This is a genomic window from Streptosporangium sandarakinum, from assembly GCF_013409935.1.
In the GTDB taxonomy this organism is placed as follows: Bacteria; Actinomycetota; Actinomycetes; order Streptosporangiales; family Streptosporangiaceae; genus Streptosporangium; species Streptosporangium nondiastaticum.
This window is the reverse complement of record NZ_JACCCO010000003.1, coordinates 345,339-403,009: the sequence shown is the minus strand read 5'-3', so window position 1 is coordinate 403,009 and position 57,671 is coordinate 345,339. Positions and strand designations below refer to the sequence as shown.

Sequence of the window (57,671 nt, the reverse complement as noted above, 5' to 3'; positions counted from 1 at the left end):
ACCGGCGAGGGCCCGGGCCAGCCCGGCGGCGCCCTCGCGGTTGCCCGGCACCACGGTGTCGACGCCCAGCGCCTCCTGGCCGACGCAGGCCACCCGGCCGCCGGTCTGCAGGTAGCGGTCGAGCTCCTGGCGCATCCTGCGGGTCAGGCCGGCGTCGTCGACCCTGGACCCGGTGAGCAGCACGGCGCGGACCCGCTGGGCGTTCAGGGTGGAGACGTAGGCGATCTCCCGTTCGGGGTCGCGGTGCGTGGTGCCCACCATGACCATGAACTCGTGGCTCTCGGCCACCCGCATGGCGCCGTCGGCGAGCGCGGCGAAGTAGGGGTCGGTGAGGTCGTGGACGACGAGGCCGATCACGTTGCTGGCGCCCCTGGCCAGGGTCTGGGCCGCCACGTTGGTGCGGTATCCGAGCTGGTGGGCGGCCAGCTCGACCTTGGCCCGCAGCGACGCCCCCACCTGGCGGGTGCTGCCGTTGAGCACCCGCGAGGCCGTGGCGAGCGACACGCCGGCCTGCCGGGCGACATCTTCGAGAGTGACCATGGCGACCTCCAGGAAAACGATTTCCCAGTCTGCCGCAGATGCCGCCTCCCCGCACCCCGCCCGGGCGCGTCCGGCCCGCCCGCCGGTCCCCGCCCGTCTCCGGTTCCCGGTGGCGCGGGAGCACCGCCCGGGGCGTCTCGCACGCCTGGTCCGCCCGCCTTTCCGGCCCCCGCGCGTGGCGGAGGGGGCGGGTCGTGTGAGATGTTGTTACCCGCGAGTAGCATGGGGGGTGAAGCTACCCAGCAACGAGGAGCGAACCCGTGCCTTCGTCTCGTGACGTCGTATTCGTCGACGGTGTGCGCACGCCGTTCGGCAGGTCGGGCCCCAAGGGCCTGTATGCCGAGACGCGCGCCGACGACCTGGTCGTCCGCGTCATCCGTGAGCTGATCCGGCGCAACCCGAACCTGCCGCCCGAGCGGGTCGACGAGGTGGCCATCGCCGCCACCACGCAGATCGGCGACCAGGGACTGACCATCGGCCGGTCCGCCGCCGTGCTGGCCGGACTGCCCAAGAGCGTCCCCGGCTACGCGATCGACCGCATGTGCGCCGGCGCGATGACCGCGGTGACCAACGTCGCCGGCGGCATCGCCTTCGGCGCCTACGACGTCGCCATCGCCGGCGGCGTCGAGCACATGGGACGCCACCCGATGGGCGAGGGCGTCGACCCCAACCCGCGGTTCCTGTCCGAGAAGCTCGTGGACGGTTCCGCCCTGGTCATGGGCATGACCGCGGAGAACCTGCACGACCGCTACCCGAACATCTCGAAGGAGCGCGCCGACGCCTTCGCCGTCGCCTCCCAGGAGAAGGTCGCCAAGGCCTACGCCGACGGCAGGATCCAGCCCGACCTCGTGCCGGTCGCCGTCCGGACCGCCGAGAAGGGCTGGGGCCTGGCCACCGCCGACGAGGCCCCCCGCCCCGGCACCACCATGGAGGGCCTGGCGACGCTGAAGACCCCGTTCCGCCCGCACGGCCGGGTCACCGCGGGCAACGCCTCCGGCATCAACGACGGCGCGACCGGCTGCATCGTGGCCGCCGCCGACACCGCCGCCGAGCTGGGCCTCACTCCCAAGATGCGGCTGGTCTCCTACGCCTTCGCCGGCGTGGACCCCGAGGTCATGGGCGTCGGCCCGATCCCGTCCACCGAGCGGGCGCTGCGCCTGGCCGGGCTGTCGATCTCCGACATCGGGCTCTTCGAGATCAACGAGGCCTTCGCCGTACAGGTGCTGGCGTTCCTGGAGCACTTCGGCATCGCCGACGACGACGCCCGGGTCAACCCCTACGGCGGTGCCATCGCCTTCGGCCACCCGCTGGCCTCCTCGGGCGTGCGGCTGATGACGCAGCTCGCCCGCGAGTTCGGCGAGCGCCCCGACGTCCGGTACGGCGTCACCACGATGTGCGTCGGCATGGGCATGGGCGGAACGGTCATCTGGGAGAACCTCGCCTGGGAAGGTGCGAAGTGACGGACATCAGGGAAATCTTCAGCGACGAGGTCGTCACCCGCGCCATCGTCCGCGACGTGGAGCTGCCCGACGGCGCCGGCACCATGGCGCTGATCACGCTGGACAACGGCTTCGACCACACCAAGCCCTCCACGTTCGGCCCGGCCGGCCTCACCTCCCTGGCGGAGGCCCTCGACGCGATCGAGGCCCGCACCGACCTCGCGGCCGTGGGCGTCACCGGCAAGCCGTTCATCTTCGCCGTCGGCGCCGACCTCAAGGGCGCCGCGCTGGTCGCCGGCCGCGACCAGGCGCTGGAGATCGGCCGGCTCGGGCACCGGGTGTTCCGCCGCCTGGGCGAGCTGAGCGTCCCGTCGTTCGCGTTCGTCAACGGCGCGGCCATGGGCGGCGGCCTGGAGATCGCCCTGCACTGCGCCTACCGGACGATCTCCTCCGGCGTGCCCGCGGTCGCCCTGCCCGAGTGCTTCCTCGGCCTGGTGCCCGGCTGGGGCGGCACCCAGCTCCTGCCCCGCCTGATCGGCCCCGCCGCGGCGCTGAAGCTGATCATCGAGAACCCGCTGTCGCAGAACCGGATGATCAAGGGCCGGGACGCCTTCGCCGCCGGCATCGCCGACGCGATGTTCGAGCCCGCCGACTTCCTGGAGGAGTCGCTGCGCTGGGCGGCCAAGGTGCTGCGCGGCGAGGTGACCGTCACGCGGACCGACCACACCGCCGAGGACTGGGCCAAGCCGATCGCCGACGCCCGCTTCCTCGTCGACATGAAGCTGCGCGGCGCCTCCCCCGCCCCCTACCGGGCGCTGGAGCTGGTCGAGCTGGCCCGCACCGCCTCCCGCGACGAGGGCTTCACCGCCGAGGACGAGGCCCTGGCCGACCTCCTCATGAGCGACGAGCTGCGCGCCGGCCTGTACTCCTTCGACCTGGTGCAGCGCCGCGCCAAGCGGCCCGCCGGGGCCCCGGACAAGGCGCTGGCCCGCAAGGTCACCAAGGTCGGCGTCGTCGGCGCGGGCCTGATGGCCTCGCAGATGGCGCTGCTGTTCGCCCGCCGCCTGGAGGTCCCGGTCGTGCTGACCGACCTCGACCAGGCCCGCCTCGACAAGGGCGTCGGCTACGTCCACGGTGAGATCGACAAGCTGTTCGGCAAGGGCCGCGTCTCCGCCGACCAGGCCAACCGGCTCAAAGGCCTGGTGACGGGCTCGCTGACCAAGGACGCGTTCGCCGACGCCGACTTCGTCATCGAGGCGGTCTTCGAGGACATGAAGGTCAAGCAGCAGGTGTTCGCCGAGGTGGAGCAGGTCGTCTCCGCCGAGTGCGTGCTGGCCACCAACACCTCCTCGCTGTCGCTGACCGAGATGGCCGCCAAGCTGGAGCACCCCGAGCGGGTGGTGGGCTTCCACTTCTTCAACCCGGTCGCCGTGATGCCGCTACTGGAGATCATCCGCGGCGAGAGGACCGACGACGCGACGCTGGCCACCGCCTTCGCCGTGGGCAGGACGCTGAAGAAGTCGTCGGTGCTGGTCAAGGACGCGCCCGCGTTCGTCGTCAACCGCATCCTGACCCGCTTCATGGGCGAGGTCATCGGCGCGGTGGACGAGGGCACCCCGCTGGAGACCGCCGACCACGCGCTGGACGGCCTCGGCCTGCCGATGAGCCCGTTCGCGCTGCTCCAGCTCGTCGGCCCGGCCGTCGCGCTGCACGTCGCCGAGACCATGCACCAGGCGTTCCCCGACCGCTTCGGCGTGTCGGAGAACCTCGCCCGGCTGGTGGCGGCGGGCAAGCCGGGCGTCTTCAAGCCCGACTTCACGCTCGACCCCGAGGCGGTCGCCTTCTTCGCGGGCGGCACCTCCCCGTCCACCGCGGAGGAGGTGCGGCTGCGCGCGCTGCGCGCCCTGGAGCAGGAGATCCGCATCATGCTCGACGAGGGCGTGGTGGCCGCGCCGCAGGACATCGACCTGTGCATGATCCTGGGCGCCGGCTGGCCGTTCCACCTGGGCGGCATCACGCCGTACCTGGACCGCACGGGCATCGCCCAGCCGCGGTTCCTGCCGCCGGGCGTGGCGTCGCTCCCGGCCTGACCCGCGTGCGGGCCGGAAGCGATTCCGGCCTGACCCCGTGTGCGGGCCGCGCGGCGCTCTCCGGAGCGCGGCGCGGCCCGCTTCACGCCTCGCCCTTTTCGGCCCCTCCTGTATGCCTTTCAGGGGAAAGGCCAGGCAGATCCCCCGGCCCGTGAGGGGCGAGTGGGAAGATCCTTGGCCATATCCCGGCAGGGTCCTTACCCGACACGGGGAACATCCCCGCCATGAGAACCGTCAAGATCGCTTCTGCGGTCGTGGTGTTCGCCCTCGCCGTCGTGTCGCACGCCGCCGAGTCATCCGTCCCGGACGGCCCCTCCAGCGTCTCGGACGACCTCGCCGCCGCCCTCGGCGGCTCCTCCCCCGCCTCGGACACCGCCGCGCCCGGAGCCGGCCCGCCCCTCACGCTCACCCTCTCGGTCGCCGGCGGCCCGGCCAAGAGCGTCGTGCTGCGGTGCGGCGACGCCGGGGACGGCGGCAGCCACCCGGACCCGGCCACGGCCTGCGGACTGCTGCGCCAGGTGGACGGCGACCTGCCGAGGCTCGCCTACGACATCGACATGATCTGCCCTCCGGAGTACGACCCGCACACCGTCGGCGCGTTCGGCACCTGGGCGGGCAGGCCCGTCCGGTTCACCCGGACCTACGACAACGGCTGCGAGATGACGGCCCTCACCGGCCCGCTGTTCCGCTTCTGAAGCCCGTCCCGCTTCCGGAGCCCGTCCCGCTTTCCCGAGGCCCGTCCCGCCGCTGGAGGCCGTCTTTCAACGGCCCGTCTTCCCGGCGCCCACCTCGCGGCCCGCCACCCGGCTGTGGCGGTAGCCGTACACGGCGTAGACGACGACGCCGAGGATCATCCACACCACGAACCGGATCCAGGTCTCCACCGGCAGGTTCAGCATCAGGTACAGGCAGGCCAGCACCGACAGGATCGGCACGAACGGCACCAGCGGGGTGCGGAAGGAGCGCGGCAGGTCCGGCCGGGTGCGGCGGAGGATGACGACCGCGATCGAGACGATGACGAACGCGAACAGCGTGCCGATGTTGACCAGCTCGGCGATCGCCGACAGCGGCACCAGCCCGGCCAGCAGCGCGACCACGCAACCCATCAGGATCGTGATCCGGTACGGCGTGCCGAACTTCGGGTGAACCTTGGCGAACCACCCGGGCAGCAGGTTGTCGCGGGACATCGCGAACGTCACCCGCGACTGCCCCAGCATGAGGATCATCACGACCGTGGTGAGCCCGGCCAGCGCGCCGATGCTGATGAGCGTGGCCGCCCACGTCTGGCCGACCGCCTTGAACGCGTCGGCCAGCGGCGCCGCCTCGCTGAGCCGCGAGTAGGGCTCCATCCCGACGACGACCAGGGAGACCGCGACGTACAGGACGGTGCAGATGACGAGCGAGCCGATGATGCCGATGGGCAGGTCACGCTGCGGGTTGCGGGTCTCCTCGGCGGCGGTGGCGACCACGTCGAAGCCGATGTAGGCGAAGAACACGATCGCGGCGGCGCTGAAGATGCCCATCACGCCGAAGGCGACCGGGCTGATGCCGAACACCACCTGGATCAGCGGCGCCGCCAGCCCCTCCACCGCGGGGGTCTGCTTGGCCGGCGGGATGAACGGGGTGTAGTTGGCCCCCTTGACGAAGAACAACCCGGCCACGATGACCAGCAGCACCACGGTGACCTTGATGGCGACGACGACCAGGTTGAACCGGGACGAGAGCTTGACGCCCGCGACCAGGATCCCGGTCAGGACCAGCACGATCAGCGCCGCGGGCAGGTTGAAGGCCGCACCCTCCCCGGCTATCGCGGTGGGCAGGGACATCCCGGCCGACTCCAGCAGCGACGTCAGGTAGCCCGACCAGCCGACGGCGACGACCGCGGCGGCGAGCATGAGCTCCAGCGTCAGGTCCCAGCCGATGATCCAGGCGGGGAACTCGCCGAGCGTGGCGAAGGCGAAGGTGTAGGCCGATCCGGCGACCGGGACGGTGGAGGCGAACTCGGCGTAGCACAGCGCGGCGAGCGCGCAGACGATGCCGGCTCCCACGAACGACAGGGCCACCGACGGCCCGGCCAGGTCCCTGGCGACCCGGCCGGTGAGCACGAAGATGCCGGTGCCGATGATGACGCCGATGCCGAAGACCGTCAGGTCCAGCGCGGACAGGTCCTTGCGCAACCGGTGCTCCGGCGCCTCGGTGTCCTCGATCGACTGCTCTACCGACTTGACGCGGAAAACGCCCACGAAATCCCCCTTGACCGTCCGGAGTCGCTGCGCCCCATGGGTCAGGTCATGCCCATAGGATCAACTCCTGAACGGTCGCGATACGGGTTCTCCCCGGAAAAGTCTCCGGCCGCCGATGTCCGCACCGAAACGGCGTGCCGGGCCGAGACGGCGTGTCGGGCCGGCCCGCGACGGAGTCCGTCGTGTGGGGCCCGCCGCGGTCAGCGCGCCGGGTCGCTCTCCAGCGCCGGCGTCCGCCGCGCCACCGCCTCGGTGACCTCCCTGGCGATGTCCTGGGAGGTCAGCCCGATGTCGCTGAGGATCTTCGCCCGCTTGGCGTGGTCCAGGAACCGCTGCGGGACGCCGTAGGTGCGGACCGGGACGTCGACGTCGGCGTCGCGCAGCAGGCGGGCGACCGCGTCGCCCACACCGCCGACCCTGCCGTTGTCCTCGACCACCACGACCAGCCGGTGCGCCGCCGCGGCGGCCACCAGCGCCTCGTCCAGCGGCTTGACCCAGCGGGGGTCGACCACGGTGGCGGAGATCCCCTGCGCGTCCAGCAGCGCGGCGGCCTCCAGGCAGGTCTCGGCCATCGGGCCGACCGACACGAACAGCACGTCGAGCCCGCCGGCCGCCGGGCCGCCTTCCGCCGGGGAAGGCGCCGTGTCCTCCACGGGCAGGCCGGGGCCGCCCGCGCGCAGCACGTCCATCGTGCCGAGCCTGCCGATCGCCTCGACCTCGCCGGGCACCGGGCCCTTGGGGTAGCGCACGACGGTGGGGCCGTCGTCGACGGCCACCGCCTCGGCCAGCAGCTCGCGCAGCCGCGGCTCGTCACGCGGCACGGCGATGGACAGGCCCGGGACGACCTGCAGGATCGACAGGTCCCACATGCCGTTGTGGCTGGCGCCGTCGTCGCCGGTGACGCCCGCCCGGTCCAGGACGACCGTGACCGGCAACCGGTGCAGGGCGACGTCCATCAGTAGCTGGTCGAAGGCCCGGTTGAGGAACGTCGCGTAGACCGCCACCACCGGGTGCAGGCCGCCCAGCGCCAGGCCCGCGGCGCTGGTCAGCGCGTGCTGCTCGGCGATGCCGACGTCGTACAGGCGGTCGGGGAACGCCTCCGCGAACGGGGCCAGCCCGGTCGGGCCGAGCATCGCCGCGGTGATCGCCACGAGGTCCTTGCGCTCGGCGCCCAGCCGTACGATCTCCTGGCTGAAGACGTTGGTCCAGCCGTGCGGCTTGGGCTTCTCCTCGCCGGTCAGCGGGTCGAAGACGCCGGGCGAGTGGAAGCAGTCCTCGCCGTGGTTCTCGGCGAAGGAGTAGCCGAAGCCCTTCTTGGTGAGCACGTGCACGATGACCGGGCGGCGGAAGCCCCGGGCCTTGCGCAGCGCGGCCTCGACCGCCTGCTCGTCGTGGCCGTCGACCAGCCCGATGTACTTCAGGCCGAGGTCCTCGAACATCACCTGCGGGGCCAGGACGTCCTTGAGCCCCTTCTTCACGCCGTGCAGCGCGTCGTAGACCGGCGGGCCGACGAGCGGCACCTTCGTCAGGTTGTCCTTGACGAAGTCGAGCACGTCCTCGTAGCGCTGGGTGGCGCGCAGCGAGGCCAGGTGGGAGGCGAGGCCGCCGATCGTCGGCGAGTAGGAGCGGCCGTTGTCGTTGACCACGATGATCAGCGGCAGGTCCCTGCTCGCCGCGATGTTGTTGAGCGCCTCCCAGGCCATGCCGCCGGTGAGCGCCCCGTCGCCGATCACCGCGACGACCGTGCGGTCGGCCTCGCGGCGCAGCTTGAACGCCTTGGCCAGGCCGTCGGCGTACGACAGCGCGGTGGAGGCGTGGGAGTTCTCGATGACGTCGTGCTCGGACTCGGCCTGGCTCGGGTAACCCGACAGGCCGCCCTCCTGGCGGAGCGTGTCGAACCGGTCGGCGCGGCCGGTGAGCATCTTGTGGACGTACGCCTGGTGGCCGGTGTCCCACAGGAGGGTGTCACGCGGCGAGTCGAACACCCGGTGCAGGGCGATCGTCAGCTCGACGACCCCCAGGTTGGGGCCCAGATGGCCGCCGATACGCGCCGTGGAGCTGACCAGCAGGTCGCGGATCTCGGCGGCGAGCCGCGGCAGCTCCTCTGCCCGCAGCAGCTTCAGGTCTCCCGGTCCCTTGACCGTTTCCAGAAGACTGCCAGGCCGCCCGGTCCGCTCACTCACGGAATCATCCCCTCTGTCCAGTCAGCATCTGGGACGAGTCTAGTTCGCGCGACGGCCCGTGCCTCCAAGACAGCGGATTCTGCACGTTCAGCGTGGGGTTTCCGCATGTTTTGTACACAGTTGGACTAGCCTTTGCCTCACCATGAGCACTTTCCCCTTCAGACAACTCTCGTCACTGGTGGTCGCTCCCCTGGCGTTCGGCCTGGTCATGGCCACCGGCGCCGCCGAGGCCGCCACCGTCACCGCTCCCGCCGCCGGAGCCGCCACCACGGCGACCACCTCCGCCGCCACGGTGAAGGCTCCCCCGCGCGGCCGTACCGCCGCGACCGCCAACCCCCTCTACCGCACCGGTCTGCTCCCCAACGTCACCTGCGCCGCCGGGGAGATCCGCGCGGGCAGCGCCGCCTCCTACCGGGCCTTCATGACCAGGGTGAACCGCTGCCTGAACCTGGCGTGGAAGACCCAGTTCCGCAAGGCCGGCCTGTCCTTCGCCCAGCCCAGGCTCCGCTTCACCACCACCAAGGTGGGAAGCCCCTGCGGCAGGTGGCCGGGCGGCGCCGGCGGCTACTACTGCTCCAGCAACCGCACCATCTACATCGGCGTGTTCCGGTCGGTGCTGAAGCAGCCGTACGCGCCCAACAACGCGCAGTTCATGGCCCACGAGTACGCTCACCACGTGCAGCAGCTCGCCGGGATCATGGGCTACTACGGCCAGACCGTCTGGCGGGCCGGCACCTCCACCAAGCTCGCCTACTCCCGCCGCCTGGAGCTGCAGGCCGACTGCATGGGCGCGGCGTTCCTCCGCCAGATCTCCGACGACCTGCCGGTCCCGCAGGACCACTGGGACGCGATGATCCGCTGGACCGTCCAGAACGGCCAGAAGGTCTGGCCGACCAACGACCACGGCAAGGGCCGCAGCCAGGCCTACTGGCTGAACCGCGGCTTCAACTCCGGCTCGCCGTCGTCCTGCAACACCTGGACCGTCTCCAGCGCCCGGGTCGCCTGAGCCTTTCCCCCCTCCTCACCGCGCGGCCGTACCCCTTGGGGAAAGGGTTACGGCCGCGCGCCGTTTCCCGGGGCGCGGTCTTTCGAATTCCCGGGGCACGTTCTCCCGGACCACATCGCACATATCCTCAATCCGCTTTACCCTCGCTTTATGCCTCTATAGGGTTCATGATCATGCGTACCCCCCTCATCACCCTGCTCTCGGGCGTGTTCGCGGGCCTGCTGTTCACCGGCACGGCCGCCGCGGGCGTCGCCGGGCAGGAGGCGGCCCCCGCGCCCACGGGCACCAAGGCCCTGACCAGCAACCCGATCTACAAGACCGGCACCCTCGACGTCACCTCCTGCCAGGAGCAGCCCGTCAAGGCGGACGACCTCGACTCCTCCCGGGTCTACCTGGAGTTCGTGGTCGAGTGCCTCAACGACACCTGGGGCAGGCAGTTCGCCAAGGCCAAGCTGCCCTTCTCCAAGCCCGGCTTCCAGACCACCGCAAGGCTCGGCTACCCGACCGGCTGTGGACCGTTCCCGAAGGGCGCCCAGGCGGTCTACTGCGCGAAGACCAAGAAGATCACCTTCCTGCTGAACCCGTCCATCCTGTCGGAGTCGACCGAGCTGTTCCTGCTGGAGGTCATCGCCCACGAGTACGGCCACCACGTGCAGCGGCTCTCCGGGATGACGGGCGCCCTCGACCACCGGAAGTACCGGACCAAGAAGGCCCTCCTCGCCGACATCCGGAAGATCGAGCTCCAGGCCGAATGCCTCGGCGGCGCCTTCATCGGCAGCATCTGGCGCGACCTCGGCCGCAGCGAGTCCGACCTCCGCTACGTCGTCAGCTACGCCTACGACACCGTCAGCCACGGCAAGGCCCGGAACGTCGCCCACTGGCTGAACCGCGGCTTCACCCAGGAGAGCCCGGGCGCCTGCAACACCTGGACCGCCGCTCCTTCCAAGGTCTCCTGACCCACGCCGACGCCACCCTGGAGGCTATCCGGGGTGGTTCTCTTCCACCCGGAGGAAGCTCCGCCCTCCCACGGCCGCGACCACCGGCGACTCCGGCGGAAACCTCCGGCGACACGCCGCTCACGGTGCGTAAGCTGGTCCCGCCTGGACGCCCTCCACGTCAGGCGATTCCCCCTATCGCGCGTGACAACGAGGAGAAGGACGCGTTGAGCACGAATACGGAAGCACGGATCTCGCTCCTGGAGCGGGATGTCGCCGACCTGCGCACCTGGTCCCTGGAGCAGTCGAAGGTGTCGGTGGCGATCCTCGCGGCCCTCGGCGACCTCCAGAAGGGTCAGGAGGAACTCCGGAAGGGCCAGGAGGAACTCCGAGCCGAGGTTGGAGGACTCCGGGAGGGCCAGGAAGCACTCCGAAAGGATCAAGAGGGACTCCGAGCCGAGGTCGGAGGACTCCGGGAGGAACTTCACGCCGAGATCAGAGAACTCCGGAAGGATCTCTACACCGAGGCCAGAAGCCTCCGGGGTGAGATCGGAGGAGTCCGGAGCGAAGTCGGAGGGCTCCGAAACGAGCTCGGAGGGGTGAAGGAGGAGATCAAGGAGATCCGAGGGGACCTCGGGGCGGTCAAGCGGTCCGCCGGCAACCTCGAATCCTCCATGAAGCGTGTCGAGGGCGACGTGGCCGAGGTCAAGGCCGGTCACATCGAGCTGCGCAACCTGGTCGCCGGAATGATCAGGTAACGGCGAGGGCCGCCGTCCCGCTGGCCCGGCGGGAGGGCGGCCCGTCTCCTCACATCCCCTCGCCCGAGCCTCTGCCCCCCGCAGCGCACCCCATGCATGAACAAAGCCGTAATTTCTCACAAATGTCGAAAAGGCCGATGCAGCAGGAGAGATCGGGCACAGCAACGGTCCGTACCTCCCTCATCGCACCGGCACTCCCCCACTCTCGTAGAGGTCCGCGCAGCGCAGCATGACCCCGCGGACGGTGACGGCCAGGTCGTGCACGCCGTACACCATGTAGAGGCGGCGGCCGGTCTTCGGTGACGTGCGGCCGGTCCACCACCGGTAGACCGCGCCGTCCGTCCAGACCACCAGGTCGGCCCAGAGCAGCACCAGCGCCAGGCCGTACCCGCCGTGAACGTCGCCCAGGACACCCCTGCCCGCCAGCTCGTCGCGAAGCCGCCACGCGGCCCGTACGGCCGGCGTCGTCACCAGCGCACCCTGCGCGTTCACCGTTTCCCGCCCCCCGAGAGATCCGTCGGGAGCGCGGACGCGTTCCCTCCTGACAGTGTCGGGACGCCGCCACTCGGGGCAGTCAATTGATCACCAAGGGACCTGCCGATCTTGGTCCGGATCGGTTGTGGAACCCCGTACGGTTTCGTGGCGCTCCTTCCGGGACGGCCCGGCGGGGCGCTCGCCTCAAGGCGGTTCCGCAGGACGCCCATCGAGAGGGCGGCTCGACCGGGCGCTTCGCCACGGGGCGGCCCGGCGGAGTGCTCACCGTGGGGGCAGCTCGGCCCAGACCGCGTGGCCCACCGCCTGCGTGCCCCGCACCCCGACCCGTACGGCCAGGCCGGCGACCAGCGCCAGGCCCCGGCCGTTCTCGGCGAGCGCATCGGTGCCGCGACGCGAGGCGAACCGCGGAGTCGCTCCCCAGCCGCAGTCGTAGACGGTGACCCGGATCGCGGTGGTCCTGCGGGTCACCTCCACGATGAAGGTGCCGTGCGGCTGCCCGCTGGCGGTGTGCGCGACCGCGTTGGCGGCCAGCTCGGCGACGATCTGCTCGGCGTCGTCGCGGCGGGCGGAGTCCTCCAGCAGGAAGCGGACGAAGCGGCGGGCCTCCGGGACCTGGTCGGCGCGGCCGGGGAAGGTCCGCCGGTAGGTCATGCCCCCGGGCCACAGCCCCACCATGGCGTCCACCAGCATCGGCGCCACCTCACCGCAGGCGAGGGCATCATCGGCGGGAGCAGGGATCGCCTCGTCGGAGATGGAGCTCGCCTCAGCGGGAGTGGAACCCACCTCGTCAGGAGCAGGGCTCGCCTCATCGGGGGCAGCGGTCATGTCGTCTCCTCGGATGGGTGTTTCTCGGGCGGGTGTCCTTGGGTGCGCGTCCTCGCGTGCGTGCGAAGAACCGTCCCGCACACGGTGACGCGGACCGCCCGCCGCGCCGACCCCCATCCGCGCCCGCCGGACCACCCCACCCGAGCACCCCACCGACCTGCGCCGACACCCCACCGACTGCCCGCGCATCCCCACTTCCCCGTACGTCTGTCACACAAAGTGACGGATCGTTTACGATTTCCGTACGGTACGGCTCGGCGGAGGAGGCGACCCATGACAGGCGAGGGCTACCGGACCCTGCTCGACTGCCGGCGACGCAGCACCGCCCTGCGCGCCCGCGCCTTCACCTACGACCAGATCGCCGACGTCCTGGCCCTGGACCACCCCGTCAGCCCGTTACGGCTGTACCGCTACGCCCACGGCCGCACCGCCGCCGACGTGGTCGCCGCCCACAACGACCTCGACCCCGCCGGTACGGCCGGCCTGCGCGAAGCCCGCCTCTATGACTACGAGTCCTGGCCCGCCACCGGCCGCCGCCCACCCGCCCGCACCCTGGCCATCCTCGCCCGCCTCTACCAGACCACCGCCCGCCACCTCCTCACCGAACAGGCCTACGCTACCTACCGCCCCCGCGACCGCGACCTCCTCGACCGCGCCGACCACCGCCACCTCGACACCCACCACCGCCCCTCTCACGAGGCACCCGCCCTGTCGGGCCTTCCCGGGGTGACTCCCCTGCCAGGCATGGATCGGGCGGCTCCACCGGGCCTCCCTCAGACCCCGTGGGGGCTCGTCCACCCGGCTCCCCTGCAACCAACCACGACCTCTGACATGACCCACCTGTCCCCGTGTAACGAAGCCCTCGCCCCCTGGCCTCTGGCGTCCGGCCCCGGGGAGCGTGCCAGCATGAACCCGCAACCACCCACCGCCCCCGACCCCTTCCCCGGCTCCCCGGGCGGCCCGCCCGCGCGTTTCGCCAGCGGCCCGTTCGCAGGCGCCTCCGGTGGTTCGTTGGCGGGTGCGGCGGACTGCACCGGACTGCTGCGCGCCCTCACCGCCGAGGAGGCCGACATCAAACGCCGCGACCTGCTCTTCGAACTCGCCCTGCTCCTCGGCGGCGCCCCCGCCCTGCCCCTGCTGCGCCACCTGCCCGAGGGCGACCGCGACCGCCTCGCCACTCTCGCCCGCCGGCACGCCGCCGTCGATGACAACGCCCTGGAGCTGCTGGAACGCCTGACCGCCCGCCTATGGGGGCTGGACGAAGAACTCGGTCCCGCCAAGGTCCTACCAGTGGCCGAGGCCAAACGCGCCCTCGTCGACGACCTGCTCCGCCACGCCACCCTCACCCCCGCACTGCGCACCCGCCTGCTGCGCCTGTACTGGAGCCTGTCCCACCTCACCGGCTGGAGCCGCTTCGACCTGCTCGACTACGACGGCGCCACCCGCCGCTACACCGAAGGCCTGGCCGCCGCCCACGAACTCCGCAACCCCGCCCTCCTGGCGCACCTCCACGGCCTGCTCGCCCACATGGCGATCTATCAGAAGAAGCCCACCGTCGCGCTGGATCATGCCTTCGCCGCCGAAGGCTGGGCGAAAGAAAGCGGCGACCACCTCCAGCAGTCGGCGACCGCCATCCAGGTCGCCCGAGCGATCGCCATCGCCAAGCGCGACCCGCGCGCCCTCCGCCTCCTGGACCGCGCCACCGATCTCGCCGACAAAAGTCAAGGCGGATCAGACCTGCGGCACCTGTTCTGGCTCACCCCAGAGCGCGTGGCGTCCTACCGAACGTTCTGCCTCATCGAACTCAAACGCCCCGACCTGGCCATCTCCGAGGCACAGCGACGCCTGGCCGCCATGGGACCGGACTCGGTCCGCGAACGAGGCATCCTGCAACTGGAGTACGCCCTCGCCCTGATCAATCAACGCGAGATCCCCGAAGCCGCCGCGATGATCGGCGAAGCTACCGGGATCGTCACCGGCCACAGCTCCACCCGCCTCGCCCACTCCGCACGGCAGGCTCGCAACCATCTCCAACCCTGGCAGGACAACAGGCACGTCCGAGACCTGGACGAAAAACTTCACATCCTTATAATTTTCAGCCAGCAATCTTAGTAATTTTAACTAATCTACCAGACCTCAAGCACCCCATCCCATATTCAATCATACAGGCTTAGTTAGCACAATAAATTTAGAATTTATTAGTTTCATGTCCTAAACAAGCTTCTCGCAATATCAATCATTGCATCTCTTAAGGCACCACCATTTTGGACTTATAAGTTCATCTATAGCAGGAAGGTTCACGAACCGCTCCATACTGCAATCCCCCCTCCCGGCATACAAACAACCCTCCAGCCTTTCGGGCCCGATATTTCCCAGGCCTCATATTTCGCATCAAAATCTACAGTCAAATCTAAGCCACCATCGAACTTGACGATAAGATTCCCACCTTCCGTCGACTCGGATATGCTTATTTTTTTACCCAATAGCTGCACTAGATAGGATGCGGCATTTTCTGGATGTCCCGGATAGAACTTTACCTGACCATTGTTAACTATTCTAATTAGCGATTCTACCTCTATTCTTATCTCGAAGTCTTCATCGGTAATGATCGTAAGTGCATTATCAAAGCAAATTCGAACTACTGATTGACTTTGCAATTTTAGATCCATGCCTACCACCCAACAGGAAGCTGGTATGTACCATCAGGGTTCAATGGAATGTGAGTATGCGAATTCGGCCCAGGCTTTCCATCAAGACCAACTGGCTGACCATGCTTATTATAAAAGCGAACATATCCGTATTGATAATGATTGCTCGGATTCATAACTCGAATCATATTAGCGTTCCCCGTCGAGTTGGGGGCCTGCCATACAATCCCTTGACCGTTATCTGCCTTCCTTGCCACCCAGTCACCGCCTGTGCCGGGAGGACGTTGAGGACCAATCGGGAGACATGGTGTCGAATTATGAACTAATAACGGGACAGTTCCCGCAAGAACATGATAGGTATGGAGCCCGTCAACCGAAAGATTGTGAACACGCTGTTCGGCAACTTTCCATCTGGTGAGGCGAGCGACTTGGACGTAAGTTCCCGCGCTGGTACGCAGCCATTGACCTAACTGAAGTTCTCCAGCCGTTCGCCATTCTTTTAGGTTAGCTACCCAGAATGGATGAGTGTCAGTAGCTACCACCGCGCCAACCTTATTACCTTTAGCGCCGTCGATATCTACAGCAACTCGTACTAGATCCTTATCTCCCTTGCTTGAAATTATAACAGAAACGCGCCGAGCTCTTGTTATGCCACTTCTGGGATCAGTCGCAATAACCTTATCGCCAACCTTTAATTCCTCTATTTTCTTATAGGAGCCATCCGCCATAAGCACTTTGGTTCCTGGAAGGAAACTACTGCGACGACACGCTTTACTTGCAGCCCCAAGAGCATTCTCCGTCCCCTTTAGGGCCTTCCCGATTCCAGCAACAGCCTTCCCGGCCCTAGCAATTTTAGCAGCCATTCCGACAGGAGGGGCAGCAAAGTTTGCAGCAAAAACAACACATGCCAATATGTCACCCTTAGTGCAACTTATGGCATCACCAACAAGGAAATTGATAACCTCGTTAGTGGGCCCCATTAGAGGCTTTATCAAATCGGCAAGTGCATCTAGCTGTGCGATTCCTGTAGATGCATTAATAACCTTGTTTGCATCCAGCCCGATGGCTTGAGCAACATTAATGCAATATTCCAACTTCTTGAGCGTTGCCTTGCTGCAGTTACTCTTAAATTCATTCGTCAAAGCGATTTGAGCTGCCGCCGCACGCCATTCCTGGCAAGCCTTCTTGGAATATTTAAGAGCGCAAGCTTCCCACGGATCTATAGTGCCCGGCGCCGGACCGGCCGCCATAGGCGGTGGTGGGAGGAGCTTTATCCAAGATGCAAGTATGTAAGCGTCACTCACATCTGTGCTATACATCTGCTTAATATTGTACTGCAGTAGGAATTTATTTTGTACGGACTTAGGTGCGTTCCAGAAAGTTCCTTCCATTCCTTCAGGCATAGGCCGGCAGTTAGGAAGAAGCTTCGACTTACGGGCCTCTGATTCCGAGCACCATAGCGCCGGATTCGCGTAGTCCCCGAAACGCTCCTCCCACCACATTGAATCTGCATCGCTACTTCCATTGAATGAACAGCAGGTAGGCGAAATGTAGGGCTCCCCAATGGTAGTAGGGGCGCTCCAATCCGCTGCGCGTTGCTGGCGGGCTATCATCTCATCGATGTAGTCACTCCAACTGAAGGTCCATCCCGAAGCCGCGCCCGCACCTGATCCTCCGCTGGGGGCGGTGTTAACCACACACGAGACACTGCATGTCGTGCTGTGTCCGCTGGGGTCGGTGCCAGTGAGCGGACTGGCGTTGGCGTAGGTGTAGCGATTGGCCTGGACCGACGGGTTCGGCTCTAGAGTCACGGTGTCGCGGGAGGTGAAGGTGCCGCTTCCTGGGCGATACCAGCGGGCATCCATATTGACCTTGCCGGTGTCCGGGTCGGTGTACTCGCCCTGGTAACCCAGAGTGTGCACGGTACCTGAGCGATGAGTGACTTCCCCGAATGGGTCATAGGCGACCGAGTCGACCAAGGTGGTGCCAGAGAAAGCACCCACCACATCGCCGTGCAGGTCCGCCATCACGCCGAGCGCCGGGCCGGCTCCCTCTTGAAGACTGAGCAAGCCGCCAGACAGATCGCGCCCATACTTGGCTACAGTGACATTGCTGGCGTTGGCCACGGTAACAAGGTCATTGCTCAGACCTGAGTAGACAAACCGCTGCTGGTCAGTACCCTCGGTGCGCGAAGTCATCCGGCCCAGGGCGTCATAACCATAATTGGCTTCACCATCAGAGATCATCCGGTCGAAGGCGTCGAAGACGAGGTTCTTGGTGACGCCGCCGGTGGTCTCGGTGGCCACCGTACCGCGGGCGGTATAGGTGTACTCGGTGCCGCCGCCGGACAACAGCCGGTTGCGCTCGTCATAGACGAAGGTCTTGTCCCCGGCCTTGGTGCGGTTGCCCGCATCGTCCCACTCGTAGGCGGTGGCCTTGCCGTCCGGGGCGGTCCAGGAGGTCAGGCGGCCGGAGTGGTCGTAGCCGTAGGTGTTGACCCCGGCGCCCGCCGTACCGCTGGTGATCTTGGTGACGAGGTTGTCGTCCTTGTCCCAGTCGTAGGCGATCTTCGACAGCTGGGTGCCGCCACTGTTCTTCAGCGTGTGGGAGGTGAGCCGGTCCACGGCGTCATAGGTGTAGCTCTGCGTGCCCGCCGGGTTGGCGGAGGTCTGGCTGGTCAGCCGGTCGGCGTTGTCATAGCCGTAGGTCCAGGTACGGCCGGTGACCGGGTCGGTGGCCGTCTTCAGCCGACTGGCGTTGTCGTAGGTGTAGGTGGACGTGCCGGCGGTGTCGACGCGCTGGGTGGTGTTGCCCAGGCCGTCGTAGGCGTAGGCGGCGACCTGGACGGTGGCCTTGGACACCTTGGTCAGTAGGCTGCGGTCGTTGTACTCGAGGGTGTAGTCGCCGATGGCGGTCAGCCGGCCGGCCGCGTCGTAGGTGAGGTTTCGCTCGGGGGTGTCCACCCCGGCCCCGGCACCGGTCTGCTTGGTGACCTGACCGAGGTGGTCGAAGACGCGGTCGATGCGTACCCCGCCCGGCTGCAACGTGGTCACGGCGTTGCCCGCCGCGTCGTAGAGGGTGGTCCAGGTGCGGTCGGCAGCGTTCGGATGAGCGGTGGTGGCCGGTTCGATGACCGACTCGGCCAGGCCGAGGACGTTGTAGGTGGTCCAGGTGGCGTTGCCGCGCCCGTCGGTGAGGCGAGTACGGGCACCGGTCGCGTCGTATCCGAACGTCGTGGTGATCGACTTCTCAGCGGAGACCGGCTCGCTCAAGACGGTCAACCGCCCCGCAGCATCGAATGTCCGCCGAGTGACGTGTCCTTCGCCCGAAATGGTACGAGTTTGGTTGCCCACCGGGTCGTAGCCGAAGTTCAGCGTACGGACGATCGCGCCAGTGGCATCGAGGTCTTTGGCACCAGTCTGCCGCCCAGCCAGGTCATAGACAGCCTCGGCGGCGTTTCCCAGCGGGTCGGTCACCTTGACCGTACGGCCCGCGAGGTCATAGGCGACGGTGGACTTGTTAAGGTTCGGGTCGGTGGTGGCAGTGATCTCCCCGGCCGCATTGACCTCGTAGTCAGTCACCTTGTCGCCCGGAGCGACGCTCTTGATGAGGTTGTCGGCGGTGTCGTAGCTCAGGGTCGTGGTGTAGGCGGCGGTGGTCGGCCTGCGCTCGATCCGCGTCTCGGTGATATTCCGGCCGAGGTCGTCGTAGGTGGCCTCGTCACGGGCGCCGGTCGGGTCGATCGTGGCCAGCGGCTCGCCCAGCAGGTCGAACTGGGTCACCCACTGCCCGCCCGGTCCCGAGGGGCCGGGGTCGGTGACCCGTACCGGGTTGCCCAGCGCGTCGTACTCGGTGGAGGTGACGTAGCCGCGCTCGTCGGTGACCTTGGTCTTCCGGCCCGCGGCGTCGTACTCGATGCCGACCTTAGGGGTGACCGCTTCGCCTCCCGGCGGGATGTAGGACGGGGAGACTGTCGAGATAAGCCGACCCGCCTTATCGAAGGCCGAGGTGAGCTTCCGGCCCTCGGCATCGACCGTGTGGGTCACCAAACCGGCGGTGTCGTAACCGAAAGCCACCTTGGGATGCCCATCGGCCGAAGAGCCGTTCTTCTCAATCTTCACCCGCGGAGAGATCGTCTCCACCAGTCGGCCTGCGATGTCGTAGCGCATCGTGGCAGTGAAGTCAGCGGCGGTGGCGCCGGAGGCGTTGCCGCGCGGGTCGGTGGTCGTGACCAGCAGGCCGCGGTCGTCGTAGGTGCTGGTGGAGACCAGGTCGTCGTCGCCGTTCTCCACGGTCTGCCGCGTCACCTGATTCAGCGCGTTGTAGGCGTAGAGGGTGGACTCCGTCCGGGTGGTGCCCGCGCCGGTGAGGGTCTTCTTGGTGACGTTGTTCCCCTCGTCGTACTCGAGGGCGACCTTGCGCTTGAGCGTCGCGGGGTCGAACGTGGTCGAGGTCAGGCGGCTCGCGGCGTCGTAGACGTACTCGGTGGTGGCCTTGCCGCCGCCCTTGACCTGCTTGGTGAGGTTGCCGGCCGGGTCGTAGACGTTGTCCTCCAGCACCACGTCGGTGGTGGTGCTCAGGCCGTTCAACTTGACGTCGTCGGCGACCACCTGGGAGACCAGGTTGTCGGCGAAGTAGGTGTAGGAGGTCTTGCGGCCCATCGCATCGACCTGGGCGGCCAGCCGGCCGCCGGGGTCGTAGGAGAGCGACTGGAGGACCACGTCCTTGGCGGGCTGCGGGCTGACCGGGCTGCCGGTCCAGTTCTTCAGCGTCGTGGTGGTCGGCTCACCGCGCTTGGTGTAGCCGAAGGTACGGACGACACCCAGCTGGTCGGTCGTCGAGACGCGGGCGCCGGTGGCATCCCAGGCGGTGCGGACCACGCCACCCTCGGGGTCGGTCACCGTCTCCACCCGGCCGGAGGCGTCATAGGTGTAGGTGGTGACGCGTTCCGGGTCGCCACCGGTCAGGTCGGACAGCGTCTCGGTCAGCTTGTTGCCGTCGGCGTCGTAGGTGTAGGTGACCTTGGCGGTGTGGGTGACGTTGGTGACCTCGTTCTTCACTCCCGGCCCTGTCTGGGTGAGCATGCGCCCGAGACCGTCGTAGGTGAACGTCGTCGTCGCCCCGGTGGGGTGCGCCTCGGAGACCTCGGTGCGGGTGAGCATCCGGCCCACCGCGTCGTAGGTGAACTTCGTGACCAGGCCGGACGGGCTGGTCTGCTCGGCCAGGTCACCGGCCGAGGTGTAGCGGTAGGTCGTCTCGTTGCCCTTGGCATCCTTCGCCGATTTCACCAGCCCGGCCGGAGTATCCCCGCCTCCGATGGCCGGTTCGGTGCCGTCGGTGTAGGCGGTGGTCGTCGAGCGGCCGTTGGGGAAGTCGGCGGTGACGGGAGTGGTCTCCTTGAGGGGCTCGCCGTACTCGTTGTACTCCCACTTGGAGGCGTAGGTGTTGTCGGTGGAGCCGGAGGACCGGGCGTCCCGGGAAGCGACGAGCCGGTCGTTGCGCGGGTCGAACTGGTCGTCCTTGTTCAGGTAATACTGCTGATAGTCGAGCTGACAGCTTGCGGACGTCCGGCATCTCCTGGAGCTGATGACATTCCCACGCTTGTCATAGAAGCGCTCAAAGGCGTTGCCGTTAGGGTCGGTGATCTTCTTCAGGAAACCACCGGTGTCATAGGCATAGGAGGTGACCTTGCCGAGTTGATCGGTCGTTGACACCGGGCGGTATCCCCGCCAGGCGTCATATACGAAGGTCAGCTTTTCGTTCTTCGGGTCGGTGACCACGACCGTGGACTTGCCGGTCGCCCGGTCATAGGCGGGTGCACCGATTTTCCAGGTGCCACCATCGGAGTCGGTGTGTGAGATGAGCCGCTCGGTTGCCGTGTCGTAGGTATTGACCGCCCATACCCGCCCTGACGGCAGAGTGATCTTCGTTAGTTTGTTGGGGGACTCGGTTCTAGCCCCGAAGTGCGCTGTCACCTCCGCCTCGGTCAGCGGCCGGTCGTAAACCGCGACCTCGTCTACCGTTCCCACCAGGCTGCCACCGATCCGTGTGATGACCCGGTCGTCGTCATCGGATTTCTGGGTCAGCGTGCCCACGGACTGACCGTCCAGGAACAGGGTTTGCTTGTCCCCATCGATGGTGAGTGCCGCATGGTGCCACGCGCCATCGTTAACCGCGGCCGATGAGACAATGGGAGAAGCCGTCGGCAACATGGAGGCGCGCAACTTGCCGTCGGTGCCCACCTGAAGTACGGGATCCGAAGCGCTGTACTCCCCGCTTGAGACGATGCGACCGGTCACTGTGGTCTTGAACCATAGTTCCAGCGTTCCTTGACCACGCAGACGCGACAGGGTGTCCACCGGCAGCTCGACGTAACTGGAACTCTTGAGCTCTGCCGCCGTATCCGTACTGCCCGCCAGTGCGCCCGGTTTACCGAGGGTCACCCCTGAGTAGTAGGCCGAGCCGGCGCCCCACCCCAGATCGGCTCCGTTGTTTCCGGATGCATCACCCAAGCGCCAATAACCAAACGGATCGGCATCCTGGATCGAACTGCGGTACAGCGAGCCCGTCTCGTAGTCGAACTGGGTGCACGTCGTTGTCGGCGTGCACACCTTAGTCAACCGGTCCGCGGTGTATGAGTAGGACCAGGTCAGCGGCTCGCCGTCTACGGAGTCAGTGGAGACACCGGTGACATGCGCGCCCGTCCAGGTAAACGACAGGAATCTCCCACCGCTTCCGGTGACCTTGCTCAGCTTTCCATCCGGCCCATAGGTCAAAGTTTGGCTACGGCCGCGGCTGTCGGTCACTTTCAGCAACCGGCCCTGGGCGTCGAAGACGTATGAGGTGGACGATTTGTCCATTAGGCGCCAACCGCCTGTTTCGACCTTCGCTAGGGTGGCATACATGCCTGGAGGTGGCTGGAAGGTGCCATCCTTCTTCGTTGCGAACCGCACCGTGTGCCCGTCCGGGTAGGTCACCAGCAGGGCCTCATACCCGCGAATCGTCTCCGGAACGATCCGCATGTCGAACCGGGTGGCCCAGCCGGCTCCGAACGCACCATCACGGCGGGGGTCCATGCTGTTGTAGGAGCGCACCACCGACAGGGGCGGCCCAGCGGTTTGAACTGCGATGTCGGTGAAGGTGGTCGTGTAGTTTCCAGGAGCCTGGTGGAACTCCTGGCCGTTAATGCCCCGGGCCGACAGCTGAGATGTGATGGTCGGCTGGCGGACCCCTACGGTGAAGGACTGGATCGAGGAGGACGCTCCCTGTCCACCGATCGTGGAGGCATCCACCGCATACACCTGCCACCAGTACTCTCTACCCCACGATAGGACCCCCTCGGGCACCTTCCATTCGCCGGAAAGACCACAGCAGATCATGTCGTCGTAGTCTTCGGAGTACACGCAGTCACCCATCATGGATGGGGAGTCGCAGATAGTAAAGTCAAACCCGACGGAACCACCAGACCAGGTCTTAGCCGTCGCCGCCAGGGTCGGCTGCAAAGTCATCAGCAGCGACTCATCCGCCGGAGTGAGCGAGGTGACAGTCGGAGCCGGAGGCAGTGGGCATGGCCCTCGGTCCGCCCACACTGTCCGAGAAGCGTTCTCGGGCGGCGTCGTATTAATCCACCCTTCGATACCCTGGAGTGCCTCCCAAATACGGCTGGCAGAAGCTACCCGCTCACCCTTGGTGACCGAGTAGTTCGACTTCCATGGCGAAACGTTCCCGCATGGAGGAGTGCTCGACGCCAGGGCCTGCGACAAAGCCTTGCCCTGAGGATTCTTCGCCTTCGATGGATGCGGAGCGCCCTTCTGAGGTGTCGACTCTTTCACGAACCGTCCTTCGGCTGGAACCGCCTTCTTGGGAGCATCGGATGCCGAGGAAAGCTCTTTCGTTCTGACACCCGTCGCCGTCTGAGCCGAGGGCACAAGGGAGGGAACACCGGACGCCGTCCCGGAAAGCTGAACCGGAATCTCTCCGCTTCGCGGGGAAAGCATCGGAACAGTTATGCCGGCTTCGACCGTCGCGGACATGGCCGGCAAGGCTGGAAGATCGAGAAGTGCCGGAATTAGAATGGTAAGGATTACGCCTGCCAGCACGCGGCTCGATCGTGCCCATGACGAAAAACGGCGCATACGCCGTCACCCTCCGAACAGTCCGCGCGACGGCGAATGCCATCGCGTTTCTCCACCCCGCACGGTGCCACGCGAGCGCGGGCCGACGGTTCGGAGGACAGCAGTCAGCAAACGATCAGAAGATACACATGGAACGATCCGCTCCACAAGATCTAAATAAGGAGTGAATAAGAAAAACAATGACTTCGAAATCAGGAACGAAGGATTGTCACATGGCTGATCACGCAGAGTAATGATTTGAGTGAACAGGGGGTCCGTAGGCCGTATTACGGGATGACACTTTCGGCCCCGAGTGTCTTCGGATCATGTGACCGCCCCCGACCGACGGCGACAGCGTCACACCGGCCCACGCGGTGCCGTACAGCAGGCCCACGCGAACGGGTCACGTGCCGGAACGGGAGTCAGGAGCCCGCGCGGGCGAGGGCTTCCAGGGGGTCGGCGAGGACCTGGGCGAAGGCGAGTTCGGCAGCGCCCATCAGGGTCGCGTCGTCGCCGAGGGCGGAGGTTCGCAGGCGCAGGCCCTCGCGCGAGGCGGCGAGGGCGTCCACGGCGAGGCGGCTGCGGACCTGGGCGGCGGAGCCGAGGTAGACCTCGCGGAGCATGCCGCCGAAGATGACCATCTCGGGGTTGAAGATGTTGACGAGGTTGGCGACGCCCAGGCCGAGCCAGTCGCCGACCCTGCTGAGGGCCGCCTGGGCGACGATGTCGCCCCGGTCGGCGGCGTCGACCACGGCCCGTACGGCGTCGCGGCCGATCAGGCGCTCATGACGGCCGTCGGCCCCCGGGCCGGCCGTCTCGAACCCGTCGACGCCCAGGTCGGCCGTTACGGAGACAGTGCCCAGCGGCGTCTCCGGGTTCTCACCCGCGCCCCGGGAGACACCCGGCATCCGATCCGGGCCTTGCGACCCGCCCGAGTCCCTGCCCGTACCCGTGCGCGACGCGCCCCGGGGGACGCCCGGCACCCGCCCCGCCGCCTCCAGCAGCGTCCGCTCCCCCACCTCCGCCTCCAGGCAGCCCAGGGACCCGCAGCCGCACAGGCGGCCCTTGGGGTTGACGACCATGTGCCCGATCTCGCCGCCGAAGCCGGCGTGGCCGCCGAGGAGCTGGCCGTTGACGATGATGCCGCCGCCGACGCCGACGTCGCCGTGCAGGTAGATCAGGTCGCGGCAGCCGACGCCGACGCCGCGGGAGTGCTCGGCGAGGGCGGCGAGGTTGGCGTCGTTGCCGACCTTGACCGGCATGCCGAACGCGAGCCGGCGGGTCATCTCCTCGGCGAACGGCACGTCCTCGGCCGGGCCCATGTTGGGCCCGAACCGCACGACGCCGTTGCCGCGGTCCACGCCGCCGGAGAAGGCCGCGGCGACGCCGACGCACACGGTGTCGGGGCGGGTCTTGCGGCGCATCTGCCGGGCGAACCCGGCGAGCGGCCCGACGATCTCCTCCAGGGAGAAGGGGCCGCGCCGCCGTACGGTCTCGCGGCGGTCGAGGATGGCGCCGCCCAGGCCGACGCGGGCGGCGACCAGCCGGTCGACGCCCACGTCGAAGGCGAACACGTAGACCCGCGCCGACTCCGGCCGCACCACCAGGGAGGGGCGGCCCGCCCGGCCGGTCTCCCTGGGCAGCTCCTCGCGGACCAGGCCGGCGGCGGTCAGGTCGGCGGTGAGGGCCATGATGGTGCTGCGGTTGAGGCCCATCCGGCTGGTGAGTTCCGCACGCGAGGTCGGGCCGCCGAGGTGGACGTGCCGGAGGAGGGCGCCGAGGTTGTGGCGCCGGATCTCCTCCTGGGAGGGGCCAGCCCGCATCGCGTGGGTTTCCTTCGAGGGGTCGGGGTCGCTGCTCACCTTAGACCAGTGGCGGCGGCCCTCTTGCGCGACAGGGCGTCGACCCCGGCGGCCAGCAGCAGGACCGCGCCGGTGACGAGGTACTTGACGCCGGAGCTGTAGCCCATCAGGCCCATGCCGTTCTCGATGACGGCCACCACGGTGCCGCCGAGGATGGCGTCCAGCACGCGGCCCTTGCCGCCGAAGAGGCTGGTGCCGCCGATCACGGCCGCGCCGACCGCGTACAGCAGCACGTTGCTGCCGCCGGTGTTGGGGTCGACGGAGCTGGCGCGGGAGGCGGCGATGATGCCGCCGACGGCGGCCATGCCGGAGCAGATGACGAACGCGCTGATCTTCATCCGGTCGACGTTGATGCCGGCCCGGCGCGCGGCCTCGGCGTTGCCGCCGACCGCGTACAGGTGGCGGCCGTACGCGGTGCGGCGCAGCACGAACGTCCCCAGCACCAGCAGGATCACGATGATCGGCACGACGACCGGCACGCCGGTCAGCGACACGACCGCGGGGTTGCGGCTGCGTTCCAGGTTGAGGATGTAGACGGCGACGCCGCCGAGCACGGCGAGGGCGCCCACCCGGGCGGCGATCAGCGCGATCGGGTCGGAGACCAGTCCGCGGGAGGCCCGCTTGCGCGCGCGGAGGAGCTGGAGCGCGGCGTAGCCGACGACGCCGAGGGCCAGCAGCGCCCAGCCGAGCGCGGGCGGGAGGTACTTGTTGGCGATGGCGACGATCGTCTGGTCGCGGATGGAGATGTTGGTGCCGCCCTTGACCAGCAGCAGGACGAGTCCCTGGAAGCCGAGGAAGGCGGCGAGGGTGACGACGAAGGAGGGGATGCCGAGTTTGGCGACGACCGTGCCGAGGGCGGCGCCGATAACCACGCCGGTGAGGATGGCCGCGAGGACCGCGACGTACCAGGGCAGGCCCTGCTCGGTGAGGAGGATCGCGAGGACCGAGGCGCAGACGCCGCTGGCGAAGCCCGCCGACAGGTCGATCTCGCCGAGCAGCAGGACGAAGACGAGGCCCATGGCGATGACGGTGATCGCGGCGCCCTGGGTGAGGAGGTTGGCGAAGTTGCCGGGGGTGAGGAAGGAGGGCCGCAGGATCGAGAAGACCGTGCACAGCACGACCAGGCCGAACACTGCGGGAAGCGCGCCCATGTCGCCGCCGCGCACCCGCTCGGCGTAGCCGCGGACGCTGCCGCTGATGGTGGGGGCCTCGGGCGCGCGCGGCGAGGCGATCGTGTCGGTCATGCGCTGACTCCGTTGGTGAGGCCGAGGTCGCCGCTCCGGCCGGAGGTGATCAGTTCGACGACCTGCGCGTGGGTGCCGTCGGACGTCCTGACCTGCGCGGCCATCCGGCCGAGGTAGAGGGCGGCGATCCGGTCGGACACGGCGAACACGTCGTTCATGTTGTGGGAGATGAGCACGACGGCCAGTCCCTGGTCGGCCAGGCGGCGGACCAGTTCGAGGACCTGCGCGGTCTGGGCGACGCCGAGCGCGGCGGTCGGCTCGTCGAGGATGACGACCTTGCTGTTCCAGAGGACGGCCTTGGCGATGGCCACGGTCTGGCGCTGGCCGCCGGAGAGACTGGAGACGTGCTGGCGGATGGACTTGACGGTCCTGACCGACAGGCTCTCCAGGGTCCGGGCGGCCATCTCCTCCATGGTGTCCTCGTCGAGGACGATGCCGCGCCGGTGCTCGCGGCCGAGGAACATGTTCTGGACGATGTCGAGGTTGTCGCAGAGCGCGAGGTCCTGGTAGACGATCTCGATGCCGAGCTCGGCGGCGTCGCGGGGGCTGTTGATATGGACGTTCTTGCCGTCGAAGAGGTACTCGCCGGAGTCGACGGCGTGGATGCCGCCTATGCACTTGACGAGGGTGGATTTGCCGGCGCCGTTGTCACCGACCAGCGCGGTGACCTCTCCGGGGTGGACGGAGAAGTCGACGTCGTGCAGGACCTGGACGGGGCCGAAGCTCTTGTCGATCCCGCGGAGTTCCAGTACGGGGGTCATGGGGGTTTTTCTCCCTGTGCTCGTTGCGCGCGGCCCTCTCGCGGCCCGGCCGTTCACCTCTGGGCTGTTCACGGCCCGGCCGTTCACCGCCGGGCCGTTCGCCGCCCGGCTTCTCACCGCCGGGCCGGCGCCCGCCCGGCCGAGGGGTACGGCGGAGCCGCGCCCGGGCGGGGTGCGCCCGCCTCCCGTGAGGCGGGCGGGCGCACCCCGGCGCATCGTTACTGGATTCCGGCCTCGGTGCACTTGTCGGCGAAGTCGCCGGTGCACAGCTCGTCCTTGGTCACGTAGCCGTCCGCCACGACGTCCTTGACGTTGTCGAAGTAGATGGCCTGCGGGTCCAGCAGGACGGCCGGGACGTCCGCGCCGCTCTCGGTGTCCTTGACGCTGCCGCTCGCGGCCGGCTTCTCGCCCTTGGCGAGGGCGATGGCGAGCTGGGAGGCGGCGTCGGCCTCCTTCTTGATGGCCTTGTAGACCGTCATGCACTGGTCGCCGGCGAGGATGTTCTGCAGGCCCTGCACGGTGGCGTCCTGACCGGTGACCGGGACCTTGCCGTTGAGGTTGTTCTTCTTCAGCACGGTGATGGCGGCGTTGCCGAGGCCGTCGTTGGCGGCGAGCACGCCGGCGATCTTCGGCTGCTCGGTCAGCATCTGCTCGAAGATCGTGCCGGCCTGGGCGTTGTCCCAGTCGGGCACCGACTGGTCGGGGCCCTTCTTGTAGTCGCCGGAGTCGTACTTCGGCTTGAGCACGCCGTCGTAGCCGTTCTTGAAGAGCGTGGCGTTGTTGTCGGTGGGCGAGCCGTTGAGCTCGGCGATGATCGGCTTGTCGGCCTTCTTGTCGGTGAGGCACTTGACGAGGCCCTCGCCCTGCAGCGTTCCGACCTTGGTGTTGTCGAAGCTGACGTAGTAGGCGGCGCCGCCGCCCAGGGTGAGGCGGTCGTAGTCGATGGTGGCCACGCCCTGGGACTTGGCCTTGTCCAGCACGGCCTTGCCGGTGCCGCTGTCGAGGTTGACGATCATCAGCACGGTCGCGCCGTTGGTGATCATCTGGTCGGCGATGGTCTGGAACTGGGTCTTGTCGCCCTGGGCGTTCTGGATGTCGTAGGCGACACCCGCGGCCTTGAACGCCTCTTCCAGATACTTGCGGTCGGCCGTCTCCCAGCGGGCGGAGGACTTGCTGTCGGGCAGGATGACGCCGACCTTGCCGGCGGTCTTGGCCCCGGCGCCCGCGGAGGAGGCGGCGCCGTCCGGGGCGGCGGTGGTGGCGCCGTCGTCTCCGCAGGCGGCGAGGCCGAAGGTCAGGAGCGCGGCGGCGGCGGTCAGGCTGAGGATCCCCTTGCGCATCGCACGGGTCCTTTCGTCATGGGGGGCGGGGGTAGGGGGTAGGCGTACGGCATGCCGGATCAGCGGGTACGGCCGGCCGGTGCCGGCCTGCCATCCCGTTGAATGTTGTTTGCCGCAACGTATTCCGCCGTTGGCCAGAGCACCAGACTTTTCGTCGGTAAAGTTTGTTGCCTCCGGTAACAATCCAGAAACACGCACTCAACCCAGCGCGCTGGTGATGATCAGCGAGAGCGCGGAAACGGCGGCCAGCGCGAGGATCGCGGTCCTGACCCGACCGCCGTCCAGGAAGCGCCGCAGCGGCCTGGACACCGCGAACCCCGCGACGAGGAAGGGGATCAGCAGCGCCCCGAAGGAGAGCGCCCGAGCCGGAAGCCTGTCCACGAACGCGAGGACGACCAGCGACTGGCAGGCGCTGATCACGAAGAACATCGCGAGCGTGGCCCGGATCTGCGGGCCCTTGGCGCTCTGGTAGACCAGGGCCATCGGCGGGCCGCCGATCCCGGTCGCGGTGCCGGTGATCCCGGAGACGAAGCCCGCCCCGGTGACGGTCCCGCCGGTACGGCGCACCGCAACCGCCCGCCCGGTCAGGCCGACCGCGAGCAGCACCATCGCCCCGACGAGGACGCCCAGGGCCCGTGTGGAGACGTAGAGGACGACCAGGCCGCCCAGGAGGCTGCCGGGCACCCGGCCCAGGAGGGCGAACCCCAGCCCCCGCCAGTCCACCCTGCGCCACTCCGTGGCCAGCGTGAACAGCGGCAACGTGGCGTTCACGACCTGGGCGGCCCCGGGCATGAGCGTGGGGTCGAGCAGCGTGATCAGCGGGGCGGCCACCAGGCCCAGCCCGAAGCCGATCGACCCCTGCACGACCGCCCCGGCGAAGACCGCCAGGCCCGCGCAGACGACGATGAAGGTCTCATGAGTCACAGGGCGACGGTAGAGCCCGGGTTCCCGTCACCGAAAAGGAATTTTTACGGGACGGCCGAACCATGGGGCGGCCGGACCGCGAGGCAGCCGGACCGCGGGGCCGCCCCGGGGGACCGTCGGTCTCCCGGGGCCGCCCGGCCGGTGAGGGTCCGGACACGTCGAGCCGCCCGGCGGCGAAGCCCCGGGAAGCGCCGAGCCGCCCGGCGGGAGGTGTCCCGCCGGGCGGCTCGGTATGGGGTGTCACCCCGGTGCGGGCGCGGGGGCGATGTCGCCGCCCCCGCGCCCCCCTGGCTCAGCTCTTGGCGAGCAGGGAGCGCAGCACGTACTGCATGATGCCGCCGTGGCGGTAGTAGTCGGCCTCTCCGGGGGTGTCGATGCGCACGACCGCCTCGAACTCCCTGTCGTCGGCCCGGACCGTCACGGTCCGCGGGACGCCGCCCTCGTTGAGGGCCTCGACACCGGTGATGTCGAAGGTCTCCTCACCGGTCAGGCCGAGGGACTCGGCCGTCTCGCCCTCGGGGAACTGCAGCGGCAGCACGCCCATGCCGATCAGGTTGGAGCGGTGGATGCGCTCGTAGGACTCGGCGATCACGGCGCGGACGCCGAGCAGCGCGGTGCCCTTGGCCGCCCAGTCGCGCGAGGAGCCGGAACCGTACTCCTTGCCCGCCAGGACGACGAGCGGGACGCCCGCGGCCTGGTAGTTGACGGAGGCGTCGTAGATGAAGCTCTGCGGGCCGCCCTCAAGGGTGAAGTCGCGGGTGTAGCCGCCCTCCACGCCGTCGAGCAGCAGGTTCTTCAGCCGGATGTTGGCGAAGGTGCCGCGGATCATCACCTCGTGGTTGCCGCGGCGCGAGCCGTAGGAGTTGAAGTCCCTGACCTCGACGCCGTTCTCGCGCAGGTACTCGGCGGCGGGCGTGCCGACCTTGATGGCGCCGGCCGGGGAGATGTGATCGGTGGTGACCGAGTCGCCCAGCTTGGCGAGGACCCGGGCGCCGGAGATGTCCGTCACCGGCTGCGGGTCGCGCGGCATGCCGTCGAAGTAGGGGGCCTTGCGGACGTAGGTCGAGGCCGGGTCCCACTCGAAGGTGTCGCCGGTCGGGATCGGCAGCGACCGCCAGGTCTCGTCGCCCTTGAAGACGTCGGCGTAGTCGTGCAGGAACATCTCCTGGTCGATGGAGGAGGCGACGACGGCCGAGACCTCCTCCGGCGACGGCCAGATGTCGGCGAGGAAGACCGGCTCACCGTCGGTGCCCGTGCCCAGCGGCTCGTTGTTCAGGTCGATGTCCATGGTGCCGGCGAGGGCGTAGGCGACGACCAGCGGCGGCGAGGCCAGGTAGTTCATCTTGACGTCGGGGTTGATCCGGCCCTCGAAGTTGCGGTTGCCGGACAGCACCGCGGTGACCGCGAGGTCGTTCTCCTGGATGGCGGCGGAGATCTCCTCCTGCAGCGGGCCGGAGTTGCCGATGCAGGTGGTGCAGCCGTAGCCGACCAGGTTGAAGCCGATCTTGTCGAGGTACGGCTGGAGGCCGGAGCGCTCGAAGTAGCCGGTGACGACCTGCGAGCCCGGGGCGAGGGAGGTCTTGACCCACGGCTTGCGGGACAGGCCCTTCTCGACCGCGTTCCTGGCCAGCAGCGCCGCGCCCATCATGACGTAGGGGTTGGAGGTGTTGGTGCAGCTGGTGATGGCCGCGATGGTCACCACGCCGTGGTCGATCTCGAAGCTCGTGCCGTCGGACAGCGTGACCTGGACCGGCTTGCGGGGACGGTCGCCGTTGCGCCCGGGGGCGTGCGGGGCGTCGCCGTCGCCGCCGTGCGAGATCGCCGGGGAGTCGGACGCCGGGAAGGACTCCTCGGACGCCTCGTCGACCGGACCCTGGACGCTCGGGGCGTAGTCCTTGACGGCGGCGCGCCAGGCGCTCTTGGCCTCCGACAGCGCGATGCGGTCCTGCGGGCGCTTGGGGCCGGCGATGGACGGCACGACCGTGGACAGGTCGAGCTCGAGGTACTCGGAGAAGACCGGCTCCTCGGCGGAGGGGTCGAGCCACATGCCCTGGGCCTTGGCGTAGGCCTCGACGAGGGCGACCTGCTCCTCGGAGCGGCCGGTGAGACGGAGGTAGGTGATCGTCTCGCCGTCGATCGGGAAGATCGCGCAGGTGGAGCCGAACTCGGGGCTCATGTTGCCGATGGTGGCGCGGTTGGCCAGCGGCACGCTGGAGACGCCCTCGCCGTAGAACTCGACGAACTTGCCGACGACGCCGTGCTTGCGCAGCATCTCGGTGATGGTGAGCACCAGGTCGGTGGCGGTGGCGCCCGCCGGGAGCTTGCCGGTCAGCTTGAAGCCGACCACGCGCGGGATCAGCATGGAGATCGGCTGGCCGAGCATCGCGGCCTCGGCCTCGATGCCGCCGACGCCCCAGCCGAGGACGCCGATGCCGTTCTCCATCGTGGTGTGGGAGTCGGTGCCGACGCAGGTGTCCGGGTACGCCTTGCCGTCGCGGACCATGACGACGCGGGCCAGGTGCTCGATGTTGACCTGGTGCACGATGCCGGTGCCCGGCGGGACGACCTTGAACTCGTCGAAGGCGGTCTGGCCCCAGCGCAGGAACTGGTAGCGCTCGCGGTTGCGCTCGTACTCGCGCTCGACGTTGCGCCGGAAGGAGTCGGGACCGCCGAAGAAGTCGACGATGACGGAGTGGTCGATGACCATCTCGGCCGGGGCGAGCGGGTTGATCCGGGCCGGGTCGCCGCCGAGGTCGCGGACGGCCTCGCGCATGGTGGCGAGGTCCACGACGCAGGGGACGCCGGTGAAGTCCTGCATGATCACGCGGGCCGGGGTGAACTGGATCTCCACGCTCGGCGCGGCCTTCGGGTCCCACTGGCCCAGGGCGCGGATGTGGTCGGCGGTGATGTTCGCGCCGTCCTCGGTGCGGAGAAGGTTCTCCAGCAGGATCTTCAGGCTGTACGGGAGGCGCCCCGACCCCTCCACGGCGTTCAGCCGGTAGATCTCGTATTCCGCGTCCCCGACGCGGAGCGTGTCACGGCTGCCGAAGCTGTTCGTGGACACGGTTCGCCTCCCTCAGTCACCCTGTTGGTCTTGAAGCGCCATCTGCGAGGGCGCATTTGAAATCCTGCCGCACCTGCGGAGCGCCCATGTCGGTTAGGTACGCCTAACCCGGGACCGCCCGCGGACCGCGGCGGATGTCTCGACATCAAGATATCGTGCCAGATATCTCGACATCAAGTTAACTGCCAACACGGCGACGCTGCGCGCCGCGGCTCGAGGGCTCTTGCCCGGTGTCTTCCCTCGTCATTCGCTCGCTGCGCTCGCTCTCTCCTCGGTCCAGACACCGGCGCCCCCTCGCGGCGCCCCCTCGCGGTACGGGACGGCCGTATGGGATGGACCGCGGGGCGTGGGCCTCTCAGAACTGGACGAACCGCATGCAGAGCAGGCCCACGACGATCAGGGAGAGCAGGGGGGCGAGGAACTTCTGCTCGAAGGCCCGGCCGGTCTTGATGCCGATCTTCCACGGCAGCACCCAGCGCGCGCGTATCGGCCACAGCACCGGACAGCCCTTCTCCGTGCAGCAGTCCCCGACGACGTGGATGAGAGAGCCGATCCCGACCGCCAGCCCGAGCCAGGCGTAGCCCACGTGGTAGCTGCGGAACACGATGAACAGCCCGGCCGTCAGGCCGATGTCGACCATCGCGGAGGCGACCTTGTTGCCCGGGACGCCGATGCCGACCGCCCGGATCGCCAGGCCGATGAGCAGCGCGACCAGGATGTCCCGGCCGAGGGGGTAGGTGTTGGCCAGGTAGTGGGCGCCGAACCCGACGGCGACCGCGAACACCAGCGAGTGGGTGGCGTTGCGGTGGCCGCCGCTCAGCCACGCCACGGCCTTGCTCAGCACCCAGGTGACCGGCCCGAAGGTCTGGGCGATCGTCGCGCTGGGGTGGTCCAGGTCGGGCAGCATCGCGGCCCCGGCGCAGACCAGCGTCCCGGCGATGAACTCCGCGGGGGTGAGCGCGTTCACCATGACGCCGGCGTCCACGAACCGGGAGGACTCGGTGAGCAGCGGCAGCGCGGCCAGCGTCGGCGCCACCCCCAGCCAGGCGACCGCCCCGGTGAGCGCGTGCGTATGCCCCATCATCGGCCCAACACCCCTATCAAGATCACTAGAGGGAGAGTACGGCAAAGCCTCTCAAAAGGAGCGGACAGTGCCATCTTCCGCCCTTGGCGTGTCGCCCGGGCGTGATCAGTGTCTTACCGGCGGGGCACCCGCTGGGCCGTACCGGTGAGGCCCGCTCACCCGAGGACGGCTTGGGCCCCGGCCCAGGAGAGGGAGCGCGGCCGGAAGGGGTCCGGGAGGCGGATCACCGGGAGGAGCCGGAAACGGCGGGAAGCGGCGGGGGGCGGGGGAAGAGACACCGGGGACGGAACGCCCGGCACGACGGAAGGCGAGGCGCCGGAGGCGGCGGTGATCGGGCGCCGGGAGCGGCGGAGAGGTGCCCCGGAACGGCGAAGGGCCCGCCGGGAAACCCGGCGGGCCCTCACCTTGCCCCTGGAAACAACAGACGGGACCGTTCCGTGCCGAAAGCACCCCCCAGCCCTTCCGACACGGAACGAATCCCGTCTATGTCATTTGTAACGCCCAGGTCTCGGTGGTTGTTCCGAAATCCGCCGAGAATTAGGTGATCTACCTCACTTTTTTGCCCGATGACCTCGATCTCGGCCTCGAACGCCCTCTCCGGCCACCCCGAACCCCCTCTCCGGTCATGTCCGAATCATCGCGGCCGCGGTGGGCGACGGGCGGCGGTGCGCGACCCACCCCGCCGGGCTTCGCCACTCCCGGGGGTTGTTGACGAAATAGTATCGATATATCTTTGAAGCATCGAGAACATTCGGAAGACGATCGACACGGAGGTGCACATGAGTTCCGCACACGCCATGGGCGGCCCCTGGGAGGCCGCCGACCCGCGACGGATCCGGCGAGAGATGAAGCGCGCGGCAAGGGAGGCCGTACGGGCGATGGCCACCGGCTGGCACCAGGACGCGCCGCACCACGGCGGTCACGGCCCGCACGGTCCGCACGGGCACGGCCCCCACGAGGGCGGGCCGCACGAGCACCGCCACCGCGGGCACCGCGGCCCCTTCCCCGGCGGCTCCTTCCCCTGGGACTTCGGCAGGCGCGGCCCCTTCGGCGGGCCGTTCGGCGGCGGTCCGTTCGGCGGTGGCCGCGGTCAGTTCGGCAGGGGGCGCAAGGCCAAGCGCGGCGACGTCCGCGCGGCGATCCTGGCCCTGCTGTCGGAGGAGCCGCGCAACGGCTACCAGATCATCCAGGAGATCGCCCAGCGCAGCCAGGGAGGCTGGAAGCCCAGCCCCGGCGCGGTCTACCCGGCGCTGCAGCAGCTCGCCGACGAGGGCCTGGTCCTGTCGGAGGAGAGCGACGGCCGCAAGTCCTTCCGGCTCACCGACGCCGGCCGGGCCTACGTCGCCGAGCACGCCGACGAGCTGCGCGCCCCCTGGGAGGAGATGACCCCCGAGGTCGACGACAGCACCTGGGAGCTGATGGACATCGTCCGGCAGGCGGGGTTCGCCATGACCCAGATCCTGCAGACCGGCAGCGACGCCCAGATCCGCCAGGCCCGGCAGACGCTCGTCGAGACGCGCCGCAAGCTGTACCAGATCCTCGCGGACGGCGACCAGGACGAGGAGTGATCGGGCGATGACGTCCCACGACGATCTCCGCATCGGAGACGCCGAGCGCGACGCGGCGGTGTCGGCCCTGCGCGAGCACTACGCGCGGGGCCGGCTGACCCTGGAGGAGTTCGGCGAGCGCGTCGACCTGGTCCTGGCCGCGCGCACCGGCGGCGAACTGGCCCGGGTCGGCGCCGACCTGCCCGGCGGGTACGGCGGGCGGGGCACGGGCCCCGAGGGCGGGCACGAGGGCCTCACGGAGCACGCGGGACACGAAGGACACGGAGGACACGGGGACCCCGGCGGTATCCACCCCCCGCGCCCCGCCTGGCGCCGCCACGGCCGGCCGCCGGCGTTCGTGTTCCTCCCGGTGATGCTGGTGGCCGGGGTGGCGGCCGCCGGGTTCGGGGTGCTCCGGATCCTTCTCACCGTCTGGCTGATGATGGCGGTGATGGGGATGGTCCACCGGAGGCGGAGGCGGGCGCGGGCCTGGGAGCACCGACCCCCGGCGGCCCATCCGATGACGTGGGGGCCGCACTCCGGGGGCCGGGGCGGATGGGGTCCGGGCGAGGGCGGCGCGTGGCCTCCGCGGCCCTGGAGGCACCACGCGTGGGGTCCGCACGCCTGGCACCGGGGACGGCGGCCGGGCCGCCGGCGGCCCTTCTGACGCGCGGCCGGCGGCACACACGGCAACGCCGTACGGCCGGGGCACCGCGGAGAACGCGGCGCCCGTGAGGACACGGGGTGTGAGGCTCCGGGCTCCGGGTCCTCACCCGCGCAGCGACTCCCGCAGCCTGCGCAGCTCCCCCACGATCCGGTCGAGGGGCCAGTGGGCGTTCAGTCCGCTGGGGTTGGGCAGCACCCACACGGCCGTGCCGCCGATCGCGGCGTCCTGCGGCCCGACCGCCGCCTTCGGGTCGCCGAACGCGGTGCGGTAGGCGGTCACCCCGGCCACCGCGAGCACGCGGGGCCGGATCTCGGTGACCAGCCGGACCAGCCGCTCGCCGCCCGCCCGGAACTCCTCCGGGGTCAGCTCCGCGGCCTGCGCGGTGGCCCGCGGCACGACGTTGGTGATGCCCAGGCCGTACGAGGGCAGCTCCGCCTGCTCGCTCGGGTCGAGCAGGCGGGGGGTGAACCCCGACAGGTGCAGCGCGGGCCAGAAGCGGTTGCCCGGCCGGGCGAAGTGGCGGCCGGTGGCGGCCGAGTACAGGCCCGGGTTGATGCCGCAGAAGAGCACGTCCAGCGACGGGCCGAGCACGTCGTCGACCGTACGGTCCCTGGCGGCCTCGAGCTCGGCCCGGGTCGGCGGCGGGGTCCTTCGCGGTGTCCTTCGCGAGGTCCTCGGCGGCGCGTCCCCCCGCGGGGGCAGGGGACGCGCCGGAGCGGGTTCTCCGGGGGTCACGGCCACGAACCTAACCCATCTCCTCGAGCTTGCGTCCCTTGGTCTCCCGCACCTTGAACATCACGAAGGCGAAGGACAGGGCGGCGAAGCAGGCGTAGATGACGTAGGTGGCCGACAGGTTCCACTCCGCCAGGGAGGGGAACGAGACGGTGATCAGCCAGTTGGCCAGCCACTGGGCGGTGGCCGCCACCGACAGGGCGACGGCCCGGAGCCGGTTGGGGAACATCTCGCCGAGCAGCACCCAGACCACGACGCCCCACGACAGCGCGAAGAACAGCACGAAGACGTGCGCCGCGACCAGCGCGACGGTGCCCTGCGTGGCCGGCAGGGTGACGTTCTCACCGGACGGCACGCCCGCGCTGAACGCCCACGCGGCGGTGGCCAGCGCGACCGCCATGCCCGTGGAGCCGATCAGCAGCAGCGGTTTGCGGCCGATCCGGTCGACCAGCGCGATGGCGATGAACGTGCCGACGATGTTGATGATCGAGGTGGAGAAGCTGATCAGCAGCGAGTTGCTCTGGTTGATGCCGACCGACTGCCACAGCGACGCCGAGTAGTAGAAGATGACGTTGATGCCGACCAGCTGCTGGAAGGCCGACAGCAGGATGCCGACCCAGATGATCGGCAGCAGTCCCAGTGCCGGGCCGCGCAGGTCGCGCAGCCGGGTCCGCTGCTCGGTGTGCAGCGACTTCTTGATCTCCGCGATCCGGGAGTCCAGGTCGGTGTCGTCGCTCTCCACCTCGGCGAGGACCTTGCGGGCGCGCTGCGTCTTGCCGGCCGCGATGAGATACCGCGGCGACTCGGGGATGACCGACGCGAAGATCAGATAGAGCGCGGCGGGCAGCACGCAGGCCCCGAGCATCCACTGCCACGCCTGCAACCCGAACAGGGTGTTGTTGACGTTCCCGCCGGCGAACTGCGCGATCCCGTAGTTGACGAGCTGGGATACGGCGATGCCGAGCACGATCGCCAGCTGCTGGAAGGAGCCCAGGCGGCCCCGGTAGGCGGCCGGGGCGACCTCGGCGATGTAGGCGGGGCCGATCACCGACGCCATGCCGATCCCGACGCCGGCGAGGACCCGCCACAGCGCCAGGTCCCACACGGCGAACGGCAGCGCCTGGCCGACGGAGCTCACCGCGAACAGGATCGCGGCCACCTGCATGGTCCTGGTGCGCCCCCACCGGTCGGCCATCCCCCCGGCGATCCACGCGCCGACCGCCGACCCCAGGAGGGCGATCGCGACGACGACCCCGGTCTCGGCCGCGCCGATGCCGAAGTGCTTCTGGATGCCGGTGACCGCTCCGTTGATGACGGCGCTGTCGTACCCGAAGAGGAACCCGCCGATCGCCGCCGCGGCGGTGATGAAGATGACGTGCCCGAGGTTCTCGTTGGATGTGCTTGATGACCCTGATGAGGTAGTACCGACCATGACCGTCCTTTCCCCCGAAAAAGACATGTATCCGCAGATCAGCACAGAGACATTGACCCGCTCTTGTCATGGGGGGTGGTACGGCATCGCGAAGGGCGATGTCCCCGCCGCGGGCCGGCGGAACGCGGCTCGTCGGCGTGCGGCCCGACAGTGCCTGAGAGCGCCCGAGAGCACCCGACGGCGCCCGGCGGACCCGGTGACACCGGCCGGGCGTACGGGACCGGGACGGCCCGGCGGGCTCCGTGTGAGAGTCTTTCACGGTGACCGGGCGGCGACCGGCCCGGGTCCGCGGCCGGTCACCAGCGCAGGATCGCCCCGACCCCGTCGACGTCGGCCAGGGCCTCGGCGGCCGCGCCGTCCAAGACGATCACCTCCGCGTCGATGTCCAGGGCCCGCTCGATCATGCGCTCGCCCATCCTGGGCTCCTCGGTGATCTCCGGATTCCCCGGCGGGGTCGCGTACGGCGGGTAGAGCAGCCCGTCCGCGGCGCACCTGCCGCTCCACTCCCGGGACTCGTCCAGCAGGAGCTGCGCCACCCGGCTGTCGTTCAGCGCGCCGAGCGTGTCCGCCAGGCCGAGCGACCCCCGCCCGCCGGACAGCGCCCCGTCCCTGGCCTGGCCGGCCAGCAGGGCGCCCAGGCGGGTCCTGGCCTGCTCCAGCTGCGGCCGCACCCGCTCGACCAGCTTCGTCGGGGACCCCGGCTCCGCCACCGAGCCGAGCTGGATGACGTCGCCGTTCAGCTCCCCGGCGAGGATCTCACCCAGCGGAGGGTCGCCGAGCACCACGATCGCGGTCCAGCCGCGGTTCGCGGCCTCCTCGGCGACGCGCTGACCCGCCTCGCGCGTCAGGCGGGCGACGTTGTCGGCGACCCTCTTCTCGAACCTGTCGCGGTAGGGGGTGCCGTGCGAGGGATAGTCGGTGCGGGAGGGGCCGCCGGGGTCGCGCCAGTCGTCGGAGGCGATCTCGAAGCGCATGCCGCCGAGGTCCTCGGCCTGGCCGTACCGGTAGTCGACCACGCGCGTCCCGTCCCGGGAGACCACGACGATCCCGGCGGGCGGCGCGGTCTCCACGGTGTTGACCAGCGGGCGCACGTACGCCGTCGTCTCCAGCACCATCTGGTCGGCGACCGGCAGCTGGAAGGAGAAGGTCCGCGCCTCGTCCCTGCCGACCGGGGCGAACAGCACCCGCCCCACCCCCGGCCGGGACGGGTCGAGCAGTGCGTGGAAGTCGCGCTCCAGCCCGTCCAGCCGCTTCAGGACGGCCGTGCGCCGCGCCCGCTCGGGGTCGGCCTCGGCCCGCCTGCGCAGCTCGCCCAGGTCGTTGGCGAACTTGATCCGCCACGCGGGGCGCGACCCGGGGTCGGCCCGGGGGTCCACGGTCACGTAGAAGGACAGGACCCCCAGCTCATCGCTGATGGAGACGACCTCCCTCAGGGCAGCGCGGTCGAACCTCACGACGTCCCCCTCCGACGGTCCGGGCCACAAGCCTGATCCGGGCTCCAAGCCTATGGACCGGTACGGAAAGGACTCGCCGGGCGGGCGGGGAAATATCCCGCTCCTGTCCCGGTCTTTACCGGGGGATCACCGTCCTCCCCGAGGTTCGCGGACGCGGGCCCGCCCGGCGCGGCCCGTCGCCGCCCGGACGTGCCCCCGGGACCTACAGGCGCGGGTCCACCGGCTCCGACTCCAGCGCCAGGACCGCGAAGACCGGTTCGTGGACCCGCCACAGCGGCTCGCCCTCGGCCAGCCGGGAGAGCGCCTCCAGGCCCAGGGCGTACTCGCGCAGGGCCAGCGAGCGCTTGCGGCCCAGGAAGCGATGGCGCAGCTCCGGAAGGCTCTCGGTGTAGTCGGGGCCGTAGACGATCCGCAGGTACTCCCGGCCGCGCACCTTGATGCCGGGCTGCGTCCGGCTTCCCTCCGGGGCGTCCAGCGGCTTGACCACCATGCCCTCGCCGCCGGCGGCGGTCAGCTCCGACCACCAGGCGGTGGCCGCCTCCCGGGAGGAGTCCGAGGCGAGGTCGGCGAACACGTGCCGGGTGGGCGCGATCAGCGGGTCGGTGAGCCGCGAGAGCGTCTCCAGATGCCAGGTGTGCGGCTCCAGGGCGGTGACGCGGCCCTCGCAGGCCAGGATCTGGAACGGCGCCAGCCGCAGGCCGTCCAGTCCGTCCACTTCCCAGCAGTATCGCGCATAGGCGTCCCGGAATCGGGCAGCGTTATCCAGGCGGCGACGGGTGCGGTCCAGCAGATCGCCCACATCCAACCCGCGCCCGGCCGCCGCCTCCAGCGCGGCGACCGCCTCGGGCAGCGCGGCGCGGGCCGCCGCCCCCACCGACGCGTACTGGCTGCGGATCAGCCCCTCCGCCTTCGCCGACCAGGGCAGCAGCTCGCCGTCGAGCACCAGCCAGTCGGTGCCCAGCTCGTCCATGAGCGGCTCGCACGCCCGCCGGAGCCGGTCCACCAGCCCGGTGGTGTCGTCGAAGAAGGACCGGCCGGTGCGGGTGTGCACGACCCCCGTGCTCCCGTCGGAGACCCCGAACCGCGCGGCGGCCGTCTCCGCGTTCCTGGCGAGCACGGCGACCGCCCGCGACCCCATGTGCTTCTCCTGGCAGACGACGCGGGTGACCCCGGCCGCGGCGAACTCCGCGAACGCCTCCTCCGGGTGCTCCAGGCAGCCGTCGAGGGCGGAGGTCTCCGGCGGCGCCATCGTCGGCGGCAGGTAGACCAGCCAGCGCGGATCGACCGCGAACCGGCTCATGATCTCCAGTGCCGCGGCCGCGTTCTCCTCCCGGACCTTGATACGGCCGCCGCCGTGGCGCACCTCGACGTGCATGGGGCCCCGGACGTCGCCCGCGGCGAGCGTGCCCGGGTCGCGGTGGCCGGGGGCGGCCACCGGCCGGAGCGGCTCGTACCAGGTCTTCCCGGCCGGCACCGAGACGATCTCCTTCTCGGGGTAGCGCAGCGCGGTGAGCCGGCCGCCGAACACGGCCCCGGTGTCCAGGCAGATCGTGTTGTTGACCCACTCGGGCTCGGGGACGGGGGTGTGGCCGTAGACGACCGTGGCCCGGCCCCGGTACTCCCGCGCCCAGGGGTAGCGCACCGGCAGGCCGTACTCGTCGGTCTCGCCGGTGGTGTCGCCGTACAGCGCGAAGGAGCGCACCCGCCCCGAGGCGCGGCCGTGGTACGCCTCCTTCAGCCCGGCGTGCGCGACGACGAGCCGTCCGCCGTCGAGCCGGTAGTGGCTGATCAGCCCGTTCATGAAGGTCAGCGCGGCGGCGCGGAACTCCTCCGGCTCGGCCGCGAGCTGTTCCAGCGACTCCGCGAGGCCGTGGGCGACCCTGACCTTGCGGCCGGCGAGGGCGCGGGAGAGCTTCTGCTCGTGGTTGCCCGACACGCACAGCGCCGTCCCGGCGGCGACCATGCCCATGACCAGCCGGAGCACGCCCGGCGTGTCGGGCCCGCGGTCGACCAGGTCGCCGAGGAAGACCGCCGTCCGGCCCTCGGGGTGGGTCGCTCCGGCGCCGTCGGGGTGGATCTCCCAGCCGAGGGCGCGCAGCAGCGCCTCCAGCTCGGCGCGGCAGCCGTGCACGTCGCCGATGATGTCGAACGGGCCGGTCAGCTCCCGCCGGTCGGTCCACGCCCGCTCGGTGACGACCGTGGCGGCTTCGATCTCGTCGGTTCCGCGCAGCACGTGGACCCGGCGGAACCCCTCGCGGGAGAGGCCCCGCATCGACCGGCGCAGGTCCCTGGCCTGCCGCCGGATCACGTGGGGCCCGAAGTCCCGGTCGGGCCTGGCCGCGTTGCGCCCGGCCGCGACCGGCTCGGGCACGTCCAGGACGATCGCGTCGGCGAGCACGTCGTGGGCCTTGGCGAGCTCGACGAGCTTCCCGCGCGCCTCCCGCTGGACGTTCGTGGCGTCCACGACCGTCAGCAGGCCGCGCCGCAGGCGGGTGCCGACGATGTGGTGCAGCACGTCGAAGGCGTCGGCGCTGGCGCCCTGGTCGTTCTCGTCGTCGGCCACCAGTCCGCGGCAGAAGTCGGAGGAGATGACCTGGGTGGGCGCGAAGCGGCGGCGGGCGAAGGTCGACTTGCCGCTGCCGGAGATCCCGACGAGCACGACCAGCGACATCTCCGGCACGACGATCTCGGTGGTCCGGGTGCTCTCGGTGGTCCCGACGGTTCCGGTGGTCTCGGCCGTCCCGGTGGTCCCGGTGCTCTCGGTGCTTCCGGTGCTTCCGGTGGTCTCGGTCATCCCGGTCACTCCCCTTCCCGTACCGTCTCGTCCACCCGGGTGAACACCGCCAGCTGGGTGGGCGGCCCCGCCTCGGGGTCGTCCTCGCCGACCGGCCGGAACTCCGCCCGGTAGCCGTTGCGCTCGCCCGCCCCCAGCGCCCACGCCCGGAACTCGGCGCGGGTCCACTCGAAGCGGTGGTCGGGGTGGCGCATGCCGTCGAGGAACTCGTAGCGGACGTTGTACTCGGCGTTCGGCGTCGTCACGATCACGTGCCGGGGACGGGCCGCGCCGAAGACCACGTGCTCCAGCGTGCCCAGCCGGGACGGGTCCACGTGCTCGACGACCTCCATGAGCACCGCGGCGTCGTATCCGGCGAACCGGTCGTCGGTGTAGGTCAGCGCCCCCTGGAACAGCTCCAGCCGCTCCCTGGTCCGCTCCGGCATCCGGTCGAGCCGGAGCCGCCTGGCGGCGACGGCCAGCGCCTGCGTCGAGACGTCCGTACCGGCGACCCTGGTGAAGGCGGGCCGCTCCAGCAGCGCGCCGACGAGCTGCCCCGACCCGCAGCCCAGGTCGATGACCGTACGCGCGCCCAGCTCCTCCAGCACGCCGATCACCGTCTCCCGGCGCAGGACGTTCAGCGGGCGCCGGGACGGCGCGTCCGGCGCGGTCTCCTCCCCGGCGGCGCCGGGCGTCTCGGGCGCACCGGGCTCATCACGTACGGCGGGGTCGGCGGGGTCCTCCTCGACGGGCGGCTCCAGCGCCTCCGCCACGTCGTCGCCCAGTTCGGCCAGGCGGGCGAAGGCCGCCCGCTCCAGCGCCCGGCGGCGGCCCAGGTAGCGGCGGGTGATCAGGTTCCGGTCGGGGTGGGCCGCCAGCCAGGACTCCCCCGCCCGGATGAGCTTGTCGACCTCGTCGGAGGCGACCCAGTAGTGCTTCGAGTCGTCCAGCACCGGCAGCAGCACGTAGAGCTGGTTGAGGGCGTCGGCCAGGCGCAGCTCGCCGCGCAGCGTCAGCCGGACGTAGCGGGAGTCGCCCCATCGGGGGAACCGCTCGTCCAGCGGCACGGCGTCCGCCTCGACCGTCCAGCCCAGCGGCTCGAAGAACCGGCGGGCCGCCTCCGGCCCGCCCCGGCAGGGCAGGGCGGGCAGCGTGATCTCCAGCGGGATCGGCCGGGCGGCCAGCTCCGGGCGGGCGGCGCAGCGTCCGGCGCGGGCGGTGCGGAACACGTCCCCCAGGGCCACGGCCAGCAGCGACGACGCGGCGTAGGGCCGGTCGTTGACGTACTGGCCCAGGGCGTAGTCGGGGGTGGACCGGCCGCGGGAGCGGACCAGGCGGACCGGGTCGACGTCCAGCATGAGCGCGGCGGTGCAACGCTCCTCGTCCGCCTCGGGGTAGAAGACGCGGGCCACGCCGTACGACTGGCCGAACTCCTGGACCCGGCCGGGGTGCTTGTGCAGCAGGAACCCGAGGTCGGTCGCGGGGCGCGCGGTCGTGGAGATCGTGATCAGCACCCGCGACAGTTTGCCTCATACCCGGCGAACCGGGCCATGGGTTAACCGGCCCCGGACCGGCCGGCCCCGCGCGGCGACGCGGCGGCCGGGCGGGGCGGGAGGCGCCGCGGCCGTGCGGGGCCGGCGGGACGGGAGGCGCGGTGGTCAGACGTGCGGGAGCACCTCGGCGGCGATGAGCTCCAGGTGGTCCAGGTCCGACAGGTCCATGACCTGCAGGTAGAGGTGCTCGGCGCCCAGCTCGGCGAACCTGCCGATCTTCTCGGCCACCTCGGCGGGGGTGCCCGCCAGCCCGTTGGCGCGCAGCGCGGCGAGGTCGTGCCCGGCGGCCCGCGCCCGGCGCGCGGCCTCGGCCTCGTCGGCCCCGACCGCCACGGTCTGCGCGACCGACAGCACGATCGGGTCCCGGCCGGCGGCCTCGCACGCCTTCCTGACCCGGTCGAACGCCAGCTCGGTGTCGCCGAGGTCATGGAACGGCAGGTTGTACTCGTCGGCGAACCGCGCGGCCAGCCGCGGGGTCCGCGTGGCGCCGAACCCGCCGATGATGATCGGCGGCCTCGGGCTCTGCACCGGCTTGGGCAGGGCCGGGGAGTCGGCCAGCCGGTAGTGGGCGCCCTCGAAGGAGAAGGTCTCGCCGGGAGGCGTGGACCACAGCCCGGTGATGATCTCCAGCTGCTCCTCGAACCGGCTGAACCGCTCGCCGACCGGCGGGAACGGGATGCCGTAGGCGGTGTGCTCGGCGTCGAACCAGCCCGTCCCCAGCCCCAGCTCGACCCGGCCGCCGCTCATCTGGTCCACCTGGGCCACGCTGATCGCCAGCGGGCCGGGCAACCGGAAGGTGGCGGGACTGACCAGGGTGCCGAGCCGGATCGTGGAGGTGTCCCTGGCCAGGCCGGCAAGGGTCACCCAGGCGTCGGAGGAGCCCGGTCCGGGGTCGCCCTCGCTGATCCGCAGGTAGTGGTCCGACCGGAAGAACGCGTCGAACCCGAGCCGCTCCGCCGTCCGCGCGACCGTCAGCAGTTCCTCGTAGGTGGAGCCCTGCTGCGGTTCAGTGAAGATCCTCAACTTCATGTCCCCCATTATCCGGGCACACCGGACGGCATCCGCAGAAAGCCCGCCCCGCGCCGCGGGCCCTTGCTAGCGTTCGAGCCTTGAGAAGCGCCGGGTGGCGGATCCGGCGCGCAGAGCGACCATCGGACGGCATCGAGGAGGGGGACCCCATGCCGGTCACGACAGACCGCTCCGCGACCCGCCGTTCCGGCGGGCCGGGCACCCTGCCCCGGCCGTTGACCGCGCTGGCGTCGGCCGTGCTCCTGGCCGGGACCGGCGTCGCGGTGTGGCTGCTGCCGTCCGGTCCGGTGAACCGGCCCTGGGCGGGTGGCCCCGGGCCGGAGGGTCCGGCCCGCGGCGGGGCCGCTCCCCGCCCGGCCCCCTCCGGTCCGGGAACCCCCGGTTCCGGCTCCTCCAGGCCCGGACCCTCCCGGCCGGATTCCCTCCCGTCCGCCGGACCCGGACCGGCCCGGCCCGAGCCGCCGACCGGCCGTCCGTCCGGCGTCGTGCCCTTCGCCGACGTCGCCCGCGATCCGTCGTTCACCGAGTACGGCACGGCCGGGCGCTCCCGGTGGGTCGTCCTCGGCCACCTGGTGGCCGTCGGCGACGGCTGCGCCGCCGGATGGGCGGGCCTGCCCGGGCGGGCCGGCGCGATCGTCTCCCGCCTCGGCCCGATGCGCGCGGCCGGCGGCGAGGTGGGAGTCGTCTTCGGAGGCCCCGCGGGCCGCGAGCCGGCCGCCGCCTGCGCCGACCCGGACCGGCTCGCCGCCGCCTACCGCCGGGCGATCGGCGCGCTGGGGGCCTCCTACGCCGCCTTCGAGCCGCAAGAGCCGGACGGCCCGGAGACCGTGCTGCGCCGTGCCCGCGCGATCGCGGCCCTCCAGCGCGAGGCGGCGGCGCGCGGCCGTCCCCTCACGGTGGGCGTCGCGCTGCCGGCCACCGCGGCGGGGCTGACCCCTCGTGGCCGGGCGATGCTCAGGTCCACCCGGCTGGCCGGTGTGGAGATCGGCGCCGTCGACCTCCTGGTCCCGCTCGACCGCACCCCGGCCGGGCGCGCCCGTCTCGGCGCGGTCGCCGCGGCGGTCCGGGCGGCCCAGCCCCAGGTCGCCCGGTCCCTGGGCCGCCCGGCCGCCTGGGACCGGATCGCCCTGTCGCCGGTCCTGACCGGCCCGCGGGGGCTCACCGACGCCGAGACCCGCACACTGACCGGCTTCACCGCCCGCAACGGCCTGGCCTGGCTGTCGGTCCGGGAGGCCGCCCCCGCCTCCGGCCCCGGCGGGGCCCGCCTCCTGGCCGGCGCCCCCGGCCGGGAGAGGTGAGGGCCGCCGGCGTCACAGGCGGTCCGAGGGCGGAGGTCCTGGGTCAGTCGTCCTTTCCGGCGGGCTTCAGGAGGGCGACGCACTCCACGTGGTGGGTCATCGGGAAGGCGTCGAAGGCGCGCAGGTCGGCGAGGGTGTAGCGGTGGTCGGCGAACCAGGCGAGGTCGCGGGCGAGGGTGGCCGGGTCGCATGAGACGTAGACGACGCGGCTCGCGTCGAGGCCCGTGACCTGTTCGACGACGTCGCGGCCGAGGCCGGCCCGGGGCGGGTCGACGACGACGATGTCGGCGCGCTCGATGTCGAACCGGTCGAGGGCGTCCTCCACGCGGCCCCGGGCGAACCGGGCCTGGGGCAGGTCGCGGAGGTTGCGCTGGGCGTCGCGCACGGCGGCGGCGTCGGACTCGACGCCGAACACGGCGCCCTCCTCGCCGACCGCCTCGGCGAGCGCGGCGGCGAAGAGACCGACCCCGCAGTAGAGGTCCAGGGCCCACTCCCCCGGCCGCGGGACGGCGAACTCCATGACCGCGTCCCGTAGTGCGGCGGCGGCGCCGGGGTGGATCTGCCAGAAACCGCTGCCGGTGACCTGGAAGTCCCGGTCGCCGACCCGCTCGACGACGTGGCCGCGGCCGTGGACCGCGCGGGTGCGGCCCCTGCCCTCGTCGACGAGGACGGCGACGCTCCGGTCGAGGTCGGGCACGGCCACCGTACGGCGCGGCCGGGGGGTGATCACCACGGCCTGGTCGCCGGTGCCGGAGGCGATGACCTCCACCGTGGAGGCGTTGCGCCAGTTCATCACCTCGACGCCGACGTTCTCCACCTCGGGGTGCGCGATCAGGCAGAGGTCCACCGGCTGGACGTCGTGAGAGCGGTGGCGGCGCAGGCCCGGGACGCCGTCGCGGTCGACGGCGAACTGCACGCGGGTGCGCCAGCCGAGGCCGTCGGGGGCGCCGGGGACCTCCTCGACGACGCCCTTCCACTCGATCCCGGCCAGGCGGCGCAGCTGCTCGGCGACGACCTCGGTCTTGAGCAGGCGCTGGGCGTCGAGGGAGGCGTGCTGCCAGTCGCAGCCGCCGCAGAGGCCGGGGCCGGCGAAGGGGCACGGCGGGGTCACCCGGTCGGGTGAGGGCTGGAGGATCTCGACCGCGTCGGCGCGCAGGAACCGGGTGGTCTCCTCGGTCACCTCGGCCATGACGCGCTCGCCGGGCAGGGCGTGGCGGACGAAGACCACTCGGCCGTCATGGCGGGCGACGCACCAGCCGCCGTGTGCGACGGGCCCCACCGTCAGTTCGATCGCCATGATCTGATGCCCCCAAAGATTTCTGTCGAGCCTCCCCGCGGTCCGGAGCGCATACGACGTATACGAAAGATTAAGCCTTGGTGTCCTGGCCGCGATCCATGCCCTGCGGCACGCCCCCGGACCAGGGGCGGCGGACGGCCGTGGCGGCGGCCCGCTGGGCGCGGCGGCTTTTGAGGCGGTCGGCGGAGTGCAGCTGCCAGGGCACGCTGGTCACCATCACGCCGGGCTGGAACAGCAGGCGGCCCTTGAGCCGCAGCGCGCTCTGGTTGTGCAGCAGGTGCTCCCACCAGTGACCGACCACGTACTCGGGGATGTAGACGGTCACCACGTCGCGCGGCGAGCGGCGGCGCAGCGACTTGACGTACTCCAGGATCGGCCTGGTGATCTCGCGGTAGGGCGAGTCGAGGGTCTTCAGCGGTACGGCGATGCCCCGCCGTTCCCACTCCTCCTGCAGCGCCCTGGCCTCCTCGCCCTCCACGCCCACGGTGACGGCCTCCAGGGTGGAGGGGCGGGTGGCGCGGGCGTAGGAGAGGGCCCGCAGCGTCGGCTTGTGGATCTTGGAGACCAGGACGACGGCGTGGTTGCGCGCCGGCAGCATCGACTCGTCCACCTGCGTGTCCTCGGCGATGGCCAGTTCCTGCGAGACGTTGTCGTAGTGGCGGCGGATGGCCTTCATCATCAGGAACAGCACGGGCATGGCCACGCAGACGATCCAGGCGCCGTGGGTGAACTTGGTCAGCAGCACCACCACCAGCACCAGGCCGGTCATGACGCCGCCGAAGAAGTTGATCACCCGGGAGCGGCGCATCCGGGCGCGCGCCGGCGGTTCGCTCTCGCCCCTCAGGTGGCGGGTCCAGTGCCGCACCATGCCGGTCTGGCTGAGGGTGAAGGAGACGAAGACGCCGACGATGTAGAGGTTGAGCAGGCGGCTGACGTCGGCCTGGAACCCCCACAGCAGCAGGCAGGCCCCGGCCGCCAGGATGACGATGCCGTTGGAGAAGGCGAGCCGGTCGCCCCGGTTGTGCAGCTGGCGGGGCAGGAAGCGGTCCTGGGCCAGGATGGCGCCGAGCACCGGGAAGCCGTTGAAGGCGGTGTTGGCCGCCAGGAACAGGATGAGCGCGGTGACGGCGGCGATGACGACGAAGAACACCGATCCGCTGCCGAACACGGCCTCGGCGACCTGGGCGATGATCGGCGGCTGGTTGTAGCCGGGCCCGGCGGGACGGCCGTTGATGAGCACGCTGGTCGCGGCGGTGGCGGGGTCGGCGAGCTTGACGCCGGAGGCCAGGCCGAGCGTGATGATGCCGACGAACATGGTGATCGCGATCAGGCCCATCATGAGCAGCGTGGTCGCGGCGTTCTTGCTCTTGGGCTTGCGGAAGGCGGGCACGCCGTTGCTGATCGCCTCCACGCCGGTGAGGGCGGCGCAGCCGGAGGAGAACGCCCGCAGGATCAGGAACACCGCCGCCAGGGAGGCGAGGTTCGACTGCTCGCTGATGATCTGGTACCCGGCGGTGGGCGCGCGCAGCTCGTCGCCGAGGACCAGCAGCCGGAAGCCGCCCCACAGGACCAGGCCGATGACGGCGAACATGAAGGTGTAGGTGGGGATGGCGAAGGCCGCCCCGGACTCGCGGATGCCGCGGAGGTTGACGATCGTCAGCAGCACGACGATGAGAATCGCGATCTGCGGCTTGTGCTCGGCGACGTAGGGGATCGTCGCGCCCACGTAGTCGACGCCGTTGGCCACCGACACCGCGACGGTGAGGATGTAGTCGACCATGAGCGCGCTGGCCACGGTGAGGCCGGCGTTCTGCCCGAGGTTGACGGTGGCCACCTCGTAGTCGCCGCCGCCGCTGGGGTAGGCGTGCACGTTCTGCCGGTAGGACGCGACGACCGTGAGCATCACCACGACCACCGCGGCGGCGACCCAGGGGGCGAAGCCGTAGAAGGAGACACCGGCGATCGACAGGATGACGAGGATCTCCTGGGGCGCGTAGGCGACCGAGGAGAGAGCGTCACTGGCGAAAACCGGCAGCGCGATACGCTTGGGGAGCAGTTGCTCATGCAGCTGCGTACTGCGCAGCGCGCGCCCGATGAAAAGGCGCTTGACGAGGTCCGTCACCTTTGACACGTCTGCCGATGCTAGTCGCTGTCAAACCCCGCCGACACGGCACTCCCCCACAGGGCCATACTGGCTAGGTACATTCGGAGCAAGATCCGCCTCAAGCGACCGGCGGGGGAGCATGCATATCGTGATCATGGGATGTGGGCGTGTCGGTTCCACGCTGGCGCACATCCTGGAGGACAGCGGCCACTCGGTCGCCATCATCGACCGGGACCCCCAGGCGTTCCGCCGCCTGCGGGCGGGGTTCCGGGGCCGCCGGGTGACCGGCGTCGGCTTCGACCGCGACGTGCTGGAGGAGGCCGGGATCGAGTCGGCCGGCGCCTACGTGGCGGTGAGCAGCGGCGACAACTCCAACATCATCTCCGCCCGGGTCGCCCGAGAGACGTTCGGCGTGGACAACGTGGTGGCCCGGATCTACGACTCCCGGCGCGCCGAGGTCTACCAGCGGCTGGGCATCCCCACCGTGGCCACGGTCCGCTGGACCGCCGACCAGATCCTGCGCCGGGTGCTGCCCGAGGGCGCCGAGCCGCTGTGGCGCGACCCCACCGGGACCGTCGTGCTCGCCGAGGTGACCTACCACCCGGGCTGGATCGGCACCAGGACCAGAGACCTGGAGGCGGAGGCGGGCACCCGCACCGCCTTCATCAACCGGATGGGTGAGACCCTGCTGCCCAAGAGCGACACCGTGCTGCAGGAGGGCGACATCCTGCACGTCATGGCGGCCGGGAACGACATGGACCGCATCAACAAGGTGCTGTCCGCGGCTCCGGAGGAGAGGCACTGATGCGCGTCACCATCGCGGGTGCGGGGGCCGTCGGCCGGTCCATCGCCGCCGAACTCCTGGAGAACGGCCACGAGGTCCTGCTCATCGACATCGACCCCAAGGCCATCAAGATCGACACGGTGCCGCGGGCGGAGTGGCTGCTCGCCGACGCCTGCGAGATCTCCTCGCTGGACGAGGCGAGCCTGGCCGACTGCCACGTGGTCGTCGCCGCCAGCGGCGACGACAAGGTCAACCTCGTCGTCTCCCTGCTCGCCAAGACCGAGTACGGCGTGCCCCGCGTGGTCGCCCGGATCAACCACCCCAAGAACGAGTGGCTGTTCAACGAGTCGTGGGGGGTGGACGTCGCCGTCTCGACCCCGCGTCTGCTGAGCGCGCTGGTGGAGGAGGCGGTGAGCGTGGGAGACCTGGTCCGGCTGATGACCTTCCGCCAGGGCCAGGCCAACCTGGTCGAGCTCACGCTCCCCGAGGACGCGCCGGTCGTCGGCCACCGGGCCGGGTCGGTGCCGTGGCCCACCGACACCGCGCTGGTGGCGATCCTGCGCGAGGGCCGGGTGCTGGTGCCCAGCGAGGACGACCCGCTGGAGGCCGGCGACGAGCTGATGTTCGTGGCCAACCAGGAGGTCGAGGAGGAGCTGGCCCGGCTGCTGTCCCCGCGCGCGGCGGGCTGAGCCGCGCGACACGGGAACGGCCGCGGTACGAGGACGGCCGCGGTACGGCGTCGCCGTACCGCGGCCGTTTCCGCGTTCCGGGGAGCCCGCGAGGGGGCACCGGTGTCTGGACTGAGGAACGCAGCCGCGGAGCGGCGGAGTGACGAGGGAAGACACCGGACCCAAGCCCCCGAGCCGCGACGCGCAGCGTCGCCATGAGCCCGCGAGGGTCAGGAGGAGGCGGTGGGGCGGGCCGGGGTCCGGCCCCTGGTCAGCAGCCACACCATCGCGGCGAGGCCGGCGATCTGCAGCGGCCAGCCCATGACGATCTTGAGGATGCCCAGCTCGGCCACGGCGTCGTTGCCGCCGATGAGGTAGACCGGCAGCTGCACGGCCACCCGGACCGCGCACGGGATCAGCAGCAGCCAGGTGAGCCTGGAGCAGAGCCGCACCACAGCCGGGTCGGCGCGCCAGCCGGTCGGGTCGCCGGTGACCGACCCGATCAGGAAGCCCACCACGGGCCACCGGGTGACGATGGACAGCAGCATCGCCACGGCGTATCCCGCGTTGTAGAGGATGCCCGGGAGGTAGACGTCGCGGGCCTCACCGGTGCGGGAGGCGAAGAACGCGCCGATCCCGATGCCGATGAGGCTGTTGACGACGAACTGCGGCGTCGAGCGCTGCGCCAGCCGCACCACGAGCAGCACCACCGCCGCCGCGATACTGACGGTCAGCGACTGCCGCAGGTCGGAGGTGATGACCCAGGCCAGGGTGAAGACGATCGTGGGCACGGCCGCCTCGACGACGCCCCGCGCCCCGCCGAACGCCTTGGCGAGCTGGACGCGGATCGCCGCCTCGACGGTGTCGTGCGCGGTGGCCTCCGCGGACGCCGTCGAACCCTGCTTCGCGGCCCCGGCGGAGGGGTCAGGGGTGGTCATCTTCTGGTTCACCGCTCCGTGCTCGTCGATGGGTCACGCACCGCCCGCGGGACGCAGCTCGTAGCGCGGGTTGAACATCACCTTGCGGCCGTCCTGCACGCTGACCAGCCCCTCGGCCAGGACCATGCGGCCCGGCTCGATCCCGGCGATCTTCCGGCGGCCGAGCCAGATCAGCTCGACCACGTCGGAGCCGTCGTAGAGCTCCGCCTCCAGCGCCGGGGCGCCCCCACGGGGCCGCAGCGTCACCGTGCGTAGTGTACCGGTCACGCAGAACCTGCGGCGCCCGGCACAGGAGACGATGGGGGTGGCGCCGTGCCGGTCGAGGTCCTGCTGGAGCTCATCGGCCTCCAGCTCCTCCTGACTCGTGGTCAGCCGCCGGAAGAAACTCCGAAACCCGCCCTGTTTATGCGGTTCCTGAGAACCCACGACCTCTCCTTCACATACGTGTTGCAACAGCGTACGCGATCCGGTGGGTCAACGGATCTCGGCGATCTCGGGCCCCCGTTCGAACGGCCGGAGGTCCCGGCCGTTCGGAGCCTCGGCCTGCTGCTCCATGGCCTGGCGGGCCTCCGGGGGCAGCCGCAGCTCGATCGGCTCCTTCGGCACCATCGGCTCGTCCCCCCGGACGACGACGATGTCGCGGACCACGTCCTCCAGGGTCTCGGCCACCCCGGCGTCCGTCGCGGCGCGCCCGCTGACGACCGCCCGCAGGAACCAGCGCGGGCCGTCGACGCCGATGTAGCGGACCGGCTGGGCGACCCCGTCGGCGGGGACCCGGGCGTCCAGCTCGACGCCGAACGGTCCCTCCTTCTCCTCGGCGGTCCCGCCCGCGGCCTTCACGCCCGCGGCCAGCTCGGCCCGGACCTCGTCCCAGATGCCGCTGCGCTTGGGCGCGGCGAAGGCGTGTATCTGCAGGGCGCTCTCCTCGAACAGGATGACCGCGCCGACGATCTGCTCGCCGGCGAGGTTGAGCTGCACCTCGAACCCCTGGTCGACGGGCAGCCGCAGGCCGCCGAGATCGACCCGCTCCCGCTCGGGGTAGGCGTCGGCGGCGTCCCACGGGCCGGACCCCCTGGCCGGCCCCCCTGTGGTCCCCCTGGGCTCCTCGGTCCGCGCGAACTCCTCGGCCGGGACCGGGGACTCCTCACGACGGCGACGTCCGAACACTTTCCTCACGCTCCTTGAAGTCTCGATGCGGCGGGCCACCGGCCGGTCGCCCGCCGGCTCTCAGCGGCCGGTGGAGCCGAAGCCCCCCGCGCCGCGCGCCGACCCCGGCAGCCGGTCCACCTCGTGGAACACCGCCCTGGCGACCCGCTGGACCACCAGCTGCGCGATGCGGTCCCCCCTGCGCAACCGTACGGCCCGCCCGGTGTCGGTGTTGAGCAGCGTCACCCTGATCTCGCCACGGTAACCCGCGTCGACGGTGCCGGGCGCGTTCACGATCGTCACGCCGTGCTCGGCCGCCAGGCCGGAGCGCGGGTGGACGAAGGCGGCGTAGCCGTCGGGCAGCGCGATCGCCACGCCGGTGCCCACGGTGGCGCGTCCGCCCGGCGGCAGCTCGACGTCCTCGGCCGCGCGCAGGTCGGCGCCGGCGTCGCCCGGGTGGGCGTAGTCCGGCAGCGGCAGCCCGTCGTCGACGCGGCTGATCAGCACCTCGACCTTCTCGCTCACGGGTTCACCTCGTAGTCGTGATGCTCGTCCAGGAGGGTCTGGGCGTCGCCGTGCTCGGCGAAGTGCTCCATGCCGACCTCGACGAAGAGGGCGGCGGCCCGTACGGCGACCGGTCCGTCGGCCGAGCCGATCCGCCCCTCTGCTTCAAGGTACGCCTTCCGGCCCGACACCCCGGTGCACCAGGCCCGGAGGTGCAGGGTGGTGCCGACCGGGACCGGCGCGAGGTAGTCGGTCTCCAGCCGGGCGGTGACGTAGGGGCGGCGGAACAGCCAGATGGACATGCCGATGACCTCGTCCATCGCCGTGGCGAGCACGCCGCCGTGCGCGAGGCCCGGGGCGCCCTGGTGGGCCTCGGCGACGGTGAACTCGGCGACCACCGTCTCCCCGTCGGGCGTGACGGCCTTCAGGTGCAGGCCGGTGGGGTGCCGGTCGCCGCAGCCGAAGCAGCGGCTGTAGTGGGAGCCGAGCGGCTCACCGGGGCCGGGGGCGCCGGAGGCCGGCCGGGGGCCGGCCGCTCCGGGCGGAGGGGTCGTCAGGGCTGAACGGGTCACGAGGCAGAACGTTACCGCCTGGGCTGCGGCGACTCCTCATTCACCGGGTCCTCCCCCGCCGGCCCGGCGTTCCCTCTGGCGCCGGAGGGAACGGTCCTTTCCGGCGATCCGGACTCCCCGGCCGCGCCGGACGATCCGGCCGGTGTGTCCCCGGCCGGGCCGGACGCGGCCGGCGGGGTCCGCGGACCCTCGGCCCCCTCGGCCTCCCCGGGCGGTTCGGGCGGTGGGGCGGGTGGCAGGGCCGGTTGGTCACCGGTCAGCGCGGGCAGCGCCCGGTAGAGCACCGCGGCGATCGGCACCGCCACCGCGGCCCCGGCGATGCCCGCCACGACGCCGCCCACGGCCAGCACCAGGATGATCGCCAGCGGGTGGAAGTCGAGCGCCCGGCCGACGATCAGCGGCTGGAGCACGTGGTTCTCCAGCTGCTGCTCGATCACCAGGATCCCCACGAAGATCAGGGCGTAGAACAGGCCCTTGGCGCCGAGGGTGACCAGGGCCGCGACCGCCCCGGCGAAGAGGATGCCGATGAGGGGGATGAAGCTGGCCATGAAGATCAGCACGGCGAGCGGCGCCCAGAGCGGCACGCCCATCCCGGCGAGCACGATGCCCATGACCACGCCGTGCACGGCGGCCACCGCGACCGTGCCGTGCACGTAGTGCGACAGCGTGGTCCAGGCGGCGCGTCCGGCCCGGTCGACGCGGGGCGCGACGGAGCCGAACGCCTTCAGGAGCCACGACCAGATCCGGGCGCCGTCCTTGAGCAGGAAGAAGGTGACGAAGACCACCAGCACCAGGGAGGCCAGCACCTCCACCGCGACCGTGGCGCCGGTGAGGACCGTCTGGGTGATCTGGTTACGGCTGGCGCTGAGCTGGTCGGTGAGGCTGTCGATCCAGGTGCTGATCTGGTTGCGCTGCAGGTGCAGCGGCCCGCTGTACAGCCAGTTCTCCACGTCCTTGATCGTGGATCTGAGCTGGTCGATCACCCGGGGGAACTCTTCGCTGGCCCGCAGCCCGATGAACCAGCCGACGCCGGCCAGCACCGCGAGCGCGATCAGCATGGTCAGCCAGGTGGCGTAGATCGGCCGCATCCCCAACGCCCGGAACCTGCTGGTGAGGGGGTGCAGCAGCGCCGTGAGCAGCAGCGCGACCGCGACCGGCAGCACCACGATGTGCAGCATCACGATGAACTGCCAGAAGTAGAAGACGGCCCAGCCGATGATGATCAGGCACAGGCTCCAGGCCGCCAGCCAGAGCAGCGTGCGTGGCACCAGATGGGTCAGACGTTCCCGGTCGGAGATCACGCATTCCAGACTGTCACGTCACGGCCTGCGGCGCGCATGGTCAACGCCCGGAGTCGGAAGGGACGGGTCAAGGAACGGCAAAGGGGAGGCCCGGCGGGACACCGGGCCTCCCCTCGCGGGCACCGGATCAGCGTTCTCCCGGCGGCCGGGAGATCACTCTGTCCTCGAGGTAGCAGTTGCAGCTGCCGCACCCTGGCGTCATGCGCCGTCCTCCCCTCGCCTGCCCTGACCTGTCCGCACCTCGACCGTACGGCAGGACCGCCCGACGCGGGGGACAGATTCCCGTGGGCTCAGGTGAGGACGACCTCCACCGTCAGGTCGCCCTCGGCGGCCTCCAGCACGAACTCCTCGACGGCGCCCGCGCCGCACAGGTCGTCCTGGGCCTGCCGCACCAGGTCGGCCTGGGCGCCGGTGACGGTCAGCCGGGAGACCTCGGCGCGCATCGAGAGCCTGGCGTCGGACTTGGCCTTGCGGACGCGGCCGAGGACCGCCGCCACCGCCGGCAGCAGGTCGGGCAGGCCGCCCGTCTCGCGGGCCTCGGGCCAGGCCGCCCGGTGCACCGAGCCCTCGCGCCACCAGGACCAGACCTCCTCGGTGACGAACGGCAGGAAGGGCGCGAACAGCCGCAGCAGGACGTCGAGGGCCTCGCGCAGCGCCGCGCGGGCCGAGCGGGCGGGACCGCCCTCGCCGTAGGCGCGGTTCTTGACCAGCTCCAGGTAGTCGTCGCAGAACTCCCAGAAGAACCGCTCGGTCCGCTCCAGCGCGCGGGTGTAGTCGTAGGACTCGAACGCCTCGGTGGCCTCGCCGACCACCTGCGACAGGCGGGCGAGCATCGACAGGTCCACCGGCTCGGTGACCTCGGCGGCCCCGCCGTCCTCCCGCCCGTCCCCGGCCTCGCCCAGGCCCAGGATGAACTTCGAGGCGTTCAGGATCTTGATCGCCAGGCGGCGTCCGACCTTGATCTGCCCGACGTCGAACGCGGTGTCGGTGCCCGGCCGGCCGCTCGCCGCCCAGTAGCGGACCGCGTCGGAGCCGTACTGCTCCAGCAGGCCCAGCGGGGTGACGACGTTGCCCACCGACTTGGACATCTTCTTGCGGTCGGGGTCGAGGATCCAGCCGGAGATGGCGGCGTTGCGCCAGGGCAGGGCGCCGTGCTCCAGGTGCGCGCGGACCACGGTGGAGAACAGCCAGGTCCGGATGATCTCGTGGGCCTGCGGGCGCAGGTCCATCGGGAAGACCTTGCCGAACAGCTCGTCGTCGATGCCCCAGCCGCCCGCGATCTGCGGGCTCAGCGAGGAGGTGGCCCAGGTGTCCATGACGTCCGGGTCCGCGGTGAAGCCCCCCGCCTTGCCGCGCTGGTCCTCGGTGTAGCCGGGCGGCACGTCGCTCTCGGGGTCGATGGGCAGCATGGACTCCTCCGGCAGGATCGGCCGGAGGTGGTCGGGCTCGCCCGCGGCGTCGAGGGGGTACCACACCGGGATCGGCACGCCGAAGAACCGCTGCCGGGAGATCAGCCAGTCACCCGCCAGGCCCTCCACCCAGGACTCGTAGCGGACCCTCATCCGTTCCGGATGCCAGGCCAGCTCCCGCCCGCGCGCCAGCAGCGCCTCGCGCAGCCCGGCGTCGCGCCCGCCGTTGCGGACGTACCACTGGCGGGTGGTGACGATCTCCAGCGGGCGGTCGCCCTTCTCGTAGAACTTCACCGGGCGCCTCACCGGCCGGGGCTCGCCGTCCATCTCGCCCGACGCCCGCAGCAGCTCCACGACCCGCTCCCGGGCGCCGTGGACGGTCCGGCCGGCCAGCTCGCCGTACGGCCCGGCCGGGACGCCGGCGGGCGGCTCGGGCAGCAGCCTGCCGTCCCGGCCGATGACCGGGCGGGTGGGGAGGTTCAGCTCGCGCCACCAGGTGATGTCGGTGACGTCACCGAAGGTGCAGACCATCGCGATGCCGGAGCCCTTGCCCGGCTCGGCCAGGTGGTGGGGCAGCACCGGCACCTCGACGCCGAACAGCGGCGTGACGACGGTGGCACCGAACAGCGGGCGGTAGCGCTCGTCGTCGGGGTGGGCGACCAGCGCCACGCAGGCGGGCAGCAGCTCGGGCCGGGTCGTCTCGATCCAGACGCGCTGCCCGGCGGCCGGGCTCCCGGGGGCGGCGGTGAAGGCGATCCGGTGGAAGGCGCCGGGGTGCTCGCGGTCCTCCAGCTCGGCCTGGGCGACGGCCGTGCGGAAGGTGACGTCCCACAGCGTGGGCGCCTCGGCGAGGTAGGCCTCGCCGCGGGCGAGGTTGCGCAGGAATCCGCGCTGGGAGGCGGCCCGCG

The 57,671-nt window shown here is 70.4% G+C and carries 41 protein-coding genes (2 of these 41 cut by a window edge); 12 read left to right on the top strand and 29 right to left on the bottom strand.

Annotated elements, in window-relative coordinates:
- Window positions 1–540: the 5' portion of a LacI family DNA-binding transcriptional regulator gene (locus HDA43_RS28245; protein WP_179827043.1), read on the bottom strand. 468 nt of this gene lie to the left of the window's left edge; 540 of the gene's 1,008 nt are visible here — the first part of the coding sequence; its start codon is at window positions 538–540; the stop codon falls past the left edge of the window.
- Between the two features lie 260 nt (window positions 541–800).
- Between HDA43_RS28245 and HDA43_RS28240 the strand changes: the two genes are divergently transcribed.
- The 3 genes from HDA43_RS28240 to HDA43_RS28230 all read left to right on the top strand — a co-directional run bounded on the left by HDA43_RS28240 (window position 801) and on the right by HDA43_RS28230 (window position 4,764).
- Window positions 801–2,000 (top strand): thiolase family protein, encoded by a 1,200-nt coding sequence (locus HDA43_RS28240; protein ID WP_179827041.1) that lies wholly within the window; start codon window positions 801–803, stop codon window positions 1,998–2,000.
- Window positions 1,997–4,069, top strand: a complete 2,073-nt coding sequence (locus tag HDA43_RS28235) for a 3-hydroxyacyl-CoA dehydrogenase NAD-binding domain-containing protein (protein WP_179827039.1) — start codon at window positions 1,997–1,999, stop codon at window positions 4,067–4,069. The genes HDA43_RS28240 and HDA43_RS28235 overlap by 4 nt, the downstream gene beginning before the upstream one ends.
- A 224-nt stretch (window positions 4,070–4,293) precedes the next feature.
- The gene (locus HDA43_RS28230) at window positions 4,294–4,764 is read left to right on the top strand and encodes an SSI family serine proteinase inhibitor (protein ID WP_179827037.1); all 471 of its coding nucleotides are present in this window, start codon (window positions 4,294–4,296) and stop codon (window positions 4,762–4,764) included.
- A 66-nt stretch (window positions 4,765–4,830) separates the two neighbouring features.
- On the opposite strand, the gene HDA43_RS28225 is transcribed toward HDA43_RS28230, so the two are convergent.
- Together HDA43_RS28225 and dxs are read right to left on the bottom strand one after the other, a co-directional pair.
- Entirely contained in the window at window positions 4,831–6,312 is a 1,482-nt protein-coding gene (locus HDA43_RS28225) for an amino acid permease (RefSeq protein WP_179827035.1), read from the bottom strand.
- A gap of 200 nt (window positions 6,313–6,512) precedes the next feature.
- Window positions 6,513–8,495: a 1-deoxy-D-xylulose-5-phosphate synthase gene (gene dxs / locus HDA43_RS28220; RefSeq protein ID WP_179827034.1), complete on the bottom strand. Its 1,983-nt coding sequence runs from the start codon at window positions 8,493–8,495 to the stop codon at window positions 6,513–6,515.
- 142 nt (window positions 8,496–8,637) lie between these two features.
- Here dxs and HDA43_RS28215 point away from each other — a divergent pair, with 142 nt between their 5' ends.
- The 3 genes from HDA43_RS28215 (at window position 8,638) to HDA43_RS28205 (ending at window position 11,194) form a co-directional block, all read left to right on the top strand.
- Entirely contained in the window at window positions 8,638–9,501 is an 864-nt protein-coding gene (locus tag HDA43_RS28215; RefSeq protein ID WP_179827033.1) for a neutral zinc metallopeptidase, read from the top strand.
- A 173-nt stretch (window positions 9,502–9,674) separates the two neighbouring features.
- Window positions 9,675–10,457 (top strand): neutral zinc metallopeptidase, encoded by a 783-nt coding sequence (locus tag HDA43_RS28210; RefSeq protein WP_179827032.1) that lies wholly within the window; start codon window positions 9,675–9,677, stop codon window positions 10,455–10,457.
- 206 nt (window positions 10,458–10,663) lie between these two features.
- Window positions 10,664–11,194 carry a hypothetical protein gene (locus HDA43_RS28205; RefSeq protein ID WP_179827031.1) on the top strand — a complete coding sequence of 177 codons (531 nt, stop codon included), beginning with the start codon at window positions 10,664–10,666 and terminating at the stop codon, window positions 11,192–11,194.
- Window positions 11,195–11,374: 180 nt separating this feature from the next.
- On the opposite strand, the gene HDA43_RS28200 is transcribed toward HDA43_RS28205, so the two are convergent.
- Window positions 11,375–11,686 (bottom strand): hypothetical protein, encoded by a 312-nt coding sequence (locus tag HDA43_RS28200; protein ID WP_179827030.1) that lies wholly within the window; start codon window positions 11,684–11,686, stop codon window positions 11,375–11,377.
- A gap of 264 nt (window positions 11,687–11,950) precedes the next feature.
- Window positions 11,951–12,514 (bottom strand): ATP-binding protein, encoded by a 564-nt coding sequence (locus HDA43_RS28195; RefSeq protein WP_179827029.1) that lies wholly within the window; start codon window positions 12,512–12,514, stop codon window positions 11,951–11,953.
- Window positions 12,515–12,787: 273 nt separating this feature from the next.
- Here HDA43_RS28195 and HDA43_RS28190 point away from each other — a divergent pair, with 273 nt between their 5' ends.
- Window positions 12,788–14,626, top strand: coding sequence for an NsdA family TPR-like regulatory protein (locus tag HDA43_RS28190; RefSeq protein ID WP_179827028.1), 1,839 nt, complete (start codon window positions 12,788–12,790; stop codon window positions 14,624–14,626).
- Between the two features lie 185 nt (window positions 14,627–14,811).
- Here HDA43_RS28190 and HDA43_RS28185 read toward each other — a convergent pair whose 3' ends face one another.
- The 9 genes from HDA43_RS28185 to HDA43_RS28140 form a co-directional block, all read right to left on the bottom strand.
- Window positions 14,812–15,183, bottom strand: coding sequence for a DUF6188 family protein (locus tag HDA43_RS28185; RefSeq protein ID WP_179827027.1), 372 nt, complete (start codon window positions 15,181–15,183; stop codon window positions 14,812–14,814).
- 2 nt (window positions 15,184–15,185) lie between these two features.
- On the bottom strand, window positions 15,186–22,670 hold the full coding sequence (locus tag HDA43_RS36120) for a LamG-like jellyroll fold domain-containing protein (RefSeq protein WP_179827024.1): 7,485 nt from the start codon (window positions 22,668–22,670) through the stop codon (window positions 15,186–15,188).
- A 1,028-nt stretch (window positions 22,671–23,698) separates the two neighbouring features.
- Complete coding sequence (locus tag HDA43_RS35480) at window positions 23,699–25,099, bottom strand: ROK family transcriptional regulator (protein ID WP_246424743.1); 1,401 nt, start codon at window positions 25,097–25,099, stop codon at window positions 23,699–23,701.
- A 35-nt stretch (window positions 25,100–25,134) separates the two neighbouring features.
- On the bottom strand, window positions 25,135–26,382 hold the full coding sequence (locus HDA43_RS28165) for a sugar ABC transporter permease (protein WP_179827022.1): 1,248 nt from the start codon (window positions 26,380–26,382) through the stop codon (window positions 25,135–25,137).
- On the bottom strand, window positions 26,379–27,143 hold the full coding sequence (locus tag HDA43_RS28160) for an ATP-binding cassette domain-containing protein (protein ID WP_179827020.1): 765 nt from the start codon (window positions 27,141–27,143) through the stop codon (window positions 26,379–26,381). The genes HDA43_RS28165 and HDA43_RS28160 overlap by 4 nt, the downstream gene beginning before the upstream one ends.
- A gap of 218 nt (window positions 27,144–27,361) precedes the next feature.
- Window positions 27,362–28,483 carry a sugar ABC transporter substrate-binding protein gene (locus HDA43_RS28155; RefSeq protein WP_179827018.1) on the bottom strand — a complete coding sequence of 374 codons (1,122 nt, stop codon included), beginning with the start codon at window positions 28,481–28,483 and terminating at the stop codon, window positions 27,362–27,364.
- 198 nt (window positions 28,484–28,681) lie between these two features.
- On the bottom strand, window positions 28,682–29,407 hold the full coding sequence (locus HDA43_RS28150) for a sulfite exporter TauE/SafE family protein (protein WP_179827016.1): 726 nt from the start codon (window positions 29,405–29,407) through the stop codon (window positions 28,682–28,684).
- Window positions 29,408–29,699: 292 nt separating this feature from the next.
- Window positions 29,700–32,471 (bottom strand): aconitate hydratase AcnA, encoded by a 2,772-nt coding sequence (gene acnA, locus HDA43_RS28145; protein WP_179827014.1) that lies wholly within the window; start codon window positions 32,469–32,471, stop codon window positions 29,700–29,702.
- 355 nt (window positions 32,472–32,826) lie between these two features.
- A complete protein-coding gene (locus tag HDA43_RS28140) occupies window positions 32,827–33,555 on the bottom strand; it encodes a metal-dependent hydrolase (RefSeq protein ID WP_179827012.1) in 729 nt (242 codons plus the stop codon).
- Window positions 33,556–34,334: 779 nt separating this feature from the next.
- Between HDA43_RS28140 and HDA43_RS28135 the strand changes: the two genes are divergently transcribed.
- Window positions 34,335–35,123, top strand: coding sequence for a PadR family transcriptional regulator (locus HDA43_RS28135; RefSeq protein WP_179827010.1), 789 nt, complete (start codon window positions 34,335–34,337; stop codon window positions 35,121–35,123).
- A 7-nt stretch (window positions 35,124–35,130) separates the two neighbouring features.
- Window positions 35,131–35,769, top strand: a complete 639-nt coding sequence (locus HDA43_RS28130) for a DUF1707 SHOCT-like domain-containing protein (RefSeq protein WP_179827005.1) — start codon at window positions 35,131–35,133, stop codon at window positions 35,767–35,769.
- Between the two features lie 102 nt (window positions 35,770–35,871).
- Here HDA43_RS28130 and mug read toward each other — a convergent pair whose 3' ends face one another.
- The 6 genes from mug to HDA43_RS28100 form a co-directional block, all read right to left on the bottom strand.
- Window positions 35,872–36,471, bottom strand: a complete 600-nt coding sequence (gene mug, locus HDA43_RS28125) for a G/U mismatch-specific DNA glycosylase (RefSeq protein WP_179828758.1) — start codon at window positions 36,469–36,471, stop codon at window positions 35,872–35,874.
- 43 nt (window positions 36,472–36,514) lie between these two features.
- The gene (locus HDA43_RS28120; RefSeq protein WP_179827004.1) at window positions 36,515–37,933 is read right to left on the bottom strand and encodes a sugar porter family MFS transporter; all 1,419 of its coding nucleotides are present in this window, start codon (window positions 37,931–37,933) and stop codon (window positions 36,515–36,517) included.
- Between the two features lie 296 nt (window positions 37,934–38,229).
- The gene (locus HDA43_RS28115; protein WP_179827003.1) at window positions 38,230–39,387 is read right to left on the bottom strand and encodes a VLRF1 family aeRF1-type release factor; all 1,158 of its coding nucleotides are present in this window, start codon (window positions 39,385–39,387) and stop codon (window positions 38,230–38,232) included.
- Window positions 39,388–39,589: 202 nt separating this feature from the next.
- A complete protein-coding gene (locus HDA43_RS28110) occupies window positions 39,590–42,181 on the bottom strand; it encodes a polynucleotide kinase-phosphatase (protein WP_179827002.1) in 2,592 nt (863 codons plus the stop codon).
- A 5-nt stretch (window positions 42,182–42,186) separates the two neighbouring features.
- On the bottom strand, window positions 42,187–43,674 hold the full coding sequence (locus HDA43_RS28105) for a 3' terminal RNA ribose 2'-O-methyltransferase Hen1 (RefSeq protein ID WP_179827001.1): 1,488 nt from the start codon (window positions 43,672–43,674) through the stop codon (window positions 42,187–42,189).
- Window positions 43,675–43,818: 144 nt separating this feature from the next.
- On the bottom strand, window positions 43,819–44,742 hold the full coding sequence (locus HDA43_RS28100) for an LLM class F420-dependent oxidoreductase (RefSeq protein WP_179827000.1): 924 nt from the start codon (window positions 44,740–44,742) through the stop codon (window positions 43,819–43,821).
- Between the two features lie 149 nt (window positions 44,743–44,891).
- Here HDA43_RS28100 and HDA43_RS28095 point away from each other — a divergent pair, with 149 nt between their 5' ends.
- Window positions 44,892–46,040 (top strand): glycoside hydrolase family 18 protein, encoded by a 1,149-nt coding sequence (locus tag HDA43_RS28095; protein WP_179826999.1) that lies wholly within the window; start codon window positions 44,892–44,894, stop codon window positions 46,038–46,040.
- A 43-nt stretch (window positions 46,041–46,083) separates the two neighbouring features.
- Here HDA43_RS28095 and HDA43_RS28090 read toward each other — a convergent pair whose 3' ends face one another.
- Complete coding sequence (locus HDA43_RS28090) at window positions 46,084–47,337, bottom strand: class I SAM-dependent RNA methyltransferase (protein ID WP_179826998.1); 1,254 nt, start codon at window positions 47,335–47,337, stop codon at window positions 46,084–46,086.
- Between the two features lie 70 nt (window positions 47,338–47,407).
- Window positions 47,408–49,468 carry an APC family permease gene (locus HDA43_RS28085; protein ID WP_179826997.1) on the bottom strand — a complete coding sequence of 687 codons (2,061 nt, stop codon included), beginning with the start codon at window positions 49,466–49,468 and terminating at the stop codon, window positions 47,408–47,410.
- Window positions 49,469–49,580: 112 nt separating this feature from the next.
- Here HDA43_RS28085 and HDA43_RS28080 point away from each other — a divergent pair, with 112 nt between their 5' ends.
- Entirely contained in the window at window positions 49,581–50,246 is a 666-nt protein-coding gene (locus tag HDA43_RS28080) for a potassium channel family protein (RefSeq protein WP_179826996.1), read from the top strand.
- Window positions 50,246–50,914, top strand: coding sequence for a potassium channel family protein (locus HDA43_RS28075; RefSeq protein WP_179826994.1), 669 nt, complete (start codon window positions 50,246–50,248; stop codon window positions 50,912–50,914). Before HDA43_RS28080 ends, HDA43_RS28075 begins: the two co-directional genes overlap by 1 nt.
- 209 nt (window positions 50,915–51,123) lie before the next feature.
- Here the strand turns inward: HDA43_RS28075 and HDA43_RS28070 are convergent, their stop codons facing one another.
- The 7 genes from HDA43_RS28070 to valS form a co-directional block, all read right to left on the bottom strand.
- On the bottom strand, window positions 51,124–51,831 hold the full coding sequence (locus tag HDA43_RS28070; protein WP_179828756.1) for a DUF3159 domain-containing protein: 708 nt from the start codon (window positions 51,829–51,831) through the stop codon (window positions 51,124–51,126).
- A 33-nt stretch (window positions 51,832–51,864) separates the two neighbouring features.
- A complete protein-coding gene (locus HDA43_RS28065; protein ID WP_179826993.1) occupies window positions 51,865–52,257 on the bottom strand; it encodes an OB-fold nucleic acid binding domain-containing protein in 393 nt (130 codons plus the stop codon).
- A 48-nt stretch (window positions 52,258–52,305) separates the two neighbouring features.
- Window positions 52,306–52,998, bottom strand: coding sequence for a DUF3710 domain-containing protein (locus tag HDA43_RS28060; protein WP_179826992.1), 693 nt, complete (start codon window positions 52,996–52,998; stop codon window positions 52,306–52,308).
- Between the two features lie 60 nt (window positions 52,999–53,058).
- The gene (gene dut, locus HDA43_RS28055) at window positions 53,059–53,502 is read right to left on the bottom strand and encodes a dUTP diphosphatase (protein ID WP_179826991.1); all 444 of its coding nucleotides are present in this window, start codon (window positions 53,500–53,502) and stop codon (window positions 53,059–53,061) included.
- On the bottom strand, window positions 53,499–54,053 hold the full coding sequence (locus tag HDA43_RS28050) for a PaaI family thioesterase (protein WP_179826990.1): 555 nt from the start codon (window positions 54,051–54,053) through the stop codon (window positions 53,499–53,501). Before HDA43_RS28050 ends, dut begins: the two co-directional genes overlap by 4 nt.
- A gap of 11 nt (window positions 54,054–54,064) precedes the next feature.
- The gene (locus HDA43_RS28045) at window positions 54,065–55,354 is read right to left on the bottom strand and encodes an AI-2E family transporter (protein ID WP_179826989.1); all 1,290 of its coding nucleotides are present in this window, start codon (window positions 55,352–55,354) and stop codon (window positions 54,065–54,067) included.
- Window positions 55,355–55,644: 290 nt separating this feature from the next.
- A protein-coding gene (gene valS / locus HDA43_RS28040) for a valine--tRNA ligase (RefSeq protein ID WP_179826988.1) crosses the window boundary here: on the bottom strand, window positions 55,645–57,671 show its 3' portion. Its footprint extends 529 nt past the window's final position; the window shows 2,027 of its 2,556 coding nt (coding positions 530–2,556); the start codon falls outside the window, past its right edge — the gene reads right to left on this strand; its stop codon occupies window positions 55,645–55,647.

What these genes read in the sequence shown, in the direction of transcription:
- HDA43_RS28130 (WP_179827005.1), top strand. Translation starts at nt 35,131, where the DNA reads ATGACGTCCCACGACGATCTCCGCATCGGAGACGCCGAGCGCGACGCG.
- HDA43_RS28090 (WP_179826998.1), bottom strand. Translation starts at nt 47,337, where the DNA reads ATGGCGATCGAACTGACGGTGGGGCCCGTCGCACACGGCGGCTGGTGC.
- HDA43_RS28075 (WP_179826994.1), top strand. Translation starts at nt 50,246, where the DNA reads ATGCGCGTCACCATCGCGGGTGCGGGGGCCGTCGGCCGGTCCATCGCC.
- HDA43_RS28210 (WP_179827032.1), top strand. Translation starts at nt 9,675, where the DNA reads ATGCGTACCCCCCTCATCACCCTGCTCTCGGGCGTGTTCGCGGGCCTG.
- HDA43_RS28155 (WP_179827018.1), bottom strand. Translation starts at nt 28,483, where the DNA reads ATGCGCAAGGGGATCCTCAGCCTGACCGCCGCCGCCGCGCTCCTGACC.
- HDA43_RS28215 (WP_179827033.1), top strand. Translation starts at nt 8,638, where the DNA reads ATGAGCACTTTCCCCTTCAGACAACTCTCGTCACTGGTGGTCGCTCCC.
- HDA43_RS28110 (WP_179827002.1), bottom strand. Translation starts at nt 42,181, where the DNA reads ATGACCGAGACCACCGGAAGCACCGGAAGCACCGAGAGCACCGGGACC.
- HDA43_RS28080 (WP_179826996.1), top strand. Translation starts at nt 49,581, where the DNA reads ATGCATATCGTGATCATGGGATGTGGGCGTGTCGGTTCCACGCTGGCG.
- HDA43_RS36120 (WP_179827024.1), bottom strand. Translation starts at nt 22,670, where the DNA reads ATGACTTTGCAGCCGACCCTGGCGGCGACGGCTAAGACCTGGTCTGGT.
- HDA43_RS28140 (WP_179827012.1), bottom strand. Translation starts at nt 33,555, where the DNA reads ATGATGGGGCATACGCACGCGCTCACCGGGGCGGTCGCCTGGCTGGGG.
- HDA43_RS28165 (WP_179827022.1), bottom strand. Translation starts at nt 26,382, where the DNA reads ATGACCGACACGATCGCCTCGCCGCGCGCGCCCGAGGCCCCCACCATC.
- HDA43_RS28100 (WP_179827000.1), bottom strand. Translation starts at nt 44,742, where the DNA reads ATGAAGTTGAGGATCTTCACTGAACCGCAGCAGGGCTCCACCTACGAG.
- HDA43_RS28185 (WP_179827027.1), bottom strand. Translation starts at nt 15,183, where the DNA reads ATGGATCTAAAATTGCAAAGTCAATCAGTAGTTCGAATTTGCTTTGAT.
- HDA43_RS28160 (WP_179827020.1), bottom strand. Translation starts at nt 27,143, where the DNA reads ATGACCCCCGTACTGGAACTCCGCGGGATCGACAAGAGCTTCGGCCCC.
- HDA43_RS35480 (WP_246424743.1), bottom strand. Translation starts at nt 25,099, where the DNA reads ATGCGGGCTGGCCCCTCCCAGGAGGAGATCCGGCGCCACAACCTCGGC.
- HDA43_RS28230 (WP_179827037.1), top strand. Translation starts at nt 4,294, where the DNA reads ATGAGAACCGTCAAGATCGCTTCTGCGGTCGTGGTGTTCGCCCTCGCC.
- HDA43_RS28195 (WP_179827029.1), bottom strand. Translation starts at nt 12,514, where the DNA reads ATGACCGCTGCCCCCGATGAGGCGAGCCCTGCTCCTGACGAGGTGGGT.
- HDA43_RS28095 (WP_179826999.1), top strand. Translation starts at nt 44,892, where the DNA reads ATGCCGGTCACGACAGACCGCTCCGCGACCCGCCGTTCCGGCGGGCCG.
- HDA43_RS28120 (WP_179827004.1), bottom strand. Translation starts at nt 37,933, where the DNA reads ATGGTCGGTACTACCTCATCAGGGTCATCAAGCACATCCAACGAGAAC.
- HDA43_RS28135 (WP_179827010.1), top strand. Translation starts at nt 34,335, where the DNA reads ATGAGTTCCGCACACGCCATGGGCGGCCCCTGGGAGGCCGCCGACCCG.
- HDA43_RS28070 (WP_179828756.1), bottom strand. Translation starts at nt 51,831, where the DNA reads ATGACCACCCCTGACCCCTCCGCCGGGGCCGCGAAGCAGGGTTCGACG.
- HDA43_RS28190 (WP_179827028.1), top strand. Translation starts at nt 12,788, where the DNA reads ATGACAGGCGAGGGCTACCGGACCCTGCTCGACTGCCGGCGACGCAGC.